The 56304-nt window shown below is 67.2% G+C and carries 59 protein-coding genes and 1 pseudogene (1 of these 60 only partly in view); 39 read left to right on the top strand and 21 right to left on the bottom strand.

Annotation, left to right across the window (positions count from 1 at the left end):
* Window positions 1-840: the 3' portion of an acyl-CoA dehydrogenase family protein gene (locus tag A5655_RS14140; protein ID WP_067011038.1), read on the top strand. It extends 336 nt beyond the left edge of the window; only the last 840 of its 1176 coding nucleotides appear in the window; its start codon lies off the left edge, out of view; it ends in the stop codon at window positions 838-840.
* A gap of 54 nt (window positions 841-894) precedes the next feature.
* Here A5655_RS14140 and A5655_RS14135 read toward each other — a convergent pair whose 3' ends face one another.
* The 5 genes from A5655_RS14135 to A5655_RS14115 all read right to left on the bottom strand — a co-directional run bounded on the left by A5655_RS14135 (window position 895) and on the right by A5655_RS14115 (window position 5679).
* Window positions 895-2295 (bottom strand): alpha/beta hydrolase family protein, encoded by a 1401-nt coding sequence (locus tag A5655_RS14135; protein ID WP_067011036.1) that lies wholly within the window; start codon window positions 2293-2295, stop codon window positions 895-897.
* Between the two features lie 175 nt (window positions 2296-2470).
* The gene (locus A5655_RS14130) at window positions 2471-3727 is read right to left on the bottom strand and encodes a cytochrome P450 (RefSeq protein ID WP_369807217.1); all 1257 of its coding nucleotides are present in this window, start codon (window positions 3725-3727) and stop codon (window positions 2471-2473) included.
* A gap of 134 nt (window positions 3728-3861) precedes the next feature.
* Window positions 3862-4062, bottom strand: coding sequence for a ferredoxin (locus A5655_RS14125; RefSeq protein ID WP_067011033.1), 201 nt, complete (start codon window positions 4060-4062; stop codon window positions 3862-3864).
* A 16-nt stretch (window positions 4063-4078) separates the two neighbouring features.
* Window positions 4079-4954 (bottom strand): mycofactocin-coupled SDR family oxidoreductase, encoded by an 876-nt coding sequence (locus A5655_RS14120; protein WP_067011031.1) that lies wholly within the window; start codon window positions 4952-4954, stop codon window positions 4079-4081.
* A 23-nt stretch (window positions 4955-4977) separates the two neighbouring features.
* Complete coding sequence (locus tag A5655_RS14115; RefSeq protein ID WP_067011029.1) at window positions 4978-5679, bottom strand: SDR family NAD(P)-dependent oxidoreductase; 702 nt, start codon at window positions 5677-5679, stop codon at window positions 4978-4980.
* Window positions 5680-5960: 281 nt separating this feature from the next.
* Between A5655_RS14115 and A5655_RS14110 the strand changes: the two genes are divergently transcribed.
* From A5655_RS14110 to A5655_RS14065, 10 genes are all read left to right on the top strand, one after another.
* On the top strand, window positions 5961-7478 hold the full coding sequence (locus A5655_RS14110) for an aldehyde dehydrogenase family protein (protein WP_067011027.1): 1518 nt from the start codon (window positions 5961-5963) through the stop codon (window positions 7476-7478).
* Entirely contained in the window at window positions 7475-8680 is a 1206-nt protein-coding gene (locus A5655_RS14105; protein ID WP_067011025.1) for a CaiB/BaiF CoA-transferase family protein, read from the top strand. Before A5655_RS14110 ends, A5655_RS14105 begins: the two co-directional genes overlap by 4 nt.
* A 362-nt stretch (window positions 8681-9042) precedes the next feature.
* On the top strand, window positions 9043-9861 hold the full coding sequence (locus tag A5655_RS14100; RefSeq protein ID WP_067011023.1) for an ABC transporter permease: 819 nt from the start codon (window positions 9043-9045) through the stop codon (window positions 9859-9861).
* 22 nt (window positions 9862-9883) lie between these two features.
* Window positions 9884-10729 (top strand): ABC transporter permease, encoded by an 846-nt coding sequence (locus tag A5655_RS14095; protein ID WP_067011277.1) that lies wholly within the window; start codon window positions 9884-9886, stop codon window positions 10727-10729.
* 19 nt (window positions 10730-10748) lie between these two features.
* Complete coding sequence (locus tag A5655_RS14090; RefSeq protein ID WP_067011021.1) at window positions 10749-12026, top strand: MCE family protein; 1278 nt, start codon at window positions 10749-10751, stop codon at window positions 12024-12026.
* Entirely contained in the window at window positions 12023-13063 is a 1041-nt protein-coding gene (locus tag A5655_RS14085; protein ID WP_067011019.1) for an MCE family protein, read from the top strand. Before A5655_RS14090 ends, A5655_RS14085 begins: the two co-directional genes overlap by 4 nt.
* Complete coding sequence (locus A5655_RS14080; protein WP_067011017.1) at window positions 13056-14138, top strand: MCE family protein; 1083 nt, start codon at window positions 13056-13058, stop codon at window positions 14136-14138. Before A5655_RS14085 ends, A5655_RS14080 begins: the two co-directional genes overlap by 8 nt.
* Window positions 14135-15580, top strand: a complete 1446-nt coding sequence (locus A5655_RS14075) for an MCE family protein (RefSeq protein WP_067011015.1) — start codon at window positions 14135-14137, stop codon at window positions 15578-15580. Before A5655_RS14080 ends, A5655_RS14075 begins: the two co-directional genes overlap by 4 nt.
* Window positions 15577-17007 carry an MCE family protein gene (locus tag A5655_RS14070; protein WP_082978656.1) on the top strand — a complete coding sequence of 477 codons (1431 nt, stop codon included), beginning with the start codon at window positions 15577-15579 and terminating at the stop codon, window positions 17005-17007. The genes A5655_RS14075 and A5655_RS14070 overlap by 4 nt, the downstream gene beginning before the upstream one ends.
* Window positions 17008-18690, top strand: a complete 1683-nt coding sequence (locus A5655_RS14065; RefSeq protein WP_067011013.1) for an MCE family protein — start codon at window positions 17008-17010, stop codon at window positions 18688-18690. It begins immediately after the preceding gene.
* 33 nt (window positions 18691-18723) lie between these two features.
* On the opposite strand, the gene A5655_RS14060 is transcribed toward A5655_RS14065, so the two are convergent.
* The 3 genes from A5655_RS14060 to A5655_RS14050 all read right to left on the bottom strand — a co-directional run bounded on the left by A5655_RS14060 (window position 18724) and on the right by A5655_RS14050 (window position 20615).
* The gene (locus tag A5655_RS14060; RefSeq protein WP_067011011.1) at window positions 18724-19239 is read right to left on the bottom strand and encodes a hypothetical protein; all 516 of its coding nucleotides are present in this window, start codon (window positions 19237-19239) and stop codon (window positions 18724-18726) included.
* Window positions 19240-19350: 111 nt separating this feature from the next.
* A complete protein-coding gene (locus A5655_RS14055; RefSeq protein WP_067011009.1) occupies window positions 19351-19926 on the bottom strand; it encodes a twin-arginine translocation pathway signal in 576 nt (191 codons plus the stop codon).
* A complete protein-coding gene (locus A5655_RS14050) occupies window positions 19923-20615 on the bottom strand; it encodes a hypothetical protein (RefSeq protein ID WP_067011007.1) in 693 nt (230 codons plus the stop codon). Before A5655_RS14050 ends, A5655_RS14055 begins: the two co-directional genes overlap by 4 nt.
* A 215-nt stretch (window positions 20616-20830) precedes the next feature.
* On the opposite strand from A5655_RS14050, the gene A5655_RS14045 reads away from it, so the two are divergent.
* Window positions 20831-21223 carry a hypothetical protein gene (locus A5655_RS14045; protein WP_067011005.1) on the top strand — a complete coding sequence of 131 codons (393 nt, stop codon included), beginning with the start codon at window positions 20831-20833 and terminating at the stop codon, window positions 21221-21223.
* A gap of 16 nt (window positions 21224-21239) precedes the next feature.
* Here A5655_RS14045 and A5655_RS14040 read toward each other — a convergent pair whose 3' ends face one another.
* Both A5655_RS14040 and A5655_RS14035 read right to left on the bottom strand, forming a co-directional pair.
* A complete protein-coding gene (locus tag A5655_RS14040; RefSeq protein WP_067011003.1) occupies window positions 21240-21515 on the bottom strand; it encodes a hypothetical protein in 276 nt (91 codons plus the stop codon).
* A 61-nt stretch (window positions 21516-21576) separates the two neighbouring features.
* Window positions 21577-22158, bottom strand: a complete 582-nt coding sequence (locus tag A5655_RS14035) for a TetR/AcrR family transcriptional regulator (RefSeq protein ID WP_067011001.1) — start codon at window positions 22156-22158, stop codon at window positions 21577-21579.
* A gap of 100 nt (window positions 22159-22258) precedes the next feature.
* Between A5655_RS14035 and A5655_RS14030 the strand changes: the two genes are divergently transcribed.
* The 5 genes from A5655_RS14030 to A5655_RS14010 all read left to right on the top strand — a co-directional run bounded on the left by A5655_RS14030 (window position 22259) and on the right by A5655_RS14010 (window position 26658).
* The gene (locus A5655_RS14030) at window positions 22259-23044 is read left to right on the top strand and encodes a hypothetical protein (protein ID WP_067010999.1); all 786 of its coding nucleotides are present in this window, start codon (window positions 22259-22261) and stop codon (window positions 23042-23044) included.
* Window positions 23041-23856, top strand: coding sequence for a hypothetical protein (locus A5655_RS14025; RefSeq protein ID WP_067010997.1), 816 nt, complete (start codon window positions 23041-23043; stop codon window positions 23854-23856). The genes A5655_RS14030 and A5655_RS14025 overlap by 4 nt, the downstream gene beginning before the upstream one ends.
* Complete coding sequence (locus A5655_RS14020; protein ID WP_067010995.1) at window positions 23853-24416, top strand: cytochrome c oxidase subunit 3 family protein; 564 nt, start codon at window positions 23853-23855, stop codon at window positions 24414-24416. The genes A5655_RS14025 and A5655_RS14020 overlap by 4 nt, the downstream gene beginning before the upstream one ends.
* Entirely contained in the window at window positions 24416-24703 is a 288-nt protein-coding gene (locus A5655_RS14015) for a cytochrome C oxidase subunit IV family protein (protein ID WP_067011275.1), read from the top strand. Before A5655_RS14020 ends, A5655_RS14015 begins: the two co-directional genes overlap by 1 nt.
* A 170-nt stretch (window positions 24704-24873) precedes the next feature.
* Window positions 24874-26658 carry a PE domain-containing protein gene (locus A5655_RS14010; protein WP_067010993.1) on the top strand — a complete coding sequence of 595 codons (1785 nt, stop codon included), beginning with the start codon at window positions 24874-24876 and terminating at the stop codon, window positions 26656-26658.
* A 43-nt stretch (window positions 26659-26701) separates the two neighbouring features.
* Here the strand turns inward: A5655_RS14010 and A5655_RS14005 are convergent, their stop codons facing one another.
* Complete coding sequence (locus A5655_RS14005) at window positions 26702-27979, bottom strand: cytochrome P450 (RefSeq protein ID WP_067010992.1); 1278 nt, start codon at window positions 27977-27979, stop codon at window positions 26702-26704.
* A gap of 185 nt (window positions 27980-28164) precedes the next feature.
* On the opposite strand from A5655_RS14005, the gene A5655_RS14000 reads away from it, so the two are divergent.
* The gene (locus tag A5655_RS14000) at window positions 28165-28866 is read left to right on the top strand and encodes a TetR/AcrR family transcriptional regulator (RefSeq protein ID WP_067010991.1); all 702 of its coding nucleotides are present in this window, start codon (window positions 28165-28167) and stop codon (window positions 28864-28866) included.
* On the opposite strand, the gene A5655_RS13995 is transcribed toward A5655_RS14000, so the two are convergent.
* Together A5655_RS13995 and A5655_RS13990 are read right to left on the bottom strand one after the other, a co-directional pair.
* Complete coding sequence (locus tag A5655_RS13995; RefSeq protein WP_067010985.1) at window positions 28782-29210, bottom strand: hypothetical protein; 429 nt, start codon at window positions 29208-29210, stop codon at window positions 28782-28784. The two genes, A5655_RS14000 and A5655_RS13995, sit on opposite strands and share 85 nt — an antisense overlap.
* Entirely contained in the window at window positions 29207-29953 is a 747-nt protein-coding gene (locus A5655_RS13990) for an enoyl-CoA hydratase/isomerase family protein (protein ID WP_067011274.1), read from the bottom strand. Before A5655_RS13990 ends, A5655_RS13995 begins: the two co-directional genes overlap by 4 nt.
* A gap of 116 nt (window positions 29954-30069) precedes the next feature.
* Here A5655_RS13990 and A5655_RS13985 point away from each other — a divergent pair, with 116 nt between their 5' ends.
* The 7 genes from A5655_RS13985 to A5655_RS13955 all read left to right on the top strand — a co-directional run bounded on the left by A5655_RS13985 (window position 30070) and on the right by A5655_RS13955 (window position 36058).
* Window positions 30070-30492: a lipoprotein LpqH gene (locus A5655_RS13985; protein ID WP_067010983.1), complete on the top strand. Its 423-nt coding sequence runs from the start codon at window positions 30070-30072 to the stop codon at window positions 30490-30492.
* Between the two features lie 90 nt (window positions 30493-30582).
* A complete protein-coding gene (locus A5655_RS13980; RefSeq protein WP_067010981.1) occupies window positions 30583-31773 on the top strand; it encodes an amidohydrolase family protein in 1191 nt (396 codons plus the stop codon).
* Window positions 31774-31799: 26 nt separating this feature from the next.
* The gene (locus A5655_RS13975) at window positions 31800-33299 is read left to right on the top strand and encodes a FadD3 family acyl-CoA ligase (protein WP_082978667.1); all 1500 of its coding nucleotides are present in this window, start codon (window positions 31800-31802) and stop codon (window positions 33297-33299) included.
* A 380-nt stretch (window positions 33300-33679) separates the two neighbouring features.
* Window positions 33680-34570: a hypothetical protein gene (locus A5655_RS13970; RefSeq protein WP_231999166.1), complete on the top strand. Its 891-nt coding sequence runs from the start codon at window positions 33680-33682 to the stop codon at window positions 34568-34570.
* Complete coding sequence (locus tag A5655_RS13965) at window positions 34567-35226, top strand: twin-arginine translocation pathway signal (protein ID WP_067010977.1); 660 nt, start codon at window positions 34567-34569, stop codon at window positions 35224-35226. Before A5655_RS13970 ends, A5655_RS13965 begins: the two co-directional genes overlap by 4 nt.
* Window positions 35227-35236: 10 nt before the next feature.
* Window positions 35237-35863 (top strand): fatty-acid--CoA ligase, encoded by a 627-nt coding sequence (locus tag A5655_RS13960; protein ID WP_067010975.1) that lies wholly within the window; start codon window positions 35237-35239, stop codon window positions 35861-35863.
* A gap of 9 nt (window positions 35864-35872) precedes the next feature.
* Entirely contained in the window at window positions 35873-36058 is a 186-nt protein-coding gene (locus A5655_RS13955) for a bacterioferritin-associated ferredoxin (RefSeq protein ID WP_067010972.1), read from the top strand.
* 5 nt (window positions 36059-36063) lie between these two features.
* Here the strand turns inward: A5655_RS13955 and A5655_RS13950 are convergent, their stop codons facing one another.
* Window positions 36064-37764, bottom strand: coding sequence for an alpha-keto acid decarboxylase family protein (locus A5655_RS13950; protein ID WP_067010970.1), 1701 nt, complete (start codon window positions 37762-37764; stop codon window positions 36064-36066).
* A gap of 43 nt (window positions 37765-37807) precedes the next feature.
* Here A5655_RS13950 and A5655_RS13945 point away from each other — a divergent pair, with 43 nt between their 5' ends.
* From A5655_RS13945 to A5655_RS13930, 4 genes are read left to right on the top strand one after another with little or no spacing between them, the layout of a single operon-like run.
* A complete protein-coding gene (locus A5655_RS13945; RefSeq protein ID WP_067011272.1) occupies window positions 37808-38248 on the top strand; it encodes an SRPBCC family protein in 441 nt (146 codons plus the stop codon).
* 5 nt (window positions 38249-38253) lie between these two features.
* Window positions 38254-39333, top strand: coding sequence for a CaiB/BaiF CoA-transferase family protein (locus A5655_RS13940; RefSeq protein ID WP_067010968.1), 1080 nt, complete (start codon window positions 38254-38256; stop codon window positions 39331-39333).
* A gap of 59 nt (window positions 39334-39392) precedes the next feature.
* A complete protein-coding gene (locus A5655_RS13935; protein ID WP_067010966.1) occupies window positions 39393-39848 on the top strand; it encodes an SRPBCC family protein in 456 nt (151 codons plus the stop codon).
* Window positions 39849-39851: 3 nt separating this feature from the next.
* Window positions 39852-40304: an SRPBCC family protein gene (locus A5655_RS13930; RefSeq protein WP_067010964.1), complete on the top strand. Its 453-nt coding sequence runs from the start codon at window positions 39852-39854 to the stop codon at window positions 40302-40304.
* Here A5655_RS13930 and A5655_RS13925 read toward each other — a convergent pair.
* Window positions 40273-41445 (bottom strand): pyridoxal phosphate-dependent aminotransferase, encoded by a 1173-nt coding sequence (locus tag A5655_RS13925; protein WP_067010962.1) that lies wholly within the window; start codon window positions 41443-41445, stop codon window positions 40273-40275. The genes A5655_RS13930 and A5655_RS13925 overlap by 32 nt on opposite strands.
* A gap of 176 nt (window positions 41446-41621) precedes the next feature.
* On the opposite strand from A5655_RS13925, the gene A5655_RS13920 reads away from it, so the two are divergent.
* Entirely contained in the window at window positions 41622-42833 is a 1212-nt protein-coding gene (locus A5655_RS13920) for an acetyl-CoA C-acetyltransferase (RefSeq protein WP_067010960.1), read from the top strand.
* Window positions 42834-42837: 4 nt separating this feature from the next.
* The gene (locus tag A5655_RS13915; protein WP_067010958.1) at window positions 42838-44982 is read left to right on the top strand and encodes a 3-hydroxyacyl-CoA dehydrogenase NAD-binding domain-containing protein; all 2145 of its coding nucleotides are present in this window, start codon (window positions 42838-42840) and stop codon (window positions 44980-44982) included.
* A gap of 13 nt (window positions 44983-44995) precedes the next feature.
* Here the strand turns inward: A5655_RS13915 and A5655_RS13910 are convergent, their stop codons facing one another.
* The 3 genes from A5655_RS13910 to A5655_RS13900 are packed head-to-tail and all read right to left on the bottom strand — an operon-like array spanning window position 44996 to window position 47365.
* Complete coding sequence (locus A5655_RS13910; protein WP_067010956.1) at window positions 44996-45853, bottom strand: LLM class F420-dependent oxidoreductase; 858 nt, start codon at window positions 45851-45853, stop codon at window positions 44996-44998.
* A 20-nt stretch (window positions 45854-45873) separates the two neighbouring features.
* Window positions 45874-47082 carry an FAD-dependent monooxygenase gene (locus A5655_RS13905; protein WP_067010954.1) on the bottom strand — a complete coding sequence of 403 codons (1209 nt, stop codon included), beginning with the start codon at window positions 47080-47082 and terminating at the stop codon, window positions 45874-45876.
* A gap of 40 nt (window positions 47083-47122) precedes the next feature.
* On the bottom strand, window positions 47123-47365 hold the full coding sequence (locus A5655_RS13900) for a hypothetical protein (RefSeq protein WP_067010952.1): 243 nt from the start codon (window positions 47363-47365) through the stop codon (window positions 47123-47125).
* An 82-nt stretch (window positions 47366-47447) separates the two neighbouring features.
* On the opposite strand from A5655_RS13900, the gene A5655_RS13895 reads away from it, so the two are divergent.
* Window positions 47448-48437, top strand: coding sequence for an LLM class F420-dependent oxidoreductase (locus A5655_RS13895; RefSeq protein ID WP_067010950.1), 990 nt, complete (start codon window positions 47448-47450; stop codon window positions 48435-48437).
* Here A5655_RS13895 and A5655_RS13890 read toward each other — a convergent pair.
* Window positions 48434-48727 (bottom strand): putative quinol monooxygenase, encoded by a 294-nt coding sequence (locus A5655_RS13890; RefSeq protein ID WP_067010948.1) that lies wholly within the window; start codon window positions 48725-48727, stop codon window positions 48434-48436. The two genes, A5655_RS13895 and A5655_RS13890, sit on opposite strands and share 4 nt — an antisense overlap.
* A gap of 167 nt (window positions 48728-48894) precedes the next feature.
* Here A5655_RS13890 and A5655_RS13885 point away from each other — a divergent pair, with 167 nt between their 5' ends.
* Window positions 48895-49308 carry a Zn-ribbon domain-containing OB-fold protein gene (locus tag A5655_RS13885; protein WP_067010946.1) on the top strand — a complete coding sequence of 138 codons (414 nt, stop codon included), beginning with the start codon at window positions 48895-48897 and terminating at the stop codon, window positions 49306-49308.
* A 13-nt stretch (window positions 49309-49321) separates the two neighbouring features.
* Window positions 49322-50467, top strand: a complete 1146-nt coding sequence (locus A5655_RS13880) for a thiolase family protein (RefSeq protein WP_067010944.1) — start codon at window positions 49322-49324, stop codon at window positions 50465-50467.
* Window positions 50468-50472: 5 nt separating this feature from the next.
* Here the strand turns inward: A5655_RS13880 and A5655_RS13875 are convergent, their stop codons facing one another.
* On the bottom strand, window positions 50473-52122 hold the full coding sequence (locus tag A5655_RS13875) for a DNA repair helicase XPB (RefSeq protein WP_067011271.1): 1650 nt from the start codon (window positions 52120-52122) through the stop codon (window positions 50473-50475).
* Window positions 52123-52130: 8 nt separating this feature from the next.
* Window positions 52131-54383, bottom strand: coding sequence for a helicase-associated domain-containing protein (locus A5655_RS13870; protein ID WP_067010942.1), 2253 nt, complete (start codon window positions 54381-54383; stop codon window positions 52131-52133).
* 105 nt (window positions 54384-54488) lie between these two features.
* Between A5655_RS13870 and A5655_RS13865 the strand changes: the two genes are divergently transcribed.
* The 5 genes and pseudogenes from A5655_RS13865 to A5655_RS29370 all read left to right on the top strand — a co-directional run.
* Window positions 54489-54689 (top strand): hypothetical protein, encoded by a 201-nt coding sequence (locus tag A5655_RS13865; protein ID WP_173817347.1) that lies wholly within the window; start codon window positions 54489-54491, stop codon window positions 54687-54689.
* 3 nt (window positions 54690-54692) lie between these two features.
* Window positions 54693-55193 (top strand): cyclic pyranopterin monophosphate synthase MoaC, encoded by a 501-nt coding sequence (moaC, locus tag A5655_RS13860; protein WP_067010936.1) that lies wholly within the window; start codon window positions 54693-54695, stop codon window positions 55191-55193.
* Window positions 55193-55675 (top strand): molybdenum cofactor biosynthesis protein B, encoded by a 483-nt coding sequence (locus A5655_RS13855; protein ID WP_067010935.1) that lies wholly within the window; start codon window positions 55193-55195, stop codon window positions 55673-55675. Before moaC ends, A5655_RS13855 begins: the two co-directional genes overlap by 1 nt.
* Complete coding sequence (locus tag A5655_RS13850; RefSeq protein ID WP_067010933.1) at window positions 55672-56097, top strand: molybdenum cofactor biosynthesis protein MoaE; 426 nt, start codon at window positions 55672-55674, stop codon at window positions 56095-56097. The genes A5655_RS13855 and A5655_RS13850 overlap by 4 nt, the downstream gene beginning before the upstream one ends.
* Window positions 56098-56216: 119 nt before the next feature.
* Window positions 56217-56304 (top strand): annotated as a pseudogene (locus A5655_RS29370) (hypothetical protein); the annotation flags it as partial.

Raw genomic sequence — 56304 nt, 5'->3', positions numbered from 1 at the left:
CGACGCTGGGCGGTGCCGATCCTGCGCGCCGAGATCACCGCCTCGCTGGGGATGAGCGAGCCCAGCGCCGGCTCGGATCTGGCGTCGCTGCGCACCCGGGCCGTGCTGGACGGCGACCACTTCGTGGTCAACGGGCAGAAGGTGTGGACATCCGGGGCCCACGACGCCGACGTCTTGCTGACCTTCGTGCGCACCAATCCAGATGCGCCGAAGCACAAGGGAATCAGCGCGCTGATCATCCCCACCGACACTCCGGGTCTGGTGCGCCGGCCGTTCCCGTCGATCTGCGGTGCCGACGATCTGGATTTCAACGAGGTGTTCTTCACCGATGTGCGGGTGCCGGCGGAGAATCTGGTCGGCGAGCTCGACCAGGGTTGGCGGGTGGCCAACGGGTCGCTCGGGCACGAACGCACGATGATGTGGTTGGGTTTCGCCGACCGGCTCGACAACATGATCGACGACTTTCGCCCCGGCACCGACGCCGAGCGCGACCAGTACGCCAGCACTATCATGGACAAGCAAGCGCTGCGTTTGTTGGGTTCGGTTGCGTTGGCCCGCGCCTCGCGCGGCGAAGACGACGTGGCGGCGATCTCGGTGCTCAAGCTGCTCGGGTCCGAGGCGGAGCTGCGCGGCATGGAACTCGCGTTCACGTCCGCGGGGTCCGACGGCCTTATCCACCCCGGGCAGACCGGCCCGTACGCGCACATGAACCTGGACCACTATTTCGCCAGCTGGTTCGAGCGTTATGCCCGAAGCTTTTCCGGCACCATCGCCGGGGGCACGTCGGAGATCCAGCGCAATATCATCGCGCAGCGGGTGCTCGGCCTGCCGCGCGGCTGAGTTCCCTCGAGCGTGCGGCCAGCCGCACGCTCGGCGTCGAGCGTGCGGCCAGCTTCACGCTCGGCCGGGGGCCGCAGACGCCATGCCGGGCAACGGGATCCGGGGCATGTCCGGGGTGCCCAGCTGGCCGGCCAGCCAGGGCAACGCGGTGGCGAAGGCCGTGCCGGCCGTCGGCCAGTCGTGCCTCCCCGGCTGGGCGACCACGGCGCAGTCGATGCCGTTCGTCCGGCCCAGGGCGCACAGGGACGCCGCGGCCGCGGCCTGGTTACCCGGGTCCGTCGACGCGCCGCGGCCGGCAACGGCCATCGCGGCGCTCTCGAGAACGGTGATGTCTCGGTGCGGCGTCGGAGCACCGCCGGACGTGATCGCGAACCAACCGGACACCCCGTGGTAGCGGCCGTGTCGGCTGATCACCGTCGTCGGGTCAAATGCCGCCCACGCCTCGGCATTTCCGCCGAACAGGCTGGCGATGGTTTGCGCCCTGCTGCCGGTGTTGGGGGTCAAGTCGCCCTCGATGTCGACGAAGGTGCTGAACAGCGTGGGGTGCATGACGGTCAGGTCCACCGCACAGGTCCCGCCCATGGAGAAGCCCACGACGCCCCAGTGCGACGGGTCGGGGCTGACCCCGAAATTCGAGACCATGTAGGGCACGACGTCTTTGGTGAGGTGGTCGGCCGCGTTGCCGCGGCTTCCGTTGACGCATTCGGTGTCGTTGTCGAACGCCCCGCCCGGGTCGACGAACACCAGCACCGGCGCGTTGCCGCCGTGCGCGGCCGCGAAGGCGTCGATGGTGTCCACCGCGTTGCCGGCGCGCACCCAGTCGGCGGGTGTGTTGATCATGCCGCCGATCATCATCACCGTCGGCAGCTGCGGCGGCGGAGAACTCGCGAACCACACCGGCGGCAGGTACACCAGTTCCTCGCGGTGCTTGAAGTGGGACGCGTCGGAGGGGATCTGCACCGGCACCAGGCGCCCGCGGGACGGCTTGGTGCCGCTCGCCGCCATCGCGGTGACGGTGGCCTTGTCGGTCTGCCCGGGCAGCGGAGCGGAGGTGAACTGATCCCACGCGCTCTGCACCGTCTGCACATACCCGACCCACTGATTCAGCACCAGCAGCGAGCAGAGCAGGCAAAGCGGCAGGCACACGATCGATACGAGGCGCCGCCACCAGCACGCGCCGCGCCAGCCCAGGATCAGGACGGCCGCGGCCGTTCCGGCCAACGCGATCCACACGTACAGCGTGGGCGGCGCCGGGTCGGTTGCGACTCGGCCGATGTACCAGTGCGCCCCCGCGGCCGCCGCGCCGCCCACCACGATGGCCACCGGCAGCCACAGCAGGAGCCAACGGCGCGATCGCCGCCCGACGGCCAGCGCCAGGGCGATCGCGGTGGCGGCATCGAGGGTCATCGGCACCCAGCCGTGCATCAGCGAGATGTGGTTACTCAGGAGCTGCATCGTGATTCCTCCTCCCGGCGGCAGCGATCCGCGCTGTGAGAGAAGGATTAGATGTCGGCCTCTACGAAGCCTCTACGAATTCTTGGAGCCCAGGGGCCCAGACCGCGAGCAGACACAAAAGCTCCTCACCACGCGGCGTGTCGGGGGCTTTTGCGTCTGCTCGCGAGAAGAAGCGTCAGTCGATGACGGCGGCTTCCTTGCGCTCGGTGATCGGCCTGGCCAGCTCTTGCTCGTCGCAGGCGCGTTGCAGTTTCTCGAGCGTCTCGTCCAGGCCGGCCCCGACCCTGCGGCCGGGGGTGAAGGTGGCCGGCAGCTTCCGCATGCCCTGGATGACGCCGATGGTCTCGTAATGCACGGTCCCTTCGGGGTCGCAGGTGTAGTCGGACATGCGGTCGAGGACCGCGGTCAGCATCGACTTGAACACCGTGCGCGCTACGTTCGACCCGGCGCAGCGGTGCACACCGAGTCCAAAGCTGAAGTGCCGGTTGCCTTTGCGGTCGAGGATGATCTCGTCCGGGTCGTGGAACACCGCGGGGTCGCGGTTGGCCATCGCCCACGAAATCCACAGCCGCTCGCCCTCTTTGAACGTGATGCCGTCGAGCTCGACGTCGTCGGAGAACGTCCTGCCGTCGCCGGGGGCGGGGGTGAAATAGCGCAGGAACTCCTCGGTCGCGGCATCGAGCAGCGTTTCGCGTTGCTTGCTGAGCAGCTCGCGCTGATCGGGATTCTGCGAAAGCCATTCCAGCGAATGGGCGGTCAGCGCCGTGGTGGTGTCGAAGCCGCCACCGATGATCAAACCGAGATTTCCGATGATTTCCAGGTCGGGCGCGGGCTCACCGTCGATGCGCATTTCGAGCAGGGCATTGACCAGGCCGGGCCGCGGATTCTCGCGGATCTCGATCATGTTGTTGATCAGGTCGATCCCCATCTGCCGGTGCATCTCGGTGACGCGCTGGATGTCCGGGGAATGCTCCGGGGTGTACACCGCGGCATGGGTCGGCTCGCTGTACATCTGCCAGTTCTTCAGCGGGATGCCCATCATCGCCAGCGTCAGCACGGCCGGTACGACGTTGGCCAGGTCGTCGACGAAGTCGATGCGGCCCTCCTCGATCTTCTCGTCGAGGCAGGCGCGCGTCACGTCGTCGACGAACGGCTCCCAGCGCTTGACCGCGGCCGGCGACAGGTAGGGGTTCAGCACGGCGCGGTAGGTTTTGTGCTCCGGGTTGTCCATCTCCAGGATGCCGCCCCGGATGCCGTTGATGCGGCTGGCCGTCGGGATCGAAATGCCTTTGTAGCCACGGCGTTCGTTGTTCACATCGTGATCGTTGGAGACCGCGGGGCAGCGGGCGAGCTCGAACACCTCGTGGCTGCCGGCCGCCACCCAATGCCCGCCGTAGGTGTCGCTCCAGGCCATCGGGCAGCGGGCGTGCATCTCCTCGGTGATGTCTTTGAACCGCGAACGGTAATCCGCGGAGTGCCGATCGAAGTGATACCGGTTCCGTTTACGGTCGCTGTCGCTGAGTTGGTCATCAACGCTGTCGTCGACACTCAAGGCGCTGTCTCCCTTTACGTTTCATCCGTGATGACGATGGCCTGTTCCGGGCAGGAGTGGGCGGCTTCGCGGACCTGATCCTCCTTGTCGGCCGGCACCACCTCGTCGACCGCCGACGAACTGCCGTCGATGTCGCTGAGCTGGAACGAATCCGGCGCGATCATCGCGCAAAGGGTGTGGCCCTGGCAGCGTTCCGAATCAACCCAGACCTTCACGATGTCTCCTTGCGGCTCAATTGTCGTAGTCGTACCACTTGAGGTAGCCGCCGGCATCGACGCGCAGCTGCACGCCGGTGACGTACCGGGCCTCGTCGGAGGCCAACCACAGCACGGCGTTGCTGATGTCCTCGGGTTCGATGTAGGGGATTTTCATCGCCTGCTGCACGCCGAAAACCGGTTCGGCGTCGGCCCGGGTCGGGCGTTCGAGGTCCGGCCGGAACGACCGGTACATCGGCTCGCTCTGCAGCATCGGGGTGTTGGTGTTGGTCGGGTGAATCACGTTGGCGCGAATCCCCAACGGCGCCAGCTCGGTTGCCAGGTCGTGGACATAGTGCGACAGCGCCCGCTTGGAGTGGATGTAGGCCATGCCGCCCGGGTCGTTGCCGGGGTTGTCCTTCTTGGCGGTATCCATCAGCGCGGCGGTGGATCCGGTCGCGACAATCGAGGCGCCCTGGCCCAGGTAGGGCAGCGCGACCTGGATGGCGTTGATGGTGCCGATCAGGTTGGTGTTGATGACGTCGCACCACGCCTGCAGGGGCGGGCGGCCCTTCATGCCGGCGACCCCGGCCTGCGCCACGACGATGTCGAGCCTGCCGAACTCCGCGACCCCGCGCTCCAGGGCCGCGCTCAGTTGCGCGGCGTCGCGCACGTCGGCCTGGGCGATCGCGGCGCCCTGGCCGGTCTTCTCGATGAGCCGGGCGGTCTCCTCGAGGTCCTCGGGTGCCGCCATGGGGTAACCGATCGTGTCGACGTCACGGCACAGGTCGACGGCGATGATGTCGGCGCCCTCCTCGGCCAGCCGCACCGCGTGGCTGCGACCCTGCCCGCGCGCCGCGCCGGTGACGAAGGCGACCCTTCCCTTAACGCGCCCCGGTGCGCCCTCTCCCACACTGTCTCCTTTTAAGTCGATGCTCAGGTGTTGCGGCCGCCGTTGACGCCCAAGATCTGACCGGTGATGTAGCCGGCCTCTTCGGAGATCAGGAAGGCACACGCGGCCGCGATGTCTTCCGGCTTGCCCATCCGGCGCACCGGGGTCCGGGCGATGGTCGCTTCGATGTCGCCGAGGTATCCGTGTTGCTCCGCGGCGCGCAGCATCGGGGTGTCGATGAATCCCGGCGGCACGGCGTTCACCGTGATGCCATTGGGGCCGTACTCGAGTGCCAGCGACTTGGTGAGGCCGTTGACCGCGGACTTGGCCGCCACGTAGTGGCTCATGTAGGGCGCACCGGAATGGGTGCTCGACGACGAGATGTTGACGATCCGTCCCCACCCGGCCTCCACCATGTCGGGCAGCACCGCCTGGGTCACGTGGAAGACACCATTGAGGTTGACGTCGATCACCCGCTGCCACTCCTCGAAGGTGATGTTGGCGAAGCGCTTGAAGCCGTCCAGGCCCGCCGCATTGACGAGGACCGTCACGGGTCCCAGCTGGGCGCGGATGGCCGCCAGCGCGGCATCCACCTGCGGCCGGTCGGTGACGTCGGCGGTGAAGGCGAAGTCGGCTTCCGACGGTCTGAGGTCGATGGTGGCGACATCAAGTCCGTCGGCGCGCAGCCGCTGCGCGACCGCTTGACCGATGCCGGATCCGCCACCGGTGACCACCGCGGTCTTCACGTCGAGGCCTCGTCTCCAAATGCGGCCATCTCAGTCACAAAGAATCTCCCTTACAATTATGAGAACCTTACTCTCGGCGCGAAGCGGCGTGCAACATGGCCGCGAAACCGCGCACGGCCTGCGCCGAGAGGCCCACTACCGCAACACACGCTCAATAACGCCGCTGGTCGGCGGCCCGGTCCCATTCCTGAGACTTTCTTGAATTATCGAGACCCGAATGTAAGATTCGCCGGGGAAGAGAATGAAATTTTCGTGACCGTCACCACACGAGGGAGTAGGGGATGCCAGTGCAGGACACGGCAGAGACCACCGCGAAGACGATCGCGGATGCCGCGCCCGAGTCACAGGTCGATCGCCGACTGCTGATTGACGGCCGGCTCGTCACCGCCGACAAGACGTTCCCCTCGATCAACCCCGCCACCGGTGCGGTCATCGGGCATGCGCCCGATGCCGGCGTCGAGCAGGCCCACGCGGCGATCTCGGCGGCCCGGCACGCCTTCGACACGACCGACTGGTCGACCAACGTCGAGTTGCGGATCCGCTGCCTCGACCAGTTGCACGCGGCGCTGGTCGAGCACGCCGAGGAGCTGCGCGAGCTGACCATCGCCGAGGTCGGCGCGACCCGCGCGCTCACCCAGGGCGCTCAGCTCGACGACCCCATCAAGATCGTGCGCTTCTACGCCGACCTGCTGCGCACCTATCAGTTCTCCGAAGACCTCGGCGAGATCGAATCGCGGGGCATGCTTCATCACCGCTGGGTGGAGAAGGAAGCCGCGGGAGTGGCGGCGGCCATCATCGCCTACAACTATCCGAACCAGCTCGCGCTCGCCAAGCTGGCCCCGGCGCTGGCCGCCGGATGCACCGTGGTGCTCAAGGGGGCGCCGGACACCCCGCTGGTCACGCTGGCGCTCGGCGAGGTGATCGCCAACCACACCGACATCCCGGCCGGCGTCGTGAACGTCCTCACTTCGTCGGACGCGGCCGTCGGGGTCGCGTTGACCACCAGCCCCGACGTCGACGTCGTCACCTTCACCGGATCGACCGCCGTCGGCCGCAAGATCATGGCCGCCGCCAGCGAGACCGTCAAACGCGTCTTCCTGGAGCTGGGCGGCAAGTCGGCCGTGATCATGCTCGACGACGCGGACTTCGCCGGAGCGAGCATGTTCGCGGCGTTCAGCATGGTCACCCACGCCGGGCAGGGCTGCGCGCTCACGTCGCGGCTGTTGGTGCCCAGGTCGCACCACGACGAGATCGTCGAACTGATCGCGGCCAACTTCGCCAAGGTGCGCCACGGCGACCCCGCCGATTCGAAGACGCTCATGGGGCCGCTCATCAACGAGCGCCAGCGCGACAAGGTCGACGGAATGGTCCAGCGGGCCGTGGCCGCGGGCGCGACTCTGGTCACGGGCGGCAAGCGGTTGGATCCGGGCTACTTCTATGCGCCCACGCTGCTCACCAACGTCGACCCCGACAGCGAGATCGCCCAGGACGAGGTCTTCGGACCGGTGCTGGTGGTCATCGCGTTCGACGACGACGACGACGCGGTGCGCATCGCCAACAACTCGATCTACGGACTGGCCGGCGCGGTCTTCAGCCGCGACCAGGACCGCGCCCTGGCGGTGGCGCGCCGGATCCGGACCGGATCGTTCTCCATCAACGGCGGCAACTACTTCGCCGCCGACAGCCCGTTCGGCGGCTTCAAGCAGTCGGGTGTCGGCCGCGAGATGGGCGTCGCCGGGCTGGAGGAGTTCTTGGAGGGCAAGACCTTTGCAGTTCCCGTTGTCGGGGCGCCCGCATGAGGCCGCTGGAGGGCATCCGCGTCCTGGAGGTCGCCATGTACGGGTTCGTCCCGTCCGCGGGCGCCGTGCTCGCCGAGTGGGGCGCCGACGTGGTCAAGGTCGAGCACGCCGTGACGGGCGACCCGCAACGCGGGCTCCGGCAGACCGGCATGTTGCGCGTCGAGGGCGACCCGAACCCCAACATCGAACACGCCAACCGCGGCAAGCGCAGCATCGGACTCGACATGGCGGTGCCCGAGGGCAAAGAGGTGCTCTACGAGCTGGCCCGCCGGTCCGACGTGTTCCTCACGAGCTTCCTTCCCGCTCACCGGAAGAAGTTCGGCATCGACGTCGACGACATTCGTACGGTCAACCCGAACATCGTCTACGCCCGCGGGAGCGCGCTCGGCCCGCGGGGCGCCGAATCGGAAAAGGGCGGCTACGACATGACCGCGTTCTGGTGCCGGGCCGGCACCGCCGCGACCATCACCCCTGCCGGGATGCCCGGCATGATCGCGCCCCCCGGACCGGCCTACGGCGACACGATCTCCGGCACCAACCTCGCCGGCGGCATCGCGGCGGCGTTGCTCAAGCGCGAACGCACCGGCGAACCGTCGGTCGTCGACGTGTCGCTGCTGGGCAGTGGCTTCTGGGCGATGGGACACACGGTCGCGCTGACGAAGCATCTGGACCAGCGGATGGAGGCGCCGCCGCCGGGCGTGCACGGCGCGCCGAACAATCCGTTGGTCGGGCTGTATACCACCTCCGACGGCCGCTACATCTCCTTCGTGATGATGCAGCCCACCAAGTTCTGGGCCGACGTTTGCCGGCACGTCGAGTTGCCGGAGCTGGCCGACGATCCCCGCTTCGCCACCGTCGAGACGATCGCCGCCAATACCGCGGATGCGGTCGAGATCTTGACCAAGGTGATCGCAACCCGCACGCTTGCCGAGTGGAGCGACCGCTTTGCCACGCTTGCCGGTCCATGGGCGCCCGTGCAGGACACCTTGCAGGCGGTCGACGACGCCCAAATCCGGGCCAACGAGTACCTGGTTCGCGCAGGCGAACTCGACCTGGTGGCCAACCCGGTCCAGTTCGACGTCACGGCGCCACGCACCGGCCCGGCGCCCGGATTCGCCGAGCAGACCGACGAAATCCTGATGGAAATCGGACTCGATTGGGACCGCATCATCGAACTCAAGACGGCCGGCGCCGTCACTTGAGGACTACAGGGACTGGAGCTGTGTGAAATGTGTGAGCCGAACGCCGCTTTTCATCCGATGAGCTGTCCGATAACGGTTTTGAATTTTCCATTCCGCCCGGACACCGCATGAGTCATAATCGCCGGACGCTTCAAGACACGAGGCCCCTCGTTTTGAAGCGCCAACTCACGCGACAGAACGGAGGAGTGGCGTGAGGATGGTAGTGGCTGTCGCACCGAGGCGAATGCCGGAATGCGGCTGTCCGCAACGCATTTCGACTGTGGTAGCTCGCGTTTGTGGCCGTCGGTCCAGCCAAATCTACAGCCTGTCATTCGGCGGAACAAGACCATCGGTCTCGAAAATGTTGGAAGGGACTGAGGCCGATGGCGATTAAGCGCGCGGGCCCGGAGCGATGGACCGGCGGCATTTCGCTCGGCCGGGGCTCCAAGCCCATGGAGGCCGTCGGCGGCTTGTTCGCGATGTCGGCCGACGCCATCAAGTTCGTGTTCCGCCGGCCCTTCCAGTGGCGTGAGTTTCTGGAGCAGTCGTGGTTCGTCGCCCGGGTGGCGCTCGCTCCCACCCTGCTGGTGGCCATTCCGTTCACCGTCCTGGTCAGCTTCACGCTAAACATCCTGCTGCGGGAACTGGGCGCCGCGGACCTGTCCGGGGCCGGCGCGGCCTTCGGTGCGGTGACCCAGGTCGGCCCACTGGTCACGGTGTTGATCGTGGCGGGCGCCGGTTCCACGGCGATGTGCGCGGACCTGGGATCCCGAACGATCCGAGAAGAGATCGACGCGATGGAGGTGCTGGGCATCAACCCGGTTCAGCGCCTCGTGACACCCCGCATGCTGGCCGCGGGTCTGGTGGCGCTGCTGCTGAACAGCCTGGTGGTCATCATCGGTATTGTCGGCGGCTACGTCTTCTCGGTGTTCGTCCAAGACGTCAATCCCGGTGCGTTCGCCGCCGGCATCACCCTGCTGACCGGCGTGCCCGAGGTGGTCATTTCCTGTGTCAAGGCAGCGCTTTTCGGCCTGATCGCCGGGTTGGTCGCGTGCTACCGGGGGCTGACGGTGTCCGGTGGGGGCGCCAAGGCGGTCGGCAACGCCGTCAACGAAACGGTCGTGTACGCGTTCATGTCGCTGTTCGTCGTGAATGTGGTTGTGACGGCTATCGGTATCCGCATGTCGGCCAAGGGCCACTGAGGAGGTATAGGGGCATACCGTGATGACGCTGAGAGCCACGTACCCGCGCCTGACGCGGCAGCTCGAAAAGCCGGTCGGCACCCTGAGCCGGATCGGCGATCACACGCTGTTCTACGGCAAGGCGCTTGCCGGGGTCCCCTTTGCCGTCCGGCATTACCGGCGGGAAGTCATCCGCCTGATCGCCGAAATCAGCATGGGCGCAGGAACTTTGGCCATGATCGGCGGCACGCTGGTGATCGTCGGCTTCTTGACGCTGGCCGCCGGCGGCACGCTGGCCGTCCAGGGCTATAGCTCGCTGGGCAACATCGGCATCGAGGCGTTGACCGGGTTCTTGGCGGCGTTCATCAATGTTCGCATCGCGGCGCCGATCGTCGCCGGGATCGGTCTGGCGGCCACCTTCGGCGCCGGCGTGACCGCGCAGCTGGGTGCCATGCGGATCAACGAAGAGATCGACGCGTTGGAATCCATGGCGATCCGGCCGGTTTCGTATCTGGTCAGCACCCGGATCGCGGCCGGAATGATGGCGATCACGCCGCTGTATTCCATTGCCGTCATCCTGTCGTTCTTCGCGAGCCAATTCACCACCGTGGTCCTGTTCGGCCAGTCGGGCGGGCTGTATCAGCACTACTTCTCGACGTTCCTCAATCCGATCGACCTGTTGTGGTCGTTCCTGCAGGCCGTCCTGATGGCGATCACAATCTTGTTGATTCACACCTATTTCGGCTACTTTGCTTCGGGCGGACCGGCCGGTGTCGGCGTCGCGACCGGTAACGCGGTGCGAACCTCGTTGATCGTCGTCGTGTCGGTGACGCTGCTCGTCTCGCTGTCCATCTACGGCACCAACGGCAACTTCAACCTGTCGGGCTAGGGAAGGTGGTGAAAGGACAGTGACGCGTGACCTCGGGCCGGGCCCCATTCACCGGTCCGAAACCACCAGTGCCGCACGGCCCGTCGCGGCATCGCCCGGGCGCCACTTCGGCGCGCAGTCGTACGTGCGGCCGTTGGCGGGGCTGGCGACCATCGTCCTCATCGGCCTGGTCTTCGCCGTCGCGATAGGCCTATTTCAGGGCTCCTTCACCACGAGCGTGCCCGTTACCGTCGTCTCGCCGCGCGCCGGCCTGGTGATGAACCCCGAGGCCAAGGTGAAGATGCGTGGCGTCGAGGTGGGCAAGGTCGCCTCAATCGACGTGCGGCCCAACGGCGAAGCCGTCCTGCACCTCGCGATGCAACCGTCGCAGATGCACCTCATCCCGGCCAATGTTCTCGTCGATATCGCGTCGACGACGGTGTTCGGCGCGAAGTTCATTGAGCTGGTACCGCCCGCGGAGCCGTCGCCGCAGTCGCTGCGCGCGGGTCAGGTGCTTGAGGGCAAACATGTCACCGTCGAAATCAACACGGTGTTCCAGCAACTCACATCGCTGCTGTCGACGATCGATCCCGCCAAGCTCAACGAAACGCTCGGCGCACTAGCGTCTGCGGTCAACGGACGCGGCCACAAGATCGGCCAGATGCTGCGCGATCTGGATTCATTCCTGGCCACCCAGGAGCCCAGCCTTCCCGCGCTGAGCCATGACCTCGAGGCCCTGCCCGCGGTGAGCGAGGCCTACGCCGACGCGGCGCCGCACCTGCTGGCCACGACCGACAATGCCGTGCGGATCAGCAAGACGATCGTCGACGAGCAACAAAACCTGGATGCCTTCCTGATCAGCTCGATTGGCTTGGCGGACTTGGGCAATGAGGTGGTCGGCGGCAACCGGCAAGCGCTGACGGACGACCTGCATCTGCTGGTGCCGACCACCGATCTGCTCAACCAGTACCATCAGGCGCTGTACTGCGGCATCGCCGGGTCGCTGGGGAACCTGCATGCGCCGGACCTGCCCGAGCCGATGGTTAAGGTCACCGTCGTCCTCGGCCTCGGCGCCGAGCGTTACCGCTACCCGTCCAACCTGCCCAAGGTGGCGGCGACCGGCGGGCCGCAATGCCGGGACCTTCCGGTGGTGCCCTTCGACGTCGCGCCGCCGTTCGTGGTGACGGACAACGGCTCCAACCCCACGCAGTACGGCAACCAGCAACTGCTGCTCAACTCCGATGCGCTCAAGCAGCTGCTGTACGGGCCGATCGACGGACCGCCTCGCAACACCATGCAGATCGGGATGCCCGGATGACCGGCTCGCGCGGGATGATCCTCAAGTTCGGGGCGTTCGCCACCGTGATGGTCGTGCTGACCGTGTTCCTGTTCTTCATCTTTGGGCAGTACACCACCGGTTCGACGAACGGGTATTCGGCGCTCTTCACCGACGTGTCGCGGCTGAAGACCGGCGAGACCGTCCGGGTCGCCGGCATCCGGGTGGGCACGGTCAACAGCGTCAAGCTGCGCGCCGACAAGAAGGTCGAGGTGAAGTTCGACGCCGACCGCAGCGTGGTGCTGACCACCGGCACCCGCGCCGTGGTTCGCTACCTGAACCTGGTCGGTGATCGCTATCTCGAGCTGACCGACGGCCCGGGGTCCACCAAGGTCCTGCCGGCGGGATCGGAGATCCCGCTCGATCGGACGGCGCCGGCCCTGGACATCGATCTGCTGCTGGGCGGGCTGAAACCCGTTACCCAGGGCCTCAATCCGCAAGACGTCAACGCGCTGAGCGCGGCGCTCATCCAGGTCTTCCAGGGCGAGGGCGGGACCCTGCAGTCGCTACTGTCGAAGACGTCGTCGTTCTCCAACACGTTGGCCGACAACAACCAGACGGTGCAGGAGCTGATCGACAACCTCAACGCAGTGGTGGCCACCGTCGACAAGGACGGCACCAAGTTCTCCGGCGCCATCGACCGCCTGGAGAAATTGGTCAGTGGATTCGACCAGGATCGTGACACCATCGGCACCGCGATCACGGCCCTGGACAACGGCACCGCATCGATCGCGGATCTGCTCACCCGCGCCCGCCAACCGCTGGCCGCGACGGTGGACCAGGCGAATCGGCTGGCCCCGCTGCTGGACAAGGACAAGAACCTGATCGACACCTCGCTGCAGAAGTTGCCGCACAACTACCGCAAACTGCTCAGGCTCGGGTCGTACGGTGCATGGTTCCCCTACTACCTGTGCGGACTGTCGCTGCGGGTGTCCGACTTGCAGTACCGGACGGTGGAAGTGGGCATCAAACACCAGACCACCGGGCGGTGCGCGGAACCGAAGGACCCCGATGAATAAGTATCGCGGAGCGGGCCTCATCAAGGCCGGATTCATCGGCGCCGTCCTCATAGCCCTGGTCATCGCCGTCGGGCTGAACCCCGATCAGCTGGTCCAGCGGGCCACCACGGTCCGTTACCAGGCGCTGTTCGCTGATGCCGGTGGCCTCGCGCTGGGCAACGACGTGACGATTTCGGGAATCAAGGTCGGCAGCGTGACGGGCATGTCGCTGCAGCACGGCGACGTGCTGGTGACGTTCACCGCCAAGGGCAACATCCTGCTCGGCTCGGCCAGCACCGCACACATCAAGACCGGTTCGCTGTTGGGCCAGCGGGTGCTCACGGTCGACTCCGCGGGCACCGGCAACTTGCATCCGATGGCCGTCATCCCGGTGTCGCGCACCTCCTCGCCGTATTCGCTGTCCGAGGCCGTCAACGACCTGACGACCGACCTGCAGGGAACCAACACCGAGTCGCTCAACCAGTCCCTTGACACGCTGTCGGCGACGCTGAATCAGGTTGCGCCGCAACTGGGTCCCGCGTTCGACGGGGTGAGCCGGCTTTCCCAGACCCTCAACGCCCGCAACCAGACGCTCGGGCAGTTGCTCAAGGGCGCCGCCGACGTCACCGGCGTCCTCGGGCAACGTAGCCAGCAGCTGAACACACTGATCCTCAACGCCAATGACTTATTGTCGATGCTGGTGGCGCGGCGCCAGGCGATCGTGCGGCTGCTGGCCAGCACGTCCGCGGTGGCCCGGCAGCTCTCCGGCATAGTGCACGACAACGAAGCGAAGCTGGCGCCGACCCTGGAAAAACTGAACTCCGTGACGGCGGTCCTGGAAAAGAACCGCGACAATCTCGCCAAAGCGCTTCCCGGACTGGCGAAATACGAGCTGACGCAGGGGGAGACCGTCTCGAGCGGCTACTACTACAACCCGTTCATCCCCAACCTTTTCCAGCTTGAATTCTTCCAGTGGTTGTTCGACTACGCCTTCGGGTTCCGCGCCTACGGCGCGCCCGGTCAGCCGCCGGACACCGCCGGGCCGCGGGCCTTCTTCCCGTTCCCGTTCAACCAGGACCCGGGAGGGCGGCCATGACGGGGCTACGGGCGATTCCGCGCAACAAGCTCAAGGTGGGACTGGCGATCGTGCTGGCGGGTCTCGTTGTCGTCGGCGCGGCGATCGCCATCCGCAACACCTTCTTTCGTCCGACGACCATCACCGCTTACTTCCCCACGGCCACCGCGATCTATCCCGGCGACGACGTGCGGGTGTCCGGCATGAAGGTCGGCACCATCTCGTCCATTCAGCCCCAGGGGACCCGGGCGAAGCTGGTGATGCACGTCGATCGCAGCGTGCCCATTCCGTCGGACGCGAAGGCGGTGATCGTCGCCCAAAACCTGGTGGCGGCGCGCTACGTACAGCTCACGCCGGCCTACCGGTCGAGCGGCCCCACCATGCGTGACGGCGCGGTGATACCGATCGAACGGACGGCGGTGCCCGTCGAATGGGACCAGGTCAAAGAGCAATTGATGCGTCTGGCAACGGAATTGGGTCCCAACAGCAAGGTGTCCACTCCGTCGGTGGCGCGGTTCATCGACAGTGCAGCCGACGCGCTGGGCGGCGGCAACGGCGAGAAGCTGCACCAGACGCTGGCCCAACTGTCCGGGGTCGCCCGGGTCTTCGCCGAAGGCAGCGGCAACCTGGTCGACATCATCAAGAACCTGCAGGCATTCGTCGGGGCGCTGCGCGAAAGCAATGTGCAGATCGTGCAGTTCGACAACCGGCTGGCGACGCTGACCAGCGTGCTCGACGACAACAAGTCCGATTTGGACGCGGCGCTGACGGACCTGGCGAACGCGGTCGGCGAGGTGCAGCGGTTCATCGCCGGCAGTCGTGATGCGACCTCCGAACAGATTTCGCGGCTGGCCGACCTGACACAGATACTCGTCGACCAAAAGATGGCGTTGAAAAACGTGCTACACATCTCGCCGACCGCGCTCGCAAACGCCTACAACGCCTACGACCCTGACTCCGGCAACATCCGCGGCGGCGTCGGCCTGCAGAACTTCACCAATCCGACGTATGCGTGGTGTGCGGGCATCGGGGCCATCGAGAACGTCACCGCCGTAGAGACGGGCAAGCTGTGCGGCCTGTATCTGAGCCCGGCGCTGAAGGTGTTCAACCCGAACTTCATCGTCAACTTCAACTATCTCCCGATTCCGGTCAACCCGATCCTGGCTCCCTCGTTCGCCCCCGAAAACGTTGTCTACAGCGAGGATCGGCTGAAGCCCGGCGGTGAGGGGCCCAGGCCCGGCCCGCCGTTGATGCCGCCGGCCGTTTCCGCGTACACCGGGCTGCCGGGAGACCCGGTTGGGCCGCCGGGTTCGGTGCCGATGGGGCGGATCCCGGGCGCGGCGATGCCGGAACCCCCGCCGGGGGAACCGCCGCCCGCCGCAGCACCGCCGCCCTCGCCGCCGCCGGGCGCCCCTGCGAACCTTCAGGACATGCTGCTCCCGGGTGAAGGAGCGCAACCATGACCCCCCGGATCGCGATGCGGCGCGTGCTCGGCATCGTCTGCTGCGTCATGCTCGCGGTGAGCGGATGCGCGTTCAACGGCCTGAACTCGCTGCCGTTGCCGGGCGCGGTGGGACGAGGCCCGGGTGCCACCACCTACCACGTGGAACTCGCCAACGTCGTTACGATGGAACCGAATTCGCCGGTAATGATCGACGATGTCATCGTCGGCAGCATCAGCAAGATGACGGTGCGGGGATGGCACGCCGACGTTGAAATCTCGGTAAAGCCCGGCACGGTGATCCCCGCCAACGCGGTGGCCAGCGTCGGCCAGACCAGCCTGCTGGGTTCCATGCATCTGGCGCTCAATCCGCCGCTGGGCCAGCCGGCGTCCGGACGCCTGCAGCCGGGCGCCACGATCCCGCTGAACCGCTCGTCCACCTATCCGTCGACCGAACAGACGCTGTCGTCGCTGTCGGTGATCCTCAACGCCGGCGGGCTGGGTCAATTCGGGGACATCATCCACAACTTCAACGCCGCCCTCTCGGGAAACGAAGGCGCCGTTCGGGATCTGCTCGAGCGCCTCGACCGGTTCGTGGGCACACTCGACCAGCAGCGCGACAATCTCGTCGCGTCGATACATGCCCTCAATCGCCTGTCCGGCACGTTCGCCGCCCAGCGCGACGTGATCACCCAGGCGCTGTACAAGATTCCGCCCGCACTGGACGTCCTGATCAAGGAGCGCCCCCGCATCACGACCGCGCTGAACAAGCTCGGGACGTTCAGCAACACCGCGACCAGGCTCGTCAACGACGCGGGCGATGACTTGGTGAAGAACTTGACGAACCTCGCGCCGGCACTCGGTGCGCTCGCCGACATCGGGCCGGATTTGGACGCCGCCCTCGCGTACGCGCCGACGTTCCCGTGGGCCCAGAGCATCATCGACCGGTACATCCGGGGCGACTACCTCAACGGGTATTTCATCATCGATCTGACGAACGCCGGGCTGCGCAAGGGCATCCTCCGCGGCACCCATTGGGAGCGGATCGGTGCCGAGGCCGTGCCCGGGCCCGCGGATCCGGAATACCTGCAATTCCGATACGGTGCACCGCCCGGGGCGCCCGGGGCGCTCAGCAAGCCCGGACCGACCGGGGAACCGGCACCCTTCGGGCCACCGCCACCCTGGGGGCGGCCGCTGCCCGGACCGCCGCCGGCCGCGGCGCCGGGGCCGGTGAACCAGCAATCGGCAGACACACCGCCGCCCGCGGCACCGCCACCGGTGTCGCCGTTGATCGCGGGCCTGAGGTGGCTCGGTCCCGACGCGCAGCAGTCGCCGACAGCGACGCTGCCCGGTCCGCCGCCGGCGGGCGCTGCCGCGCCGGCCGACCAGGGTGCCCCGGTGCCGGGCGCGACCCCGACCCCGAGCCAGCCGACGGACGGGGGCTCGTAGATGCTGACCCGGTTTGTCCGTATCCAGTTGGCGATCTTCACGATCGTCGGGATCGTCGGTGTGGTCGTCATGGCGTTGTGGTACGTCCAGGCGCCGACCCTGCTCGGCATCGGCAAGATGACGGTCACGCTGAAACTGCCCGCCACCGGTGGCCTGTACCGCTTCAGCAATGTGACCTACCGAGGGGTGCAGATCGGCAAGGTGACCGCGGTGGGGCTGACCCCCGATGGCGCGAAAGCCACGCTGTCCCTTGATACTTCGCCGAAGATACCGGCGGACCTGAAGGCGGAGGTGCTGAGCATCTCCGCGGTGGGCGAGTATTACGTCGATCTGCGGCCCCGCAACGACTCGCCGCCTTACCTGCACGACGGCTCGGTGATCGCGATGAACGACACGACGATCCCCCAACCGATCGGCCCAGTGCTCGACCAGTCCAGCGCGTTGATCAACAGCATCCCCAAGGGCAAGCTCGGTCAGTTGCTCGACGAGTCGTTCAAGGCATTCAACGGCAGCGGTTACGATTTCGGATCGCTGTTCGACAGTTCGGCACGGGTCTCGGGTGACCTCAACGGTGTCGCCGACCAGACACGGAACCTGACCGAAGACACCGGGCCCTTCCTGGACGCGCAAGCCCAGACCGCCGATTCGATCCGGACGTGGGCGCGCAGCCTCGCCGGATTCAGCGGCCAGCTGGCGAAGGACGACCCACAGTTCCGCACCCTGCTGCAACAGGGGCCTGGAGCCCTCAACGAGGCGTCCCGGCTGCTCGACCAAATCAAACCGACGTTGCCGGTGCTGCTTGCGAACCTGACCACGATCGGCCAGATCGGCGTGACCTATCACGCTTCGATCGAACAGATTCTGGTTTTGCTGCCGCCGTTCACCGCGGCGATTCAGTCGTTCGTCGGCACGAAGTCGCCGACCGGATTGGCCACGGGCGCCTTCAATCTCATCATCAGTGACCCACCCGCCTGCACGGTCGGCTTCCTGCCGCCGAGCCAATGGCGTTCCGCAGCCGACACCCGCACCATCGACACGCCGGACGGGCTGTACTGCAAACTGCCGCAGGATTCGCCCATCGCGGTGCGCGGTGCCCGAAACTATCCCTGCATGGGACAGCCGGGGAAACGCGCGCCCACCGTCGAAATCTGCGAGAGCGACAAGCCTTTCGAGCCGTTGGCGATGAGACAGCACGTGTTCGGCACTTACCCGCTGGACCCGAACCTCATCGCGCAGGGCATCCCGCCCGACGACCGGGTCAACTGGAACCGCGAAAGAATCTTCGGGCCGGTGGAGGGAACGCCGCTGCCGCCGGGCGCGGTGCCGCGGGGAACGCCGCCGGCATCGGCCTTGCCGCCGCCCGCGGCGCCGCTCAGCCCGTTGGCGCAGATGGGGGAGGTGTCACCGATTGCGCCGATCGACGTTCCCGCTGCCCCCGCCGGGTCGCCGGCGCCGGCTGCGGCGCCGGCGGCGCCGGCGGGGCCTCCCGCGGGGCCTTCGGCCGCGCCAAGTGCATTCGGGCACAACGAGTCTCAGAGCGGTCCATCGGTGGCGATCGCCCAGTACAACCCGCGCAACGGCACCTACGTGACCCCGGATGGCCACGTTTACCGGCAATCGGATCTGGTCAAGCCCACGTCGCCCAAGGCGCCGAAAACGTGGAAGGACATGTTCGCCACCTGATGCCCGCGCAGGGCCATCGTCGGGTGAACCGGGTCAGCCTATTTTGTCCAGCCTGAACGGTTGATCGATGTACAGCGGCTTGTTGGTGCCGCAGGCGCCGCTGGGGCCGGACGTCTGTTCCCGCCCGGCCAGCACCGGCGACCCAAGCACTTTCTCGCCGGTCTCCGGGTTGGCGGCATAGAAGTGGATGACGTCGTGACCGGTGAACGAGGTGCCGTCGGGACAGGTTGTCCAATTGGGAATGTCGCGTTTGACGAACCAGGTGGTGCCCTCGTTCATGAATATCGGTGCGGTCCAGCCTTGGTCGCTGACGACCGTGCCGTCGCACCGGTAGGCAGTGGAGCACGAAGTCGTGATGGTCCAGGTGCTGCGCACCACCGGCTCCTGATGGAACACCTCGTTCGTGCGGGCCCAGTCGCCGACCACGGTCGCGGTGTATGTCCCATTGATCGAGGGGTCGTAGGCCCATGCGGACGGGGCCACGCCCACACCGCCCGCCACGCCGACGGCCACCACGGTTGCGCTTATCGCCATATTCATCGGACGCATCGTGTGCTCCTTGAGGCGTTAAATACCGCCAATTCCAAGCGAATCGAATTCACAGACTAACACCGCCCCCGCGTGTCACGGAATGGTTTGCCGCGAAGCCTGCCGGGGCGCTCATAGGACATCGAATTTATCGATGAGCCATGAACCTTTGACCTTTTCCATCGCTACCTTCAGGCTGCTCGACGTCACGACCGGTTCCGGCTTTGCCTTGCTCGTGGTCTTCTGTTTTATGAACACAAGTACGACAGCGGAATTCGCCTGCAGTTCCGACACGGCGGCCTTGACCACGGAGGCGGTCGTCGTGACTTGGCCGCGCTGCGCCGACGGCCCCACGACCTGGTCGGCGAACCGTTGGTAGTAGGCCAGATAGTCCTCGGTGAGCCGGGATTTGGCGTTGGCGAAATCACGATCGAGAGTTTCGGGCGAGTAGGACAGCAACGCCACCGCGCCGTCGCTGGCCGCTCGGATGACCTGGTGCGCCGCGGCGCGGTCGGTCTGCAAATCCGGACGGTAATCGAAGTAGAAGATCCGGGCCGCGTTGCCGAGCGCGGCAATAAGCAGAACAGTCAACAGGATTGGGCGCCACCGCGCCACGCAACGACGCGTCCAGCGCCCGATCGCGCCGGTTCGGCGGGCAGGCGTCCGCTCCTCGGCCGCCTCATCGTGCGCTGCGCCGTCGACCGTCACGGGACGAACTCGAGTCGGGAAATCTTTAGCTGCCCGGCATCGCGTTGGACGGTGACGACGATCCGCAACCGGCGCGATTCCGGCTTAGCCTCACCGGGTTTGGTGATCTCGGATTTGGCGGCGATCAGCACGATCGCCGAATCCTGGCTCATGGACTCCACGGCGACGGCCTGTACCGAGCCCTTGGAGATGACCTTGGACTCCTCCACCGCCTTTACCGCATCCTCACCGCCCATCAGGATGCTGATTTTGAAAGTCCCGGTGGTGTCGTCGGCGAAACGCTGCAGATCCTCTCTCGCCTTGGCCGGATCGATCGTCATCATCGTCACAATGGCGTCGCGGGCGGCCGCGGCGAACTCCGAGCTGCGATGCCTTTCCTGCTCAACGCCGCGGTGATGCCACACCAGGTACCCGCTGCCCGCCAGCGCCGCGCAGCCGACCACAACCGCCGCGGCCGCGGCCATCGCCTTCCGGCTTGGGCGGCGGGGCCGCAACCGGCGCCAGCGCGATGGCGACTCGGCCGATCCGGCGCCGGCGGCCCCGTCGCCGCTTGGCGCCGCCTCGGCCTGTTCGCGCAACCGCATGGCACGGGCACGGGCGGCCGCGGCGCGGGCCTCCGCCTCCGCGACTTCTGCGGCCTCGGCATCCTCCGCGGCCGAAGTCGACGGTGACGTGGATAGGGCACCCATTCGTCGATTTTCGGCGACGGTCGCCCCAGCGGGAAGCTTGCGCCGAGGCACTGGATCACCTCCTCGTCCGCGCCTACAGGAGAGCCACATTATCACTGCCAGGTGGGCGGGCCGGCGACGGAGACAGCGGCATCAGGCGCCCATCTTCTCCGGGCGCGAGAATTCTATTCCCACCGGTGGGCGAAGTAATTTAAAGTAATCCTGTGCGATTCATAATGGCAACGCTTGCCGTGTTGCTCGGCCTCGGTGTCTTGGCGCCGCCGCAGGCCGCCGCCGCGCCGGTTAATTGCGATTACCCGGATTGCACGCCGGGGATCATGCCGCACCAGGTGCTCGGTGCGCCGTGCGACAACACCACGTATTACGTGTTCGGAACCGCCGACTATTACGTGTCTTTCGCTACGCAGCCGGGACGCCTGATGTTCTGCGGCTCGCCCAGGAGGTACGAGCCCCGGTGGTTCCGGTCCCCCCCGATGGCCGGCGTCAAGGTCGAGGGCTCGTCTTGCGTCGATTTCCCGGAGTACTACGTCGCGCAGGCGCCGGACGGCCTGTTCCTCGTCTGCAACGCGCATGACGGAACACAGGTTTGGGAGCGCGGCGACACTTAGGCCGCTCCGGCCCGACTCACGGCCGGGTGTTCGGAATCTCCGGCCAGTCCTGGAACGGGCTGGGTCCCCAGTAGTCGAAGTTGTGGACCGTGCCGTCCACGTCCCGATGGTGCGCGTCGTGGCAGGTGGTCGGATCCCACTGGGGTCCCCAGGAGGGATCGAACATCTGCCCCGGGCACCAGTGATAGCCCACGAACGGCCACGGCGGATTGTCGGCGCGGGCGACCGTCGCGGTGCCCAAGCCGGCGGTGACCATGATCGCTGCGGCGGCGACACGCGCGACTTTGCTCATGGGAGAACCGTACCCGAGCGACCGCCCAACCGGACCAAAAATTTCGGTGGGGGTGCGGTGATCAGTCGGCCGCGTCGATCAGCCGGCGGGTGATGCGGCCCAGCTGGGAACGCAGGGCGTCGTCGTCGATGTCGGCCACCAGAGGCGAGATGACCCCGACCGCGATCGCGCCCGACAGCACGGCCGCCGACACCCGCGCGTCCTCGGCCGCGTCGTCGAGCAGCACGCTGTAGAGCCGCTGGATGAATTGCTGGAAGGGCTCGTGTTCGCCCAGCAGTCGCACGATGACAGGGTCGAATTGCAGCGTGCTTGCGGCGCCGCGACGTTCGACGGCGACGTCGATGACCCTGTCGAGCAGCGCCTCCCGCGCCCTGGTCCGATGGTCGTCGGCCTCGGCCGCCTCCAGGGCCTCCTCGAGACCGCCGAGTTCCCGCTCGGTCAAGGCGAGGACGATCTGCTCCTTGGTCTTGAACTGGTGGTACACGGCGGCCTTCGTGACCCCGACGGCATCGGCGATCATCTGCAGCGAGGTTCCGCCGACGCCGTGCTGCGCGATCAACTGCAGCGCCGCATCGAGAATGCGGGTCTGCGCGGCACTGCGCGTGATGAAGCGAAACCGGCTGCGGGTCTGCGGGGAAACCACACCCGGAAGCGTAGCCGATCGGCTATTGACCCGAGGATAGCCGTTCGGCTAGTTTCGCTCACGAACCGTGTCCAGGCCGTCGCAGCGAAGGAGCCAGGCGATGTCCGACGTTGGCGAGAACAACCCAAAGCGCCGCCGATCTCCGCGAACTCGATTGCGCCGTACCGACGGTGAGCTGATCCTGCTGTGGACGTTGCCCGCGACGGTGATCATCTGGGTCGCCTGCTTTGTCCTGTTTCCGGGCTTCAATCCGCCGATGTCGCCCAGCATGTCGGCCGATCAGGTGGCCGCGTTCTATCGCGATCCGGCGCGGCTGCCACAGATCCGCTACAGCATGATCGTTTTCAATTGGTTCGGGGTCTGCCTGGTCCCGGTCCTGACCCTGATCGTGTTGCAGATCCGCAGGATGGCACATCGGACGCCGATCTTCTCCTACGCGATGTTGGGTTGCGTGGCCGGCGGCCCGACCCTGTTCCTCGTCGCCAACGTGTGCTGGCTGCTGGCCGCCTTCCGTCCCGAAAGAAGCCCGGAGCTGACGCAGCTGCTCAACGACTTCGGCTGGATCACGTTCACCATCGTGGTCCCGTTTCTGATCGGCCAAAGCGTGATCCTGGCCCTGGCAATCTATTTCGACGACCAGCCGCGGCCGGTATTCGGCCGCTGGGTGGCTCACTTCAACCTTTTGGTGGCGGCCGCCCTGGTGCCCGCCGCCTTCGTCGGCGTGTCATTGACCGGACCGCTGGCGTGGGACGGCTTTTTGTCGTTCTGGGTGAAAAACGTCGCCATCGCCGTCTGGATCATCGTGATGGGTTTGGTTCTGGGGCAAGCGATCTACCGGGAGCGCGCCGAGAACCGTCAGCACGGCGACGAACTGGTAAGCGCGTGAGTGCCGTAGCGGCGCAGGCGGTTTCTCCAGCCACGCCGCCCCCGGGACCGCTGCACCACCGGATCGCCTGGCACCTGCGGCGCGACCCCAGGCGCGAGCTCTGGCTGGCGTGGGCGGCGCTGGTCGTCTTCTACAACTTCTTCTTCCCGGTGTTCTTCATCGTGGCGCAGGTACAGCCGCCGCCGCAGCCGACGTGGGACCTCGCGACGCAGGTGCACTGGTTCCATGAACGCCACCTCGGGATTCCCGTTGGATTCGGTGTCATCTTCGCCATCAGCGGCATGATCGCGACCAACAACGCCCTCATCGCTTATTCGATGCGGCGAATGTCGGTCAGCCGCGCCTTCGGATACTCGTATCTGCTTATCTACTCGTTCAGTGCGGTTCCCGGGATGCTGCTGCTCAACATCGCGCTGGTCGTCGGGACGCTGCGAGAAGAGCGAGACCCCGAAGCGATCGGCTGGCTCTACGACTTCGCTTTCCTGTCTTTCGACGGAACCATGGGAGTCTTCCTGATCGGCTCGCTGATCTGGATGCTCGCGATTCTGCTCGACAAGAATCGGGTGTTCCCCAAGTGGTTCGGCTACCTCAACCTGTGCAACGCCCTGACCGAGGTCGTCGTGGCGCCGTGCTGGATCTTCCGGCGTGGCGTGCTGGCGTGGAACGGTCAGATCGCGTGGTGGCTGGACATGGTGGTGTTCGGCGTCTACCAAGTCACTTTCATCGTCATGCTGTTTCGGATGATCCAGCGCGAGGACTTCGGCGACGGGCCGTTGCCCGAGCGCGCGCCGCGGAAGGCCGTTGCGCGATGACCGACCTGGCCGAGAAGAAGAGCGCCAGGTTCGTGCCCGGCCAGCCCGACATGTGGGCGTTTGTGTTGTTCGAGACCCTGGTCTTCACAGGGTATTTCGGCTTCTACCTGTTCTATCGCGCCCGAAGTCCCGAGCTCTTCTTGCACTCGCAGGCGCAGCTGGACCTGCGTATCGGGGTCTTCAACACCCTGGTCTTGCTGCTGAGCTCGTGGTCGGTGGCGCGCTGCGTTCAGTCGTCCCGCGCCGGCGCCTACCGCGCGGCCCTGCGGGACGTCTTCATCACGGTCGCACTGGCCGCAGTGTTCCTATTTTTCAAGGTGTTCGAGTGGGCCCGGTTGGTTCGCATGGGAAATGGCTTGGACAGCAACGACTTCTTCACCTACTACTTCTTCCTCACCGGAATCCACTTCGTGCACCTCTTGATCGGCTTCGTCGTCCTCGGCGTCGTCGTCTACCAACTGCGGCGGTCCCAGGAGCTCGTGGAAACCTGCGCCACATACTGGCACACCGTCGACTTCCTCTGGGTGCTCATCTTCGCGTTGTTGTACGTGGTGAGGTGATCGACATCAAATTCAACAGGAGACTGCTGGTCGTCTGGCTCGTGCTGGCGTCGTTGACGCTCGCCTACCTATGGATCGATCACTCGCTCGACGGAACGCTGAGGGCCAGCGCTGTCGTCACCTCGAGCGTGATCGTGATCGCACTCGTCAAGGTGCGCATCATCTTTCGGGAATTCATGGAGGTGCGGCAAGCCCCCGCCCTGCTGTGTCGACTGACGGACGCCTGGGTTGTGCTGATGGGCGTCGCGTTGCTCGCCTGCTATTTCGTCGGCAGGACGCTCGCCTAGTTTTTCGGACGCCATTGTCAACACGCTGGACGCCAACACGCGTAGTGTCATGCAGATATACGTCTTGCGTAACGGTTGGATAACGTTTATCTGGCAGCGTCTTTGGCGTCTCGTCCACGCTCAATAGCATCTGCCAGATCTCGTAATACGCCGACAAAGCGGGTGGCGCCATGACGTTTCTCATTGCCGCACCGGCGACAGTGGCCGCGGCGGCCACGGAGCTGGCAGGCATCGGTTCGACACTTACGGCGGCCCATGCGCTCGCGGCCGTCGGAACCACCGCCGTGCTGCCCGCCGCCGGCGATGAGGTGTCGGCCGCGATCGCGTCGCTGTTCTCCGCCTATGCCCGGGCCTATCAGTCGCTGAACGCCCGGGCGGCGACCTTCAACCGGCGGTTCGTGCAGGCGCTCAACGGCGCGGGCAACGCGTATGCGGCCGCCGAGGCGGCCAACGCGTCGCCCTTGCAGGCCCTCGAGGCCGACGTGCTGGGCGTGATCAACGCGCCTACGAACGCGATGCTGGGTCGCCCGCTGATCGGCGACGGCGCCGACGGGGCACCCGGGCAGAACGGCGGGCCCGGCGGGCTGCTGGCCGGTAACGGTGGCAACGGGGGGTCCGGCCTTCCGGGTAAGCCGGGCGGCCGGGGCGGCGACGCCGGCCTGTTCGCCGACGGCGGCCGGGGCGGTACCGGCGGGACCGGCACGCTCGGTGCCGCCGGCTCCCCGGGTATCAACGGCGGCGCCGGGGGCACCGGCGGCGCCGGCGGTAGCGGCGGCCTGCTGTACGGCAATGGCGGCGTGGGCGGTAACGGGGGTGACGGCGGCAGCGGGGCCGTCGGCGGCGTCGGCGGCGCGGGCGGCTCCGGTGGCCAAGGTTCGGCGATGTTCGGCAATCCGGGCGCCAATGGCGGCAGGGGCCACGACGGCACCAGCCTCGGCGGGACCGGTTCGGGGACCGGCACCGGCACCGGAACCGGCACCGGCGGAACGGGTTCCGGGGAGTACTCGCCCTACGTCGACATAACGCTCTGGCCCGGGCCGAACGGATATGACTTTGCGACGGCGGCCCAGCACGGAGTCAAGAACGCCACGCTTGCCTTCATCAACGCCGACCCGACGGGTCAGGCCTCCTGGGGCGGCTATTCGGCGTACGACGTGACGGGCGGCTCCCAGAGCGCGTTCATCGACAACCAGATCGCCAACATGAAAGCCGCCGGCATTAACGGGACTATCTCGTTTGGCGGCGCGTTCGGCACCGACCTATCCGCCGTCAACGGTCAGACACCCACCGCGCTGGCGCAGCAGTACGCGACGATTGTGAACACCTACAAGATCTACAACCTCGACTTCGACGTCGAAGGTGCGCTGCAGGGCAACACTCAAGCGATGACCACCCAATCGAAGGCCATCGCGATCCTGCAGCAGCAGGAGGCGGCGAACGGCACGCCCGTGACGGTGTCCTACACGCTTCCGGTGCTGCCGAGCGGCCTGGTCGAGGGGCAGGGCGGCGGGTTGAACGTCATCCAGACCGCAACGGCCAACGGCGTGAACATATCTCGCGTGAACATCATGGCCATGGACTACGGCAACGGTTTCGACCAGACCGGCAACCCGGGCATGGGCGCGTACGCGATCGACGCCGCGACGGCCACCCACAGCCAGCTGATGACGCTCTATCCGTCGCTGACCAGCCAGCAGGCGTGGCACATGCTCGGGGTGACGCCGCTGATCGGAATCAACGACGATCCCAGCGAAATCTTCGGCCTCGCCGACGCCCAACAGCTGACGGCTTTCGCCCAGCAGCACGACATCGGCGAGCTGTCGATGTGGGAACTGCCCCGCGACATCACGGGCACGTTGGGCGCGGTGGACGCCGTCGACGGCAGCGGCATAGCGCAAACCCCGTTCGAGTTCTCCGGGATCTTCGAGCAGATCGAAACCGCACCTCAACCCTGACGTCCGCACCGGTTGGGCTCGGCGGTTGCGCCCGGGACCGCCCCTACCCGTTCGGCGTGAAGGTGAGGTGGAGTTCGCTGAGCCCGCGCAGAATGTACGTCGGCTCATAGCTGTAGCGACGGTCGTCGGCCGGGCCGTGCTTCGCCTCGTTGATCTTGATGTCGCTCATCCGGTCCAGGATGCGCTCGATGGAAACGCGGCCCTCCACCCGGGCGAGCGGCCCACCCGGACACGAGTGCACCCCGCGCGCGAACGCCATGTGCTCGCGCACATTCTTTCGGCGGAGGTCGAACTCGTGCGGGTTGTCGAACCGGCGCGGATCGCGGTTGGCGGCGCCAGGCAACACCATGACGACGGTGCCGGCGGGGATGTCGACGCCGCCGATCGTGGTGGCCCTGCGGGCCAGCCGCGAGTCGCTCTTGACGGGGCTGTCCATCCGCAGCGATTCCTCGATGAACCCCGGAATGAGGCTGCGGTCGTCGCGCAGCTGCTGCTGTAAGTCGGGCCGCTCGCCCATCACCTGCAGCGCGGCGCTGAGCAGCTTGGCCGTGGTCTCCTGGCCGGCGGCGAAAAGGAATGTGGCGGAACGAACTACCTCGATGACCTCGGGGGTGGACCCGTCGGGGTACTTCGCCGTCGCCAGCGACGTGAGGACGTCATTGCGCGGTTCGCGTCGCCGGTCCTCGATGTAGGTGCAGAACTTGTCGTCGAGCCACTCCAGCGGGTTGATGCCGACCGACTCGTGGTCCAGCGCGCCCACCCGCGCCTCGGGGCGATCGGCGCCGAGGACGACGCGGAACTCCTTGTGGTCCTCTTCGGGAACGCCGAGCAGGTCGGCGATCACCAAGGTGGCGAACGGTTTCGAGTACTCGCTGATGAATTCGCACTCGCCGTTGGTCAGGAACTCGTCGAGCTGACGGTCGGCGAGGCGCCACATGAACTCCTCGTTCTGCTTCAGCCGGCTCGGGGTCAGCAGCTTGCTCAGCACCGAGCGCGCGCGGGTGTGCTCCGGGGGATCCATCGTCACCATGTGCTCGAACATCGGAAAGTAACTGCGGTGCTGGTCGATCTGGGGGCTGATGTCGTCGCCCTCGGGCTGGAACGGCAGCGGCGGGAACGGCCCGCCGAGCGCGACGATGTTCGAGAACGTGTCGGGGTCCTTGTAGACCTCGCTGGCCTCCTCGTAGCCGGTGACGGCGACGACCTCGTGGTGCGGCAGCCGCAGCACCGGGTTCTGGCCGCGCAGATAGTCGAAGTACGGGTGCGGATCGGGCACCAGGGATTGATCGGTGAAGAAGTCGATCGTGTCGAAGCTGCTCATAGGACTGCGTCTCCCTGGGCTGGGTCTACCGGTGGGGTTCGGCGGCACCGCCGCCCGATTCCGAAAGTCAAAAAATGTGCTGAGCACCTGCTTAGCATGGCGGTATTGTCAGGGTCAAGGTCGCAACGCCGTGCCGCGATACGATCCGTGTGGTCGGCATCTACGCAGAAATACGGAGCAGGGATATGACTTCGGCCCGCAGGATCGGAGCGCCGGACGCGAAGAATCGCGCCCTGCTGCTCGACGCGGCCGAGCGGCTGATGATCGAAGAGGGCTACGCCGCGGTGACCTCGCGCCGGCTGGCGAGCAAGGCGGGTTTGAAACCACAGCTGGTGCACTACTACTTCCGCACCATGGACGAGCTTTTCCTCGAGGTCTTCCGCCGCCGGGCCGAGGAGGGTCTTCAGGCGCAAGCTCGCGCGCTGGACTGCCCTCAGCCGTTGTGGGCGCTGTGGAGATTCGGCACCGATCCCGCGTTCACCCGCATCTCGATGGAATTCATGGCGCTGGCCAACCACCGCAAGGAGATGCGAGCCGAAATCGCTTACTACGCCGAACGATTCCGCGAGGAACAGCGCCGAGCTGTGGCCGCAGCGCTGCAGCGCTACGGGGTGGACGGCGCCGAAATGCCGCCGGTGGTTTGGACGGTCCTGATGACCAGCCTGTCGCGGTTTTTGGTGCTCGAGCAGGCTGTCGGTATTTCCGGCGGTCACGCCGAAACCTTAGAACTGGTCGAAAGTTATCTGCGCCAGCTGGAAGGCGAGCCGCAGCCCATCGAGGACGTGCCTCCCGCCTGGGTGGTTCACCAGGTTCGCAGCGAACAGAGCGCGCCCTTGGGGCCGATGTTGGAGACCACGACCTTTCCGTCCACCGACAGGTCGCACTGAATGCCGCCCTGTGCCAGCGGTTCACGACCGGTGGTCGCGGTGACCATCGCCCACTGATCGGGGTTCAACAGGTTCACCGGCTGAACCCACGGCTTACCCGGGGCGACGTCGGCGTGCACCTGCGGGGTGAACGCGTAGTTGTTGTGGCTGTAGTCGGAGAACAGCGTCGGGTCCTGATCCTGGTAGAAGATGTCGACGTAGGCCGGAACCTTGGCCGAGACGATGTACACGACCTGATGCCAGACCGGGTCGGCGTGTGCGCGTCCGGGGCCAACGAGCAGGCCCGTCAGCCCCAGCAACGTCGCCGAGCCGACGCCCAACAGTGTTTTCGCGGTGCTGATCATGTCGCTCCTTCGGCTGCCGGGCGCGGACTGGCGGTGCGGTTCATCACCCGCTCTGCGGCCTGCCAGTGGGCGTCGGCAACCCACAGCCGTGCAAAGGATGCTATCGCTTCGTCGGGAGAAACGCCGCTGATTACCCGCTTTATCTCCGCCGCCGGGTGGCGGGCCAGCGACGTGGCTATCGATCGCCAGCCCTCGTCGAACGAGGCGCGCGGAAACACCAAATCCACCAAGCCGATCCGCTCGGCTTCGGCGGCGTCGAGGGCGGTTCCCGTGCCGGCCAACAGCAACGCCTTGCTCTTTCCGACGATCGTGGCCAATCGTTCGGCGCCGCCCCAGGCCGGCATGATCTCCAAGGCCACCTGGTTGAAGGCGATCTTGATGTCGTCGGCGGCGATCCGGATGTCGGCGGCCACGGCGACTTCGGCGCCGCCGCCGAAGGCGTGGCCGTTCAGGGCGGCGACGACGGGGGCGGGGAAGGCGGCGAGCTGATCGCAGATGGACCGCATCCGTTTCGCCATTGCCGCGGCGTCCTCTTCGGTGCGAAGCGCGCTCAGCTCCTTGAGATCGCCGCCCGAGACGAACGCCCGATCGCCGGCGCCTTTGATGACCAGGGTTCGCGCGCCGGCCGCGGCGTCGATCGCCTTTTCCAGCTGCCCCATGGTGTCCGGCGCGATGGCGTTGCGCGCGTGGGGGCGATCGATGGTGAGCACCGCAAGCCCGTCATCGAACTCCAGGTCCACCATGCGCATCGCTCCAGTAATTGGGTAAGGCGAAAAGCCGATATTGGCATTCTCTTTCGGGGAGAATAACATCATCGCAGCAGGTCCAGAAGCTCGTCATCCAGGATCGAGGTGGCCCAGTGGGTAACCGAATGGTGGTCGTCGTCGCCGCCGCGCTTGCTGTCGCCGGCCTCGGCGCCTGCAGCCCCAAGGCGCAAACGCAGCTCTCCAGCACCGCCTCGGTGACCGTCAACGGAAACGACGCCAAGATCAACGTCGTCAAGTGCAACCAGTTGGAGTGGTACCGGACGATCGACATCGGCGGCGACTTCGCCGGGGCCAAGGTCGTCATCGACCAACGCGCGGAGCCACTCACCGCTCAATCGGTGCGCATCCAAAATCTCGGCGGCTTCACCGGCATGTATTCGAAGGATGACGGCGGTAGCGCCGACATGAGCCTGAGCGGCGAGAAATTCACGATCACGGGCACGGCCAACGGCTTCAAGACGGACAAGCCGAACGAACCGGCGTCCGCCTCGTTCAAGATCATCGCCAACTGCTGACCCCGCGGGACCGCGCGCCCCGACAGGGGGCACGTTGCGGACGGGCGTCGGTAGAGAATAGTATTCTCACAAATTGCGAAGGAGGATCTCATGGGCCAGTTGTCACACCGGGAGGACGTCCCGTTTCCGATCTTTGATGCGGACAATCACCTCTACGAGCCACCGGAGGCGCTGACCAAGTTCCTGCCCAAGGCGTACAAGGACTATGTCCAGTACGTCCAGGTCAACGGGCGCACCAAGATCGCGATCCGTGGCCACATCAGCAACTACATCCCCAACCCGACGTTCGAGGTCGTCGCCAGGCCGGGTGCCTGGGAGGAGTACTTCAAGTACGGCAACCCGGACGGCAAAACCAAGCGCGAGCTGTTCGGCGAGCCGATGCGCGCGATCCCGGCGTTCTTTGAGCCCGGCCCGCGCCTGGAGAAGATGAACGAGCTGGGGCTGGACCGCACCCTGATGTTTCCGACGCTGGCGAGCCTGCTCGAGGAACGGCTGCGCGACGACCCGGTCGCCATCCACGTCTTGATCCATGCGCTGAACGAATGGCTCGATGATGTCTGGGGCTTCAACTACCAGAACCGGATCTTCACCACGCCGGTCATCACCCTGCCGATCGTCGAAAAGGCGATCGAGGAACTGGAGTGGGCCGTCAAGCGTGGGGCCCGGTGCATCCTGGTCCGCCCGGCCCCCGTCCCCGGCTTCCGCGGCCCGCGGTCGTTCGCGCTGCCCGAGTTCGATCCGTTCTGGGAGCGGGTCGTCGAGCACGACGTGCTGGTCGGCATGCATTCCAGCGACAGCGGCTACTCCCGGTACACCTCGGAGTGGGATGGCGCCGAACAGGAGATGCTGCCGTTCCAAACCAACGCGATGGGCATCCTCAACGAGTGGCGCCCGATCCAGGACGCGGTGGGCTCGTGGGTGATTCATGGTGCGCTCTACCGCCACCCGAAGCTGAAGGTCGCGATCGTCGAGGCCGGTTCGAAGTGGATGACCCCGCTGCTGGACGGCCTGACCGAGGTCTTCCGCAAGGCGCCGGAAGCGTTCCCGAGCGACCCGGTCGAGATGGTGAAGAACCGGATCCACGTGAGCCCGTTCTTCGAGGACGGCATCGATGATCTGATCAACCTCGTCGGCGTGGATCAGGTGCTGTACGGCTCGGACTGGCCGCACCCGGAGGGGCTGGCGGAGCCGACGTTCTACGTCAACGCACTGTCGCACCTGTCGGTCGACGACCAGGCGAAGATCATGGGCGGAAACCTCGGCCGGCTCGTCACGGTGTGACACATACGCCTTGCCGGGCGGTGACGATGCAGAGCGCGAAGCGCGATGAGGTGGGGGAACCTCGCGCTCGCGGGGGAGAGCCGGCCAATCGGATCTGGCAGACCATCCCCGAGATGGTCTTGAGCGCGGCGGACCGCTTCGGCGATGCGGAAGCGATCGTGGACGGTCCGCTGCGCTTCACCTTCTCCGAAGTAGTCGAGCGAATCCGTTGCGCCGCAGGCGCATTCGCGGGCCTTGGTGTCGACAAGGGTGATCGGGTCGCGATCTGGGCGCCCAACTCGGCGGAGTGGATCATCGCGGCGTTCGGGCTGCTCACCGCGGGCGGCGTGCTGGTGCCGGTCAATACCCGGTTCAAGACCGAAGAAGCCGGCGACATCATCGCGCGAAGCGGCGTCAAGGCCGTCCTGGTGCAGAAGGGATTTCTCGGGCAGGACTACACCGCGCCGGCGGGGACACCCGTCATCGACCTGAAGTCCGGCTTTCTTTCCAGCGGTTCGCCATTCGAGCGGGCGGTGAGCGGCGGCGACGTCTCGGACATCATCTTCACCTCGGGCACGACCGGCCGCCCGAAGGGCGCGATGATGAATCATCGCCAAACGCTGCGCATGTATGAGGAATGGGCGACGCTGGCGGATCTGCGCCGAGGCGACCGCTACTTGCAGATCAACCCGTACTTTCACACGTTCGGCCTGAAAGCGGGACTGGTCACGTCCTTCCTGCGCGGAGCGACAATGCTGCCGGTCGCGGTGTTCGACGTCGAGACGGTGGTGGATCTGATTGGGCGCGAACGCATCACGATGCTGCCCGGGCCGCCGACGCTGTACCACTCGCTGCTGACGGTTCAAGACAAGTCCAAGCTGGCGACGCTTCGTGCCGGCGTGACCGGCGCCGCCGACATCCCCGTCGAACTGGTCCGTCGCATCCACGACGAGTTGCCGTTCCAGACGCTGATGACCGGTTACGGGCTCACCGAGGCCGGCAACGTCACGCTGTCCCTGCCCGGCGATTCCTTCGAGGACGTGGCCACCACCGCGGGCGTGCCCTGCGAGGGGGTCGAGGTGCGCATCGCCGACGACGGCGAGGTGCTGGTTCGCGGCTACGGCGTCATGCAGGGCTATCTCGATGACCCGGCCGCCACGGCAGAGGCGATCGACGCCGACGGCTGGCTGCACACCGGAGATCTGGGCAACTTCACGGAGACCGGCCGCCTGCGCATCGTCGGCCGCAAGAAGGACATGTTCATCGTCGGCGGATTCAACGCGTATCCGGCCGAGATCGAAGGCTTCCTGTTGAACCACCCGGCCGTCGCGCAGGCGGCGGTGATCGGCGTTCCCGACGAGCGGCTCGGACAGGTGGGCAAGGCGTTCGTGGTCTGTAAGGACCGCGAAGACGGGCTCAGCGCCGAGGACTTGATCGGTTGGTGCCGCGAACGCATGGCGGGCTTCAAGGTGCCGCGTTCGGTGCAGTTTCTCGACGCGCTGCCCCTCAACGCCACCGGCAAGGTGGTCAAGGACTTGCTCCAGTAGCGCCTTGGCTCCTCTCCATATGCTCGATAAGAGAACCCCATTTCCACTGCTTGTTATGCATTTGTAGAGCGGCGGCGCGCTGGCGCGGCCGGGCCTCTCAGGAAGAGGTGATAACGTGGCTCTCCTGGTCGTCGCGACATTCGCGGCGCAAGAATATCGGCGCAGATGCTCGCCGCTAATGCGCATCCCGAGTAGGGTGGCCCAACGGCGACGACGCCCTCGCTGGGACGCCGTGGCCCGGCCGTCGGCGGACGGAAGCAAACTAGCGCGGGCGAGCGGTAGAGGAGTTTGGCATTGAGTCACGAGCAGCCTCGTTCTCGGGCTGGTGAGCGGTGAGTGGCGGCGCCCGCCAGAATGCCGCTGACACGAAATCGGTTCCGGTGAACGAGGACGAAACCCCAAGCACTGCCGCCGAAATCCGGGCGCTCGCCGACCAGGCCGAGGCGGAAGCCCAAGAAGCGGAAGCCCTTGCCGCCGCCGCTCGCGCCCGGGCCCGCGCCATTCAGTTGCGCCGCGAGGCCCAGCTCGCGGAAGCCAAGCAGCAAGCCACCGAAGAAGCCGCCGCGGCGGAAGACGAGGCGGACGCAACGGAATCCGTCGAGGCCCAAGTGTCCGACTCGGCGCTCGAGGTGGAGGCGGACGAGACCGAGGCCGCGGAAGACGCGCAGGGTGCCGGCAGCGAAGAGCCGGTCGCCGAGGGGGACGCCGACGCTGCCGTCGTCGAGGCCGACGCGCCGGAGCCCGCCGCCCGCCGGCGCCGCCTTTCCGGGCGGCTTCGCCGGCCCAAGTGGTCCACCCTCGCCGCTTCCCTGGCGATCATCGTTACCCTCGTCGCGCTGGCCGGCAGCGGCTACATGATCAAGGAGCATCGCGACGCGGTCCAGCAGCGACAGCGTGCCGCCGAGTTCGTCGCCGCGGCACGCCAGGGCGTCATCACGTTGACGTCGCTGGACTTCAACAACGCCAAGCAGGGCGTGCAGCGCATCGTCGAGAACTCCACGGGCTCGTTCAAGGACGACTTCCTCAAGATGGCCGACGATTTCACCAAGGTGGTGGAGCAGTCGAAGGTGATCTCGCAGGGCAGCGTTCAGGCCGCGGCCGTGGAACTGGACACGATGACCAAGGATTCGGCGGTGGTGCTGGTGGCCTCCACCTCCGAGGTCACCAATGCGGCCGGCGCCAAGCAGGATCCGCGTAACTACCGGCTCATCGTGACGGTTACCCGCGACGGTAGCCAGCTCAAGATATCGAAAGTCGAGTTTGTGCCGTGACCGCAGACGAGAAATCGGTCGAGGAGACCACGGCGGCCGAGGGCAGCACGGAGGCCGAGGAGACCACGAAGGCCGAGGCGCCGGCGGAGGCCGAACCCGCCGAGGACGTCGAGGACTACGACAAAGCGCCGGGACGGTGGAAGCGTCTTGCCGCCCAGGCGAAGACGCGGTCATCCGGCAAGGTCATCCCCGCCATGCTGGCCTTGTTCGTGGTCGCCTCGCTGGCATTGCTGGGTGGGCTTTACTGGTTCTCCTACCGGCCGGACCGGGCGACCGACGCGGCGGCCGCGAAGTCGGCGATCTCGGCCGCCAGCGACGGAACGGTGGCGGTGCTGTCGTATTCGCCCGACACCCTCGACCGCGACTTCTCTTCCGCGAAGTCGCATTTGACCGGCGACTTCTTGTCCTACTACGACCAATTCACCCAGCAGATCGTCGCCCCTGCCGCCAAACAGAAGTCGGTGAAGACCAGCGCCGTGGTGCTTCGCGCCGCGGTGTCCGATCTGCATCCGGATTCGGCCGTGGTGCTGTTGTTCGTCAACCAGAGCACGCAGAGCAAGGATCGGCCGGAGCCGACGTTCACCAACAGCAGCGTGACGGTGACGCTGACGAAAGCTAATGGGAAGTGGCTCATCTCGTCGTTCAACCCGGTTTAGGACAACCACGTTGAGCACCGGCGACATTCACTCGATGGTGATCGCATCGGACTATCGCATCCCGGACCCGACCCGAGTGTGGCCGCTGCTCGAGCGCAATAAGGCGGCGCTCGCCGACATCGGCGCCCACCATGTGCTGGTCTACACGTCCACGCACGACCACGGGCGCGTGCTGGTGATGATCGGGGTGCACAGCCGCGAGCCGATCGTGGAGCTGCTGCGCTCGCGGGTCTTCTTCGACTGGTTCGACGCCGCCGGCGTCGAGGACATACCGGCCGTCTTTGCCGGTGAGATCATCGACCGGTTTGTTCCGCAGCCGTCGCCCAGCCCGGCCGCGCCCGGCGTGGTGGTGTGCGCGATCGCATCTGTCGCGGACGTCGGGACCCTCACCGCGGGATTCCGCTCGGCCATGGACGGGCTCACCCTGGCCGGTGTCCGAAAGACGTCGGTATTCCAGGCTTTTGACGACGAACACGAGGTTCTGATCCTCTCGGAGTTTCCCGACGAGATCGCCGCGCGGCGGTGGATCGACCATCCCGACGCCGCGGCGCAGTGGATGTCGGGCGTGGGCGTCGGCGCCCACCCGCCGGTGTTCGTCGGCCGGCTTTTCGACACGATGCGCATCGAGGGCGACTGAGCGCGGCTTATGTTCGTCTGCCTGTGCAACGGCGTCACCAGCCAGACGGTCGCCGAGTCCGTCGCCGCCGGGGCGTCCACGACCAAGGAGGTCGCCCAGGCGTGTGGGGCCGGCGCCGATTGCGGGCGCTGCCGGCGCACCGTGCAGGCGATGCTGCGCTCGTCAACCCCGGACGCGGCGGGACGCCCGCACTAGGGTTTTCAGCGCCGTGAGTTGCCCTCCGGCGACATCGGCCCGACGAGCTGGCCGAGCAGGTGGGGGATCTCCAGCCGCGGCAGGACCACCTCGACGAAAACCATGCGGTCCTGATGCCTGGCCGCCGCGGTGAATGCGTCGTCGAGTTCGCCGTAGGTCTGCGCCCGGAACGCCAGGTGGTTGGCCACCCCCAGCGCGCGCGGGACATCGGTCCAACTCCAGCTCACAATGTCGTTGTAAGGGGCCGTCTTTCCGTGAATCGCCCGCTCGACGGTGTACCCGTCGTTGTTCACCACGACGATGACCGGGGCCAGCCCCTCGCGGGAGAAGATGCCGATTTCCTGCACGGTCAGCTGCGCGGCGCCATCGCCGATCAGCAGCACCGTCCGGCGGTCCGGATGCGCCACCGCGGCCCCGACCGCCGCGGGCAGCGTGTAACCGATTGAACCCCAAAGCGGTTGGCCGATGAAGGTGACGCCGTGCGGCAACCGGTGATCCGCCATTCCGTAGAACGACGTGCCCTGATCGGCCAGCACCACATTCCCCGGTGTGAGCGCGACGCACAGCCGGTCCCAGACCATCTGTTGGGTGAGCGGTTGATCGCGCGGCGGGGGCGGCGGCAGGGGCGCGGCCGGCGGACACTCGACCGGGGGTGAAGAGACGCCGCGCCGGACCAGGATGTCGGCCAGCGCCTCCAGTGCGGCGCCCATCTCCATCGGCGCGAAAACCTCACCGGCCACACTGCTTTGGTACTGTCCGACGTCGATGGTCCGCGCCGGGTCGATGCGCTGGCTGAAGAAGCCGCTGACCATGTCGGTGAAGACCACCCCCGCCGTCACCAGCACCGGCGCGTCCTCGATCGCGGTGCGCACCCGTTCGGCGCTGGCCGAACCGGCGTAGATGCCAAGGAAATTGGGGGAGCTCTCGTCGAGCAGGCTCTTTCCCCACATCAACGTGGCGTGCGGCACCACGTCCGCCGCCAGCAGCGCCTCGAGCTCCTTGATTGCTTGCAGGCGGTGGACCAGCAAGTCGGCCAGGACGGTCAGCTGATGATCGCCGATGAGTTCGGTCGCGGCGTCGACGAACAGCGACAGTGCGCGGGGGCTGGTGCCACCGGTGTAGCGCGGCAGCGGCGCGTCGGGCGGTTCGGTGGGGAAGCGGGCCACGTCGGTGGACATAAGCAGGTAGCCGGGCCGCTTTTGTTCGCGCACCTCCGACAGCACGCGATCGATCTCCCTGCACGCGGTGGCGGGCATGAGATTGGCTTGGGCGCAGGTGATTTCGCGGCTGATCCGAAAGAAGTGCTCGAAGTCGCCGTCGCCGAGCGAATGGTGCAGCGCGCGCCGGGTGCCCTGCGCGTCTTTCGACGGGCCGCCGACGATGTGCACGACGGGCACGTGCTCGGCATAGCTGCCGGCGATCGCGTTGGTCGCCGAGAGCTCGCCCACCCCGAATGTCGTTACCACGGCCGACATTCCGCGCAGCCGTCCGTAGCCGTCGGCGGCATAACCGGCGTTGAGCTCGTTGGCGCTGCCGACCCACCGAATGGTCGGGTGGGCGACGATATGGTCGAGGAATTCCAGGTTGTAGTCGCCGGGGACGCCGAAGATCTCGGAGACGCCGAGTTCGGCGAGGCGGTCCAATAGGTAGTCACCGACGGTGTAGACGAGGGGATCAGTCACAAGACGACGGTACGCCCGGTCCAAACCGTTCCGCCTGACATGCCGTTTCGGCTATAGCATGCTGGCCATGGCCATCAAAGAATCCCGCGACATCGTCATCGAAGCCAGCCCCGAGGAGATTCTGGACGTCATCGCCGACTTTGAAGCGATGCCCGAATGGTCGGACCCCCACCAGAGCGCGGAGGTCCTCGAGACCGGGGACGACGGCCGGCCCAGCAAGGTGAAGATGAAGGTCAGGACCGCGGGCATCACCGACGAACAGGTGGTGGCCTACACGTGGAGCGGCAACGACGTGCGCTGGACGCTGGTCAGCTCGGGCCAGCAGAAATCGCAGGACGGCAAGTACACCTTGGTTCCCCAGGGCGACGCCACCCTGGTCAAGATGGAGATCAGCGTCGACCCCAACGTGCCGCTGCCCGGCTTCGTGCTCAAACGGGCCGTCAAGGGGACGATCGATTCCGCGACCAAGGCCCTGCGTGAGCGGGTGCTTCAGCTGAAGGGAAGCTAGTCGCGGTGACGAGCGCGGGTCCCCTGGCCGGGGTGCGGGTGATCGAACTCGGCGGCATCGGGCCGGGCCCGCACGCCGGGATGATGCTCGCCGACCTCGGCGCCGACGTGGTTCGGGTGCGACGGCCCGGGGGCCTGACGATGCCACCGGAGGACCGCGACCTGTTGCACCGCGGCAAGCGGATCGTCGACCTCGACGTCAAGTCGCAGCGCGCGGCGCTGCTCGAGTTGGCCGCCAAGGCCGACGTGCTGCTCGACTGCTTTCGGCCCGGCACCTGCGAGCGACTCGGCATCGGACCCGACGACTGCGCGGCGGTCAATCCGCGGCTGATCTTCGCGCGGATCACGGGGTGGGGACAGCATGGGCCGGTGGCCCAGACGGCGGGCCACGACATCAACTATCTGTCGCAGACCGGTGCGCTTTCGGCGCTCGGGTACGCCGACCGGCCGCCGATGCCGCCGCTGAACCTGGTCGCCGACTTCGGTGGTGGTTCGATGCTGGTGCTCCTGGGCATCGCGGTGGCGCTCTACGAGCGGGAACGGTCGGGCAGGGGCCAGGTCATCGACGCCGCGATGGTCGACGGGGTCAGCCTGCTCGCCCAGATGATGTGGACCATGAAGTCCACCGGTTCGCTGCGCGACGAGCGCGAATCGTTCCTGCTCGACGGCGGCGCCCCGTTCTACCGGTGCTACGAGACCTCCGACGGCAAGTACGTCGCCGTCGGCGCCATCGAGCCGCAATTCTTCGCGGCGCTGCTGAGCGGGCTCGGCCTGTCGCCGGATGAGGTGCCCGGCCAGCTCGACATCGCCTCGTATCAACGGATGTACGACACCTTCGCGAAGCGCTTCGCCAGCCGGACCCGCGACGAATGGACGGAAATCTTCGCGGGCACCGATGCGTGCGTCACCCCGGTGTTGACCTGGAACGAGGCCGCCACCAACGACCATCTGAACGCCCGGTCGACGGTGATCACCGCCCATGGCGTCGAACAGGCCGCTCCCGCGCCGCGCTTCTCCCGAACCCCGGCCGGCCCGGTCGGGCCGCCACCCGCGACGACCACGCCGCTCGGCGAAATCGGCTGGTAAGCAGAGATTTACGGCGAACCCCACCCGCGCGTGGGGCGCTGGGGTTACCTTGTTCTTTAGTGGCCGTAAAAGCATCACGGGAATTTGTCGTAGACGCGCCGCCGGAAGTGGTCATGGAGGCGCTGACAGATGTCGGCGTCCTTTCATCGTGGTCGCCGCTGCACAAACACGTCGAGGTGATCGACCGTTATCCCGACGGCCTGCCACACCACGTCAAGACCAAAATCAAGATTCTGGGGCTGGTCGACAAAGAGATCCTGGAATATCACTGGGGCCCCGACTGGGTCGTCTACGACGCCAAGCGGACCGCCCAACAGCATGGCCAGCACATCGAGTACAACCTCAAGCCCGAGGGCCTCGACAAGACGCGCGTGCGTTTCGACATCACCGTCGAACCGGCCGGGCCCATTCCGGCGTTCGTCGTCAAGCGGGCCACGGAAAAGGTTCTCGACGCCTCGGTGAAGGGGCTCAGCGAGCTGTTGACGGGCGGCGGGGAATCGGGCGGTGCGACTTAGCCAGTGGCCGTCCAAGCATCGTCGGAAATCGTCATCGACGCGCCCCCGGAAGTGATCATGGACGCGCTCGCCGACATGGACAACGTGCCGTCGTGGTCCGCGGTGCACAAGAAGGCCGAAGTCATCGACACCTATCCCGACGGGCGGCCGTGCCACGTCAAGATGACGATCAGGGTGATGGGCATTTTTGACACGCAGCTCCTGGAGTACCACTGGGGGCAGGACTGGATGGTATGGGACGCCAAAAAGACCATCCACCAACACGGCCAGCACGGCGAATACAACCTGACCCGCGAGGCCGACGACAAAACGCGGGTGCGATTCGGCATCACGGTCGAACCGTCGGCGCCGCTGCCCGAGTTCGTGATCAGCCGGGCCCGCAAGAAGATCCTGCACGCCGCGCTGGAGGGACTTCGCAAGCGGGTTATGGGCCCCGCAGCGCCGCCAGTCGCCTGATCGCCTCGTCGAGGGTCTCGTCGCGTTTGCAGAACGTGAAGCGCACCAAGTGATTCCACACGTCCGCGTGGGGCGCCGCCGGATCGCAGAACGCCGACATCGGGATCGCGGCCACACCGACCTTCTCCGGGAGCGCCGCGCAAAAGGCGGTGCTGTCGTCGTACCCGAGCGGGCGGGGGTCGGCGCACAGGAAGTAGGTGCCGTCGCTGTCGTGCACGGCAAAGCCGATCTCGGTCAGCCCGGCGGACAGCCGGTCCCGCCTGGCCTGCAAGGAGCGGCGAAGATCCGCGACCCACGCGTCCTCGGTGTCCAGCGCGAGAGCCACCGCCGGCTGGAACGGCGCGCCGCCGACGTAGCTCAGATACTGCTTGGCCGCGCGCACCCCGGCGATGAGTTGCGCTGGGCCGCAGGCCCACCCGATCTTCCATCCGGTGCAGTTGAACATCTTGGCCGCGCTGGAGATGGTGACCGTGCGCTCGGCCATGCCGTCGAAGCCGGCCAGCGGGACATGGCGGTTGCCGCCATACACCAGGTGCTCGTACACCTCGTCGGTGATCACCAAAAGGTCGGCGGCCACCGCGATCTCGGCGATGGCGGTGAGATCCGCCGCGCTCAGCACCGTCCCGGTGGGGTTGTGCGGCGAGTTGACGATCAGCGCGCGGGTCCGCGGCGTCACCGCCCGCCGCAGGGCGTCGGCGTCCAGCGCGAAGCCACGGCCGTCGGGCACCAGCGGCACCGCCACCCGGTGCGCGCCGGCCATCGCCACCACCGGCGAGTAGGAATCGTAGAAGGGTTCGATGAGGATCACCTCCGAGCCCGGCTCGACCAGCCCGATCACCGCCGCGGCGATGGCCTCGGTGGCCCCGACCGTCACCAGGACCTCGGTGTCGGGGTCGTAGTCGATGCCGAAGTGGCGCCGGCGGTGGGCGGCGATGGCCTGGCGCAGCGGCGCGATGCCGATGCCGGGCGGATATTGGTTGGCGCCCGCGGCGATGGCGTCTTGGGCGGCCTTCAGCAATGCCGCCGGCCCGTCCTCGTCGGGGAAGCCCTGGCCCAGGTTCACCGCGCCGATCCGCGCGGCCAGCGCCGACATCTCGGCGAACACCGTCGTCGCGAAAGGCCGCAGCCGCGACACCGTCATGGTCGTCGAGCTTAAGGCCGGCTGATTCGGCGAGCGTGAAGCTGGCCGCACGTTCGGCGCCGAGCGTGCGGCTGGCGGCACATTCGGCGCTCTGACCAGCGTCATTACTCCCAACCAACAGGTTGGTTTAGGGTGTAATCCGGATCCGAACCCCCATTTGTGAAGAGGAAGCCGACATGTCCGAAGAAGCCTTCATCTACGAGGCGATCCGCACGCCCCGCGGCAAGCAGAAGAACGGCTCGTTGAACGAGGTCAAGCCGCTGAACCTGGTCGTCGGCCTGATCGAGGAGCTGCGCAGGCGCCACCCCGATCTGGACGAGAACCTGATCAGCGACGTCATCCTGGGATGCGTTTCACCCGTGGGTGACCAGGGCGGCGACATCGCCCGGACCGCCGTGATCGCGGCCGGCATGCCCGACACCGTCGGCGGCGTGCAGCTCAACCGGTTCTGCGCCTCGGGCCTGGAGGCCGTCAACACCGCCGCGCAGAAGGTCCGCTCCGGCTGGGACGACCTGGTGCTCGCCGGCGGTGTGGAGTCGATGAGCCGCGTCCCGATGGGCTCCGACGGCGGCGCGATGATGGCCGACCCGGCCACCTCCTACGACGCCTACATCGTCCCGCAGGGCATCGGTGCGGACCTGATCGCCACCATCGAAGGCTTCTCCCGCGAGGACGTCGACGCCTACGCGCTGCGCTCACAGGAGCTGGCGGCCGCGGCGTGGTCGGGCGGCTACTTCGCCAAGTCAGTGGTTCCGGTCCGCGACCAGAACGGGCTGCTCATCCTCGATCACGACGAGCACATGCGGCCCGGCACCACGATGGAGGGCCTCGCCAAGCTGAAGCCCGCCTTCGAGGGCCTGGCCGCGATGGCCGGCTTCGACGACGTGGCGCTGCAGAAGTATCACTGGGTCGAGAAGATCAACCACGTCCACACGGGCGGCAACAGCTCGGGCATCGTGGACGGTTCGGCGCTGGTGCTCATCGGCAACGAGAAGGCCGGCACCTCGCAGGGCCTGACGCCGCGCGCCCGCATCGTCGCCACCGCCACCACCGGCGCCGACCCGACGATCATGCTCACCGGTCCGACGCCGGCCACCCGCAAGGCGCTGGACCGGGCCGGTCTGACGGTCGATGACATCGACCTGTTCGAGCTCAACGAGGCGTTCGCCTCGGTCGTCCTGAAGTTCCAGAAGGACCTGAACATTCCGGACGAGAAGCTCAACGTCAACGGTGGCGCCATCGCGATGGGCCACCCGCTGGGCGCCACCGGCGCCATGATCCTGGGCACCATGGTCGACGAGCTCGAGCGCCGCGGCGCCCGGCGCGCGCTGATCACGCTGTGCATCGGCGGCGGCATGGGTGTCGCCACCATCATCGAGAGGGTTTAAGACCATGGCAGAGAACACGATCCAGTGGGACAAGGATGCCGACGGCATCGTCACGCTGACACTGGACGACCCGACCGGGTCGGCCAATGTGATGAACGAGCATTACAAGGAGTCGATGCACAAGGCCGTCGAACGCCTTGTCGCCGAGCAGGATTCGGTCACCGGCGTGGTGATCACCAGCGCCAAGAAGACGTTCTTCGCCGGTGGTGACCTGAAGAGCATGATCACCGCCGGTCCGGAGAACGCCGGTGAGGTCTTCGCCGAGGTCGAGGACATCAAGCGCGACCTGCGCACCCTGGAGACCCTGGGTAAGCCGGTGGTGGCCGCCATCAACGGCGCGGCCCTGGGGGGCGGCCTGGAAATCGCGCTCGCCTGCCATCACCGCATCGTCGCCGACGTCAAGGGCGTCCAGATCGGGCTGCCCGAGGTCACGTTGGGTCTGCTGCCCGGCGGCGGCGGCGTCACCCGGGTGACGCGGATGCTCGGCATCCAGAACGGCTTCCTCAACGTGCTGAGCCAGGGCACCCGCTTCAAGCCGGCCGCGGCCAAGGACAACGGCCTCGTGGACGAGATCGTCTCGAGCGTCGACGAATTGGTTCCGGCGGCGAAGGCGTGGATCAAGGCCAACCCCGAATCGCACACCCAGCCGTGGGACGTCAAGGGCTACAAGATTCCCGGCGGTACCCCGTCATCACCGGCGCTGGCGGCCATCCTGCCGTCGTTCCCGTCGCTGCTGCGCAAGCAGCTCAAGGGCGCGCCGATGCCCGCGCCGCGGGCCATCCTGGCCGCGGCCGTCGAGGGCACCCAGGTGGACTTCGACACCGCCACCCGCATCGAGAGCCGCTACTTCACCGAGCTGGTCACCGGCCAGGTCGCCAAGAACATGATCCAGGCGTTCTTCTTCGACCTGCAGCACATCAATGGCGGCGGCTCGCGCCCGGACGGCATCGAGCCGGTCAAGATCAACAAGATCGGAGTGCTGGGCGCGGGCATGATGGGCGCCGGCATCGCCTACGTGTCGGCCAAGGCCGGGTACGACGTGGTGCTCAAGGACGTCAGCATCGAGGCCGCCGAGAAGGGCAAGGCCTACTCGGAAAAGCTTGAGGCCAAGGCGCTCGAGCGTGGCAAGACCACCGAGGAGAAGAGCAAGGCGCTGCTGGACCGCATCACGCCGTCGGCAGACCCCGCGGACTTCAAGGGCGTCGACTTCGTGATCGAGGCGGTGTTCGAGAACCAGGACCTCAAGCACAAGGTCTTCCAGGAGATCGAGGACATCGTCGAGCCCAACGCGCTGCTCGGGTCGAACACCTCCACCTTGCCGATCACCGGTCTGGCGACCGGCGTGAAGCGGCAGGAGGACTTCATCGGGATCCACTTCTTCTCGCCGGTCGACAAGATGCCCCTGGTCGAAATCATCAAGGGCGAGAAGACATCCGACGAGGCGCTGGCCCGCGTGTTCGACTACACGCTCGCCATCGGCAAGACCCCGATCGTCGTCAACGACAGCCGCGGGTTCTTCACCAGCCGCGTCATCGGCACGTTCGTCAACGAGGCGTTGGCGATGCTCGGTGAGGGTGTCGAGCCGGCGTCGATCGAGCACGCCGGTTCGCAGGCCGGCTACCCGGCGCCGCCGCTGCAGCTGTCCGACGAGCTCAACCTGGAGCTGATGCACAAGATCGCCACCGCCACCCGCAAGGGCGTCGAGGACGCCGGCGGCACGTACGAGCCGCACCCGGCGGAGGCCGTCGTGGAGAAGATGATCGAGATCGGCCGCCCGTCGCGGTTGAAGGGCGCCGGCTTCTACGAGTACGTCGACGGCAAGCGCACCGGGCTGTGGCCCGGCCTGCGGGAGACGTTCAAGTCGGGTTCGTCGCAGCCGCCGCTGCAGGACATGATCGACCGGATGCTGTTCGCCGAGGCGCTGGAAACCCAAAAGTGCCTCGACGAGGGCGTTTTGACCTCGACGGCCGACGCCAACATCGGCTCGATCATGGGCATCGGGTTCCCGCCGTGGACCGGTGGTAGCGCGCAGTTCATCGTCGGTTACCAAGGTGCCGGCGGGACGGGCAAGGCCGCCTTCGTGGCCCGGGCCCGCGAGCTGGCCGCCAAGTACGGCGACCGCTTCCTGCCGCCGGACTCGCTGACCTAGTTCTGCCGAGCGCTCAGAGGGCCGCGGCGATTCGGCGCCACTGCTCGCGCGGGAATTCCGTCGGGTCGGCCGTCAGCACCTGCACGCAGACGTGGTCGGCGCCGGCCGCTCGATGCTCGGCGACCCTGGCCATGACGGCGCCTTCGTCGCCCCACGCGATGATCGCGTTGAGGAGCCGATCGCTGACCTGTGCCAGGTCGTCTTCGGAGAACCCGCTGCGCAGCAGGTTGTTCGCGTAGTTGGGCAGCGCCAAATACGCGCGCAGCCAGTCGGTTCCGATGCGGCGCGCCTCGTCGGCGCTGTCGCACAGGATCACGGTCTGCTCCGGCAGCAGCAACGGGCCCTCGCCCAAAGTCGCACGGGCAGAGGCGGTGTGCTCGGGGGTGACGAGGTAGGGGTGGGCCCCGCGGGCGCGCGTCGCCGACAGTTCGAGCATCTTCGGACCGAGCGCGGCGAGGACGCGGGCTTCGGAGGGCACCGGCCGCGGTGCGGCGTCCAGCCCGTCCAGGAACGACGCTGTCGCCGCCAGCGGCTTGCGATACCGCCCGGGCTGGCCGGCGTCGATCAGTGGCGCGTGGCTGACGCCGATCCCCACCAGGAAGCGGTCGCCGTGCTCGGCGGTCAGCGCGGCATACGACTCGGCGACGTCGCCGGCCGAGTGCATCCAGAGATTGAGGATCCCCGTGGCGATCGCGGTCCGCGTGGTCGCGGCGAGCAGCCGCCCCACCGCGTCGAACACCGGCCCACCCACGTCCGGGATCCACAGCGCCGTGAACCCAAGCTCATCCAATTCCGCCGCGGCATCGGCGATTTCGGCCGCGTCGCCGTAGCGCAGTTGGCTGCTCCAGATACCCACACCGGCAAGGTCCACGGGCGGTCATCCCCTTCGTGTCAAACTTCGACATCGCTGTAGTCGGGCACCCGCATCGAGTCGTACATGCGCACACCCTTGGTGTTCAGCTTCGCCAGCGCCCTGGACAGCGACCCGGGCATCAAGGAGATTAGCTGGACCCCCCGGGTCAACGCCCACACACCGGCTCGGGAGCCGGGGATGATGGTCTTGGCGGCGCCCCGGGCGAAGGTCCGGCTGAGGTGCACCGGCTCGCGCATCTGCAGCTCGTAGGCCGCGAACGCGCGCAGGTGATCGCCGTCGGCCTTGGCGAGTTCCCCCGCCAGCACGTAGGCGCCCAGGACGGCAAGGCTGGTGCTGCCGCCGACGGCGGGGCCGGGGCAATACCCGGCGTCGCCGACCAGGGTGACCCGTCGCCGCGACCAGATGTTCATCCGCAGTTGGGTGATCGCATCGAAGTAGAAGGTCGAGGTCCGGTCGATTTCGCCCAGCCAGTCGTCGACCTGGGGGTGCATGCCCGCGAAGGCGGCGCGCAGTAATTCCTTCTGCCGCAACGAATCCCGATAGTCGTAGTCGAGCTCCTCTTTGCTGCGGAACATGAACACCACCCGGGCGTCGTCCAGATGATCCGCGGTGTACACGGCCACGAGCCGACCGACGCCGATGTGGCCGAGCATCTCGCCTTCGGCGGCCAGCGTCTTGGGCGCCGATACCACCGCCAGGTAGCCGCCGATGAAGCGGGTGAGGCCGGCCTCGTCGCCGAAAACCAGGCGCCGGACGTTGGAGTGCAGCCCGTCGGCGCCGACGACGACGTCGAAGCTGCGGGCGGGCGAGCGCTCGAAGGTCACCTCGCCGTCGGGCTCGATCGCCGTGATCGAGTCGCCGAAGATGTACTCGGCGTCGTCGCGGCCGGCGTCGTAGTAGATCTCGCTGAGGTCGTCGCGCATGATCTCCACGTGCCGGTCCGACGCGATGCCGACGAGCTTGGTGAGGTCGACCTCGGTGGGCCGCGGCCTGCCTTCCCGGTACATGGTAAGGCGGTCGGTCCCGGTGGCGAGTGCCTCGATGCGGGGCAAGACGCCCATCTTCGACGAGATTTCCATCGCGGGGCGGAACAGGTCGACGGCGTGGCCGCCGGTCTTCCGCAACGTCGACGCGCGTTCGACCACGGTGACGTCGAAGCCCTGGCGGGTAAGCCAGTACGCCAGCACCGGCCCGGCGATGCTCGCGCCGGAGATCAGGACCCGCATAGCGGGTAAGCCTAACCGCGGTGCTGGGGCGGAAGCGGCGCTAGTTTTGGTCCTGGGCGTTCTGCTGGAAGATGTCGCCGGAGGTCTGGCCGTTGTCGTTGACGAAGTTGGTGTCGTCGGTGGCGAAGGGCGCGGTGGCCGAGGGGCCGGCGGCGGTGTCAGACGGCGGCGAGGCGTTGAACAGCGCCAGCGCCGCGACGGCCGCGGCACCGGCGAAGAACAGTTGCGCCGCGCGGATTGTCCGGCGGCGAGATCGATGGATTTCCTGCCCGAGGTTTGTCATGGATTCTGTTTAAGGCTTCGTTGTCAGCGGCCCCTTTGCCCAAGCTATTGATCCGCTGTGAGCCTGGCTAAAGTCCCTTGCTATGCGCTTCGGTCTCTTCATTCCCCAGGGCTGGCGGATGGATCTCGTCGGCATCGAGCCCGAGAAACACTGGGCGGTGATGCGCGACTTGGCCGCCCACGCCGACGACGGCCCATGGGACTCGCTGTGGGTCTACGACCACTTCCACACGGTCCCGATGCCGACGGGCGAGGCCACCCACGAAGCCTGGTCGCTGATGGCGGCCTACGCGGCGACGACGTCGCGGATCAAGCTCGGCCAGATGTGCACGGCGATGAGCTACCGCAATCCGGTGTACCTGGCCAAGGTGGCCGCGACCGCCGACATCATCTCCGGCGGCCGCATTCAGATGGGAATCGGCGGCGGCTGGTACGAACACGAATGGCGCGCTTACGGTTACGGGTTCCCGTCGGCCAAGGTGCGGTTGGCCCGGCTGGACGAGGGCGTCCAGATCATGCGCGACGCGTGGCGCGACGGCAAAGTCAGCTTCGCCGGCGAGCACTACCAGGTGGACGGCGCGATCGTCGCGCCGAAACCTTTGCAGGACAACGGCATACCGCTGTGGATCGCCGGCGGCGGGGAGAAGGTGACGCTGCGCATCGCCGCGAAATACGCGCAGTACACCAACTTCACGCCGGAGCTAGAGGCGTTCGCCCACAAGTCGGAGGTGCTGGCGGAGCATTGTCGTGAGGTGGGCACCGACTTCGGCTCGATCGTGCGTTCGGTCAATGTCAACGCGATCGTCGGAACGTCGGACGCCGACGTCAAGGATCGGCTGCAACGGGTGCGCGACCGGCTGGTCGGATGCGTGCCCGAGGCGGCGGCCGATGCGATGATCGCCGGCACCACCGGACCGGATTCGGCCGTAGGTACCGCGGAACAGGCGATCGAGCGACTCACCAAGATCCGCGAGCTGGGCTGCGAGTACGCGATCTGCTATTTCCCGGAGGCCGCGTACGACCGTTCGGGCATCGAGCTGTTCGAACGGGAAGTCATTCCCGCGCTTAGCTAGACGTCGGTGGTGGCGTATCGCGTCTTGACCGGAGGCGCGGCCAGCAGGGGAGGAAGCTCGGTAACTTTTCCCGGGCCCGCGCGGAATGCGCGGTAGGCCTCGTCGTGCTCGACGGTGTCCCAGAGTTCGTAGATGATCCAGTGCGCTTCGTCGTTCTCGTCGACGAGCACGTCGGTCCGCAGGTTCCCGTCGAATGCCCGGGTGTCTTGAAGGGTTCGGCGCATGAGATCGCGCGCCGCGGCCACCGCGTCGGGCCTCAGCCTGAGTTCGAGTAGCACGGTGACTGGCATGGTCGTCTCCTCGCATCGAATCCGCTTGGGGCTTGGACACCATAACTCGGGGTGAGTCGCCGACCGCGACGGGGATAGGCGACAATGAGAATGCGGTTTCCACTTTTCGGAAAGCTGTTATACGGTTCAGTGAGCATTGTTCTGTTCGGACGCTGGAGGATCCCTTAATGCAGAAGGCGCTGGCCCCCGAAATTTCCACCTGGCCCGACGAGAACCCGCAGCTCATCGGGAGTCGCTGTGGCGCCTGCGGCGCCACGACGTTCCCGGTCCAGCAGTGGTGTCCGCGCTGCAGCGTCGGCGAGATGACCGAGTTGTTGTTGCCCCGCCGCGGGACGCTGGTGGCGTGGACCACCCAGGGCTTCCCGCCCGGAGCCCCCTACGCCGGGCCGACCGGCGACGATTTCGTGCCCTTCGGCGTCGGCCTGGTGCAGTTGGACGACATCATCCGGGTCGAGGCGCGACTGACCGAAAACGATCCCGCCAAGCTGCAATTCGGCCAGGAGGTCGAGCTCACCATGGTCCCGTTGACCACCGATGGCGAGGGCGCCGAGGTCATGACATTCGCTTTCCGACCGGTTTAGAAGGGAGCCCGAGATGACTAACGACGTCGCCATCATCGGCGTGGGTCTGCATCCGTTCGGCAGGTTCGACAAGACCGCGATGCAGATGGGGGCCGAGGCCATCCAGTCCGCGCTGGCCGATGCCCGCGTGGAGTGGAAGGACATCCAGTTCGGCTTCGGCGGCAGCCACGAGGTGTCCAACCCCGACGCGGTGACCCGCCTGGTCGGGCTGACCGGCATCACGTTCACCAACGTGTTCAACGCCTGCGCCACCGCCGCCAGCGCCATCCAGCAGACCGCCGACACCATCCGGCTGGGCAAGTACGACATCGGCATCGCCATCGGCTTGGACAAGCACCCACGCGGCGCGTTCACCGACGACCCCGCCAAGCTCGCGCTGCCCCAGTGGTACGCGCAGAACGGGCAGTTCGTCACCACCAAGTTCTTCGGCATGAAGGCCAACAAGTACATCCACGACCACAACATCTCCCAGGCCACGCTGGCCAAGGTCGCGGCCAAGAACTTCCGCAACGGCGCGCTCAACCCGAATGCGTTCCGCCGCAAGCCGATTCCCGAGGAGGAGATCCTCAACTCGCCGGTGCTCAACTACCCGCTGACGCAGTACATGTTCTGCGCGCCCGACGAGGGCGCCGCGGCGGTGGTCATGTGCCGGGCCGACATGGCGCACAAGTACACCGACAAGCCCGTGTACGTGCGGGCCTGCGAGATCCGCACCCGCCGCTACGGCGCCTACGAGGTGCATGCCACCTTCGCCCCGCTGGACGAGGATGTCTCCCCGACGGTGTACGCGTCCAAGGCGGCCTACGAGGCCGCCGGCATCGGGCCCGAGGACGTCGACGTGGCCCAACTGCAGGACACCGACGCCGGCAACGAGGTCATCCACATGGCCGAGACCGGCCTGTGCGCCGACGGTGAGCAGGAGAAGCTGCTGGCCGACGGCGCCACCGAGATTCACGGCTCGATGCCGGTCAACACCGATGGCGGGCTGATCGCCAACGGCGAGCCGATCGGCGCGTCGGGCCTGCGTCAGATGCACGAACTGGTGCGTCAGCTGCGCGGCGAAGCCGGCGAGCGTCAGGTGCCCGGCAACCCGCGCGTCGGACTGGCCCAGGTGTACGGCGCCCCGGGCACCGCGTCGGCGACCATCCTGTCGCTCTAGTACCCCTAAATCGCCGGGCCCAGTAGGTCGTCCGCGTCGCGGATGATGTAGCCGTAGCCCTGCTCGGCGAGGAAGCGCTGGCGGTGCGCGGCGTAATCGGCGTCCAGGCTGTCGCGGGCCACCACCGAGTAGAACATGGCGCCGCCGCCGTCGGACTTGGGCCGCAGCAGCCGGCCCAGCCGTTGGGCCTCTTCCTGGCGCGAGCCGAACGTTCCCGAGACCTGCACGGCCACGGACGCTTCCGGCAAATCGATGGAGAAATTGGCCACCTTCGACACCACCAGCGTCGACACCTCGCCGCGGCGGAAGGCGTCAAACAGCGCCTCCCGCTCCTTGGTTCGGGTCGAGCCCTGGATCACCGGGGCGTCGAGCTCGGCGCCGAGCTCGTCGAGCTGATCCAGGTAGGCGCCGATCACCAGCGTCTGCTCGCCGGGGTGTTTTTCCAGAATCGACTTGACCACGGCGATTTTGGTGTGAACCGTCGAGCAGAGCCGGTATCGCTCTTCGGGTTCGGCGGTGGCGTACGTCATCCGCTCGTTGTCGGTCATGGTGACCCGCACCTCGACGCACTCCGCCGGCGCGATCCAGCCCTGCGCCTCGATGTCTTTCCACGGCGCGTCGTACCGCTTGGGGCCGATCAGGGAAAACACGTCGCCCTCGCGGCCGTCTTCGCGAATCAGCGTGGCGGTCAGGCCGAGTCGCCGTTTGGACTGCAGGTCGGCGGTCATCCGGAACACGGGCGCCGGCAGCAGGTGCACCTCGTCGTAGATGATGAGCCCCCAGTCGCGGCTGTCGAAGAGTTCCAGGTGCCGGTATTCGCCCTTGGTGCGGCGGGTGATCATCTGGTAGGTCGAGATGGTGACCGGACGAATCTCCTTGCGCTCACCGGAGTATTCGCCGATCTCGTCCTCGGTCAGCGAGGTGCGCGCGACCAGCTCGCGTTTCCACTGGCGGGCGGCGACGATGTTGGTGACCAGAATCAGCGTCGTCGCACCGGCTTTGGCCATCGCGGCGGCGCCCACGAGCGTCTTGCCGGCGCCGCAGGGCAGCACCACCACCCCGGAACCGCCCGACCAGAAGGAGTCGGCGGCCAGCTGCTGGTAGTCGCGCAGGTGCCAGCCGTCCTGCTCGAGGTCGATCCGGTGCGCCTCGCCGTCGACGTAGCCGGCGAGATCCTCTGCGGGCCAGCCGATCTTGAGGAGCATCTGCTTGACCCGCCCCCGCTCGCTGGGGTGCACGACGATGGTGTCCTCGTCGATCCGCGCGCCCAGCATCGGCGCGATCTTCTTGTTGCGCAGCACCTCCTCGAGCACCGCCCGGTCGAAGCTCACCAGGGTCAGGCCGTGCGCCGGGTGCTTGACGAGCTGCAGCCGGCCGTAGCGGGCCATGGTGTCGACGATGTCGACCAGCAGCGGCTGGGGGACCGCGTAGCGGGAGAAGCTGACCAGCGCGTCGACGACCTGTTCGGCGTCGTGGCCGGCGGCGCGGGCGTTCCACAGCGCCAGCGGCGTGATGCGGTAGGTGTGCACGTGCTCGGGTGCGCGTTCCAGCTCGGCGAACGGCGCGATGGCGGCGCGCGCGGCGCCGGCCAGCTCGTGATCCACTTCGAGCAGCACCGTCTTGTCGGACTGCACGATCAAGGGCCCATCGGTCATTTTGTCCATTATCCTGACTCCGCCGACACCACCGACGTGATGCGGTGGATGGCGAAGTCACGCAGCCGCCCGGACGCCGAATCGAAGGCCACCAGCTGCCCGCCCCGTATGGAGATCGGCGACACGACCCGCTGGGTCGCCACGCCGGCGGCGTCGAGGTAGCCGATCACCAGCGTGTCCTGGTCCTTGGCCGCGCGTTGCAACATCGACATGGTGACCGCCGGGTCGACGCGGATATTCCCGAACGGCGCGGCGGTCACCTTGCGCAGCACCGAGACGACGGCGTTCAGCGTCTCGCCGCTGGGGCGCGGCGAGGGCCGGTAGGGGCGGCGCTGTGGCGGGGTGGGCACCCGGGCCCCGCGAGGCCGGACATCGACGATCGAACCCGAGGAGTCCTCGGCGGCCGGGGCGAAGCCCGCGTGGCGCAACCTGAGGAGCACCTCCGCGATCGGGGCGGGGGACACCGCCACGGTCGGCGCCAGGGCGCGCAGCTGCAGGTCCTCCGCGGCCGCCACCGCCTGGGCCAGCAGCGCCGGGTCCTCGCACCGCACGAACGACGCGGCCATGCCGATTCGGAGCTGGCCGTGCCGACGGGCGACGTCATCGACGAGGTACGTAAGCCCTTGCGGCACCGGTGTTTTGGAGTGCTTTTTGAAAAACTCGTGCATCCAGTCGCGGGTCTTGCCAATGTCGAGGGCGTGCCGGATCGACCGCTCGCTGATGCGATACACCATCGCGGTGCCGGCCGATTCGACGGTGGCGACGGTGGCCAGATCCTCGGCGAGGTCGCGTTGCAGTGGGCCGGGCACCACGACGGTCAGGTCGGCCTGCAGCAGGAAGTGGTCGATCGGTGCGGGCATCGACCGCGCCATCGCCTGCACGGCGGTCTCCGGATCGCCGGCGTCGTCGAGCAGCGCCCGCCCGGGCGTGCTGATCGCCCCGCGACCGATCAGACCCAGCGCTTGGCATTCGGCCAGCAGATCGGAAACGGGTTGCGGCTGCAGGCGCCTGGCCCAGCGCGGACGGCGCCAGATCAGCGCCGCCGAGGCGGTGACGGCGTCGACACCGGCCCCGGGCGGCAGCCCGGACAGCATGCCCAACAGCAGTCGGCGATCCAGCGGTGCGGCCGTCGAGTACAGCGAATCCGTCAGGGCGCCATAGGGTTTGGCGTCCGGGCCGCGGGTGCCGATCAACGCCGGCCGGCCCGGCAGGTCGAGCCAGGTGCTGGCCAGTAGGTGCCAACGCTCGGCGGCGGTCATCGCGGCGAACCGCTCGATTGCCGCCGTCGGCGCCCAATACGGCCCGTCGCCCTCGGCGGGTTCCGGGTCGGGCATGCCGCTGGCGATCAATCCGGCCGCGGCGGCGAGCTCGAGGACCAGGCCCAGCCGCGGCTCCTCGACGCCGGTCGTCTTGGCCAACCGCTTGAGGTCGCGAATCCCCAGCCCGCCGCTGCGCAGCTCGGAAACCGGTGCGGCGCCGAGGGTTTGGAGCAGCACGTCGAACTCGCGGAGCAGGTCGATGACGGCTCCCGCCGCCACCGCATCCACGTCGTCGGCGGTGGTGGCCGACACCACCGGATTGGGGGCCGTCAGCTGCATGGGACCGGGGTCCTCGCCGCGCAGGACCTGCCCGACGTGCCGGGGCAAGATCACGGTCTCGGCATCGATGCGGCGCAGTAGGCCCAGCGCCAGCAGTTGCGGCACCGGCCGATCCGTCGGGGCGCCGGGGGCGGCGTCGCGGGTGCGGCCCATCGGCGAACCCTCGAGCAGCTTGTACAGCACGTCGAGCTGAGCCTGGTCCAGGTCGTCGATGAGGCCGGCGATCTCCGCGCCCGTGCGGGAGCTGTCCTCGAGCGTGACTTGGCCCGGCTGCCACGGCAAAGCCATGCCGGCGTCGGCGGCCACCCGTACCGCGGCATCGCCCCAGACCAGCGCACGCTGCCGGAGGTCGTCCAGCGCGCCGAGCACGTCGGCTTCCGGGGCCCGGTCCGCGATGAGCGCGAGCAGCTTCGCGATTTGCACCGGGGCGGAGTCGGCCTGCAGCACCAGTAGCGCGTCGAGCACCGCCAGCCGGAGGAAGTCCAGGTCGTCGGTGGCGGCCTTGACCGACTGGCGCGCCTGGGCGCGCGCGGCCAGCGCCGCGATGCTGCCAGGCGGGGGCTGGGCGAGGTCTGGCCGGAGTTCCAGCAGCCGGATCAGCCGCTCGTCGGGCAAGTCGGCCAGCCAGGACCCCAGCGGGATGTCCGGGGTGTTGTCGGTCATTGCTGACCAGCGTAAAGCAGTCGTCCCGACCGGCTCGCGCGCAAAGCCCACGGTCAGCATGGCCTTGCGCTACGGGCGCGGGCGCGACCTGTCAGAATGGACCCCGTGGCTGACTCTGCTGAAGGCAAGGCGCGCAAGACCAACTACGTCGACAACGGCTGGCCGACGACGGACCCGGACGACCACGCCGTGAGCGAACTGGTGAGCGACCGGACGGGTGCGTTGTCGCCCTTCGGTGAGCTGGTCTTCCCGTTGCCCGCGACCGACCTGCCCTACGTTCACCCGGTCACGGTCGTCAACCGGTAACCGATGGCTAAGGCCCCAGAGGCCGCGAAGGCCTCGGCAGGCACGCTCTCGCACCTGGACGAGCGGGGTGCGGCGCACATGGTCGACGTCACGGAAAAGGGCGCCACTCGGCGCACTGCCGTCGCGGCGGGCGTCTTGCGCACCTCGCCGGAGGTGGTGTCGCTCGTCTCGACCGGTGGCCTGCCCAAGGGGGACGCGTTGGCCACCGCGCGGGTTGCCGGCATCCTGGCGGCAAAGCGCACCAGCGACCTGATCCCGCTCTGTCATCAGCTCGCGCTCACCGGGGTCGACGTCGATTTCGCCGTCGGCGATTCGGACATCGAAATCACCGCGACCGTGCGCAGCACGGACCGCACCGGCGTGGAGATGGAGGCGCTGACCGCCGTCAGCGTGGCCGGGCTCACGCTGTACGACATGATCAAAGCTGTAGACCCCGCCGCCCGTCTCGATGACATTCGGGTGCTGCGAAAGCAGGGCGGCAAAACCGGAAACTGGGAGCGGTGATGAGCGCGCGATCCGCACGAGTAATCATCGCGTCGACCCGCGCGTCGTCGGGCGTGTACGACGACCGATGCGGGCCGATCATTGCGGAATGGCTTGAACAGCATGGGTTTTCACCCGTGCAGCCCGAGGTGGTGGCCGACGGGGAGCCGGTCGGCCAGGCGCTGCGTGGGGCCCTCGACGCCGACGTCGACCTGATCATCACATCGGGAGGCACCGGCATCTCGCCCAGCGACGGCACCCCGGACCAGACCGTGGCCGTGCTGGACTACATGATCCCCGGGCTGGCCGACGCCATCCGCCGCTCCGGGCTGCCGAAGGTGCCGACGTCGGTGCTGTCGCGCGGCGTATGCGGCGTGGCGGGCCGCACGCTGATCGTGAATCTGCCGGGATCACCCGGTGGCGTGCGCGACGGGCTCGGCGTGCTGGCCGACGTGCTCGATCACGCGCTCGACCAACTCGCCGGCGGGGATCACCAGGGATGACCCGCGTGCTGCGCGCCGCCATGACCGAAGCGCCGATCGTTCTGGCGGAGCATGAAGAGCTGGTGGGGCATCAGTCGGCCGGAGCGGTCGTCGGATTCGTCGGCATGATTCGCGACCATGACGGCGGCCGCCGGGTGGTGCGGTTGGAGTACTCCGCGCACCCCTCGGCCGAGCAGGTCCTGGCCCAAGTCGTCGGCGAGGTCGCCGAGTCGTCAAGCGGGGTGCGCGCGATCGCGGCCAGCCACCGCGTCGGCGCGTTGCACATCGGGGAGGCGGCGCTGGTGGCCGCGGTGGCCGCCGACCATCGGCAGGCGGCCTTCGACACCTGCGCCCAGCTGGTGGACACCATCAAGGCGCGGTTACCGGTGTGGAAGCACCAGTTCTTCGACGACGGAACCGAGGAATGGGTGGGTTCGGCCTAGCGGCCGCCCGTCAGCTCGCCTGAGGCGGCTGCGCCAGGGCATCCAGCGCGTCGTTCCCGTGAATGTCCGCACCCCGGATCGCATCCCACAGCTGCCGGGTGTAGCCGACGCTCGACGCGTGCGGCGGTTCGGCCGGCGGCAACAGCGAGGACCTGTGCGCGATGGTCGAGGAAGCGGCCAAGGCGCTGGTTGCCGGGCCGGTGGCGA

Origin of the sequence: Mycobacterium sp. 1081908.1 (genome assembly GCF_001673535.1) — a bacterium.
In the GTDB taxonomy this organism is placed as follows: Bacteria; Actinomycetota; Actinomycetes; order Mycobacteriales; family Mycobacteriaceae; genus Mycobacterium.
The sequence above is the reverse complement of the archived record's forward strand: the minus strand, read 5'-3'. Positions and strand labels throughout refer to the sequence as shown.

Coding starts and splice junctions, on each gene's coding strand:
- A5655_RS13850 (WP_067010933.1), top strand. CDS start 55,672: ATGACCCGCGTGCTGCGCGCCGCCATGACCGAAGCGCCGATCGTTCTG.
- A5655_RS13890 (WP_067010948.1), bottom strand. CDS start 48,727: ATGCCAGTCACCGTGCTACTCGAACTCAGGCTGAGGCCCGACGCGGTG.
- A5655_RS14080 (WP_067011017.1), top strand. CDS start 13,056: ATGAATAAGTATCGCGGAGCGGGCCTCATCAAGGCCGGATTCATCGGC.
- A5655_RS14110 (WP_067011027.1), top strand. CDS start 5,961: ATGCCAGTGCAGGACACGGCAGAGACCACCGCGAAGACGATCGCGGAT.
- moaC (WP_067010936.1), top strand. CDS start 54,693: ATGGCTAAGGCCCCAGAGGCCGCGAAGGCCTCGGCAGGCACGCTCTCG.
- A5655_RS13945 (WP_067011272.1), top strand. CDS start 37,808: ATGGCCATCAAAGAATCCCGCGACATCGTCATCGAAGCCAGCCCCGAG.
- A5655_RS13990 (WP_067011274.1), bottom strand. CDS start 29,953: ATGGTGGACCTGGAGTTCGATGACGGGCTTGCGGTGCTCACCATCGAT.
- A5655_RS14040 (WP_067011003.1), bottom strand. CDS start 21,515: ATGAGCAAAGTCGCGCGTGTCGCCGCCGCAGCGATCATGGTCACCGCC.
- A5655_RS13875 (WP_067011271.1), bottom strand. CDS start 52,122: ATGACCGATGGGCCCTTGATCGTGCAGTCCGACAAGACGGTGCTGCTC.
- A5655_RS14075 (WP_067011015.1), top strand. CDS start 14,135: ATGACGGGGCTACGGGCGATTCCGCGCAACAAGCTCAAGGTGGGACTG.
- A5655_RS14085 (WP_067011019.1), top strand. CDS start 12,023: ATGACCGGCTCGCGCGGGATGATCCTCAAGTTCGGGGCGTTCGCCACC.
- A5655_RS13920 (WP_067010960.1), top strand. CDS start 41,622: ATGTCCGAAGAAGCCTTCATCTACGAGGCGATCCGCACGCCCCGCGGC.
- A5655_RS13955 (WP_067010972.1), top strand. CDS start 35,873: ATGTTCGTCTGCCTGTGCAACGGCGTCACCAGCCAGACGGTCGCCGAG.
- A5655_RS14100 (WP_067011023.1), top strand. CDS start 9,043: ATGGCGATTAAGCGCGCGGGCCCGGAGCGATGGACCGGCGGCATTTCG.
- A5655_RS13895 (WP_067010950.1), top strand. CDS start 47,448: ATGCGCTTCGGTCTCTTCATTCCCCAGGGCTGGCGGATGGATCTCGTC.
- A5655_RS13915 (WP_067010958.1), top strand. CDS start 42,838: ATGGCAGAGAACACGATCCAGTGGGACAAGGATGCCGACGGCATCGTC.
- A5655_RS14095 (WP_067011277.1), top strand. CDS start 9,884: ATGACGCTGAGAGCCACGTACCCGCGCCTGACGCGGCAGCTCGAAAAG.
- A5655_RS14065 (WP_067011013.1), top strand. CDS start 17,008: ATGCTGACCCGGTTTGTCCGTATCCAGTTGGCGATCTTCACGATCGTC.
- A5655_RS13905 (WP_067010954.1), bottom strand. CDS start 47,082: ATGCGGGTCCTGATCTCCGGCGCGAGCATCGCCGGGCCGGTGCTGGCG.
- A5655_RS14105 (WP_067011025.1), top strand. CDS start 7,475: ATGAGGCCGCTGGAGGGCATCCGCGTCCTGGAGGTCGCCATGTACGGG.
- A5655_RS13975 (WP_082978667.1), top strand. CDS start 31,800: ATGCAGAGCGCGAAGCGCGATGAGGTGGGGGAACCTCGCGCTCGCGGG.
- A5655_RS14130 (WP_369807217.1), bottom strand. CDS start 3,727: ATGCACGCCCGCTGCCCGATGGCCTGGAGCGACACCTACGGCGGGCAT.
- A5655_RS13980 (WP_067010981.1), top strand. CDS start 30,583: ATGGGCCAGTTGTCACACCGGGAGGACGTCCCGTTTCCGATCTTTGAT.
- A5655_RS13995 (WP_067010985.1), bottom strand. CDS start 29,210: ATGATCAGCACCGCGAAAACACTGTTGGGCGTCGGCTCGGCGACGTTG.
- A5655_RS13855 (WP_067010935.1), top strand. CDS start 55,193: ATGAGCGCGCGATCCGCACGAGTAATCATCGCGTCGACCCGCGCGTCG.
- A5655_RS13925 (WP_067010962.1), bottom strand. CDS start 41,445: ATGACGGTGTCGCGGCTGCGGCCTTTCGCGACGACGGTGTTCGCCGAG.
- A5655_RS14030 (WP_067010999.1), top strand. CDS start 22,259: ATGTCCGACGTTGGCGAGAACAACCCAAAGCGCCGCCGATCTCCGCGA.
- A5655_RS13900 (WP_067010952.1), bottom strand. CDS start 47,365: ATGACAAACCTCGGGCAGGAAATCCATCGATCTCGCCGCCGGACAATC.
- A5655_RS14070 (WP_082978656.1), top strand. CDS start 15,577: ATGACCCCCCGGATCGCGATGCGGCGCGTGCTCGGCATCGTCTGCTGC.
- A5655_RS14005 (WP_067010992.1), bottom strand. CDS start 27,979: ATGAGCAGCTTCGACACGATCGACTTCTTCACCGATCAATCCCTGGTG.
- A5655_RS14010 (WP_067010993.1), top strand. CDS start 24,874: ATGACGTTTCTCATTGCCGCACCGGCGACAGTGGCCGCGGCGGCCACG.
- A5655_RS14020 (WP_067010995.1), top strand. CDS start 23,853: ATGACCGACCTGGCCGAGAAGAAGAGCGCCAGGTTCGTGCCCGGCCAG.
- A5655_RS14135 (WP_067011036.1), bottom strand. CDS start 2,295: ATGCAGCTCCTGAGTAACCACATCTCGCTGATGCACGGCTGGGTGCCG.
- A5655_RS14045 (WP_067011005.1), top strand. CDS start 20,831: ATGGCAACGCTTGCCGTGTTGCTCGGCCTCGGTGTCTTGGCGCCGCCG.
- A5655_RS13870 (WP_067010942.1), bottom strand. CDS start 54,383: ATGACCGACAACACCCCGGACATCCCGCTGGGGTCCTGGCTGGCCGAC.
- A5655_RS13880 (WP_067010944.1), top strand. CDS start 49,322: ATGACTAACGACGTCGCCATCATCGGCGTGGGTCTGCATCCGTTCGGC.
- A5655_RS14000 (WP_067010991.1), top strand. CDS start 28,165: ATGACTTCGGCCCGCAGGATCGGAGCGCCGGACGCGAAGAATCGCGCC.
- A5655_RS14050 (WP_067011007.1), bottom strand. CDS start 20,615: ATGGGTGCCCTATCCACGTCACCGTCGACTTCGGCCGCGGAGGATGCC.
- A5655_RS14060 (WP_067011011.1), bottom strand. CDS start 19,239: ATGCGTCCGATGAATATGGCGATAAGCGCAACCGTGGTGGCCGTCGGC.
- A5655_RS13885 (WP_067010946.1), top strand. CDS start 48,895: ATGCAGAAGGCGCTGGCCCCCGAAATTTCCACCTGGCCCGACGAGAAC.